The sequence below is a fragment of the Nostoc sp. genome (assembly GCF_036917235.1).
GTDB lineage: Bacteria > Cyanobacteriota > Cyanobacteriia > Cyanobacteriales > Nostocaceae > Nostoc.
Genome location: NZ_JBALDU010000092.1, coordinates 1 through 57,671 on the forward strand (window position 1 = coordinate 1; position 57,671 = coordinate 57,671).

Genomic DNA, 57,671 nt, shown 5'->3' on the forward strand with positions numbered 1-57,671 from the left:
TCTCGTAGTGCATATCGGCGCGTCATCTTTTTCCTGTTATTTATCTTTCTTCACCTGTTCTTATTCCACTTTACCTAATTGATGACACGCCCTAGAGGCGATCGCTGCTGCTACTGACAAATTTAGTGGTGCTGAGTTGGAAACCCTAGGGTGTGTCATCAATTGAGCCAAATAACAGAAGCAGCAAGATAAATTGCACCCAGAAAGTTGGCAGCGCGTTTGTCGTAGCGTGTTGCAATCGCCCGATACTGCTTGAGTTTGGCAAAGAAGTTTTCAATCAGGTGACGAGCTTTATACAAATCTTGGTCGTAGTCACGAGGGTTATTACGGTTACGCTTGGGGGGAATCACTGCGGTTTTACCTTGTGCCTGAAGTCGCTCAATTACTCGCTCATCTGCATCATAGCCTTTGTCTGCTAACACCGTGTCAGCAACAATGTTGGGTAAGAGTTGGTCGGCTTCATCAAGGTCGCAAGCTTGCCCTGGTGTCAGGTAGAAGCTTAGTGGGTAGCGATGACGCATCCACTACAGCATGAATCTTGCTACTCAATCCACCCTTGCTGCGACCAATAGCTTCAGTAGATGGCTCCCCCCCTTTGCACCAGCACTATGCTGATGGGCGCGGACAATCGTGGAGTCAATCATCGCATATTCATTATCGGCATCGTCTGCCAAGTGCTGAAATACTCCTTCCCAAACCCCCGTTTTTGACCATCGGCTAAAACGAGTATGAATCACTCGGAAATCTCCAAATCGCTCTGGGAGGTCTCTCCAGGGTATCCCTGCCCGATAACGATACAGTACTGCTTCCACAAACAACCGATTATCTCTTGCTGTCACTCCGACATACCCTATTGTTCCGGGCAGTAAGTCTTTTATCCTCTCCCACTGATCATCTCGCAGCGCATAACGTCGAGTCATTGTTTCTCTATTTGGCTTATCCCAAGCATTACCTACTCAAGTTTACCTAATTGATGACACGCCCTAAATATTCCTGCGGAACTTCTATACCAAACCGTTCTAAGTGAATCTTGAGAATCTGGCAACGTTCCAACTCAGTAGGCAGGTCAACGAAGAAATTCTCATCAAACCGCCCTTTTCTCTTAAACTCAATAGGCAGCGCTGTTGGGTCATTACAGGTTGCCACCACAAACACCCCTGCTGTACATTCAGACATGAAAGTGAGGATATTTCCTAGAATCCTTTGTGAGACTCCAGAGGTATCGCCATTAGCTGAAAGTGCTTTCTCAACCTCATCAATCCACAAAATACAGGGTGCAATAGCTTCAGCAGTCTTGAGTGCACGGCGGACATTGCCCTCAGATTCTCCAACCAGGCTACCAAGCATCGAGGCAATGTCTAATTGCAGCAGTGGAAGATTGAGTATGGTTGCAATGTTCTTTGCTACTATCGATTTACCCGTCCCTGGTGGCCCTGCCAGTAGCACACCTTTAGGCTGGGGTAGATTTAGCGATGCCTGCGGCGAGCTTCGCTAACGCGCTTCTTGAGAAAATAACCGGCGGCGGCGTTGCAACCAATCCCGCAATAAATCCAAACCACCAAAGGGTATGGTCGCCAGTTTACCTAATTCAATACCCATCTGAGACAGTAGGCGGGTTTTGTATTCGACAACCAAAGGGATGACCGTAGTATCAATTACTATACCTTTAGAAGTTAATCGCTCCTTAACAGTGAGCCGGAGAAAGTCACTAATTTCCTCCAAGGTTAGCCCTAATGCTGCTCTTGCCAAGGTTTCTTTATCTTCAGTGGTGAGAGATACGGTAAAAGTTACCTCTTGCTCACTGGCAGATTCTTGCAAGTACAGCAAATATGATTCTAAGTGGTCTTGAATTTGCTCAATGCTGGGCAAAGGAACTTCACAGCAAGGAATTAGTCTCAGCAGGGATTCGTGCAGTTGAATGTTTTGACCTAAAAATACAATTCGCTTTTCAGTCGGTTTGAGGCGATGGTACAAGTTTTTTACTCTGGTGAGGATTTCCCAACTCAATTGCAGAGAGTTTTTACCCACAAAAGGGTGAACATCTCCCAGGATGAAAACCCCATTACCGCCGAAATTGTTGATGTACTCGAACACATAGATTAAAGGGTCTATGTTATGAGGCTTTTTATAAGTTTCGACTGATTTGAACACCAGTCCACCGTCGTCAGCAATTAGACATTGCTCCAAGCCGGAAACTCCCAAATTCCAGAAGTACACAGGACTGTTAAGTTTGTCCATCACTTCAGTAGTTAACCACTGAATGATAGTGGCTTCTTCGGGGGACAGAACATCTATTGCCACGATGGGTATTTGAGAGTCAATGGTGGTAATCAGGTTTGATAGTTTCATTGTTGCGAATTTTGATCGGGTACGGGAGAAAGTTTTTCGTGAGTGGTAACAAGATGCACGACTACTTCGTAAACTTCGGCATCGCCGTTAAACACTTCAGCAACTCCAGAAGAATATGGATGAGCAATGGCGGAAATTAGGGCATTGACTAAAGCGCAAAGTCCCTCCGCATTTCCTTTGATAATTACTGGTTGCCGCGCTCCTTTTGAGGGGTAAATATGGAGCATCGGATAATCTTCAGGTAGTTCGCTCATAGAAAAATTATGCGGGGGGATTTTCCTCGTCCCCCATCGAATGTTTAGATGAGTTGATACACCCCTGCCTAAAAACGGAAATATCGGCTGAAAAGCCTTGCCAATTATAAGTTTCAAATATTTTGATACTTATATAAATTGCAGTTTTAAATGGTTGGGGGATATTTGGCTTCTTGGGTACGACGCTATATTTACCCCAAATTAGGGAATATTAGATTTAGACATTTTTTAAAGTTTCTGAACATGAAATTCAGTAAATTATTTCTAGCAACTTTTTTAGTAGCTAGTTCAGTAATATTTCCAGTCCTAGCTCAAGATTCTGTACCATCGATTCTTGACCTTGAATTACGACGGAGGTAAAGAGATCAAGAACAGTTAGATACTCAAAGACAACTACGTGAATATCAGATTAATCAAGCTCAAGCCCAAGCTCAAGCTCAACAGGAAGAATGGATCAGAAATATTATTATTGGGGTAGGGGAATGCCCAATACCAAGCAACTATGTCCAAGTATATGAGAGGATACTTTAGTAGCTCTTTAATTAATGCAGCTAGTTTCCTATGTCCTTCTCACTCTAAGCAAGTTGAAGAATATAAGAAAGGTAATCATTAAAATAGGTTAAACATGAGTCAATCAATTGAATAACGCAGACTTAAGTTTATTCAAGAAGAGTTTCAGTCTTGCATAGGATAAGCCTAATTTAAGAGCAGTAAAAGAAGTTAATGTAGCTATAAATCGTTGTACTTATTTCGACCCCATTACGGGTAATAAATGTTTAGTCGCTTCTTTTTGTAGAAGTGGAATTAATGGAAACTCTATGGAGAGTTTTCTGAAGAAGCGGAAACATTGTTAACAAATCAGACAAAATTTATATAATTACTAAGCACCTACGTCTGTAGCATTGGAAGAGCAATGTAAGGCAAGCCCAAGATGCTTGCTATAATTGAGTTTTTAGCCGTCGCCCTAAAATATATCTATTCCTGTGATAACAATTGTTATCACAGGAAAAATACCTTTAAAGCCTGAATAACGATGAAAAATCAGACGTTAAAAAGGTAGAAGTTTTATATTTAATATAAATTCCAGTATTTTCTACATTCTATAAATAGTAATTTATACTGTAAATTTTAATCAGAAAAACAGAAAAACAAATATTATATATTTTTTAGATAATAAAGATGAATCAACAAGAAGATAAGTATTTTATTCCTAACTATTATTGCGCTCAACTAAAATTAGTTCATAAAGCTAAAGAAGAAGAAGGACTTAATGCCGGAAGACATGAATGTACAAACTATGACGAAGTTTTAAATAGTATTCCTAATTGTGTAAGGATAAAAAACGATATCTACTTAAAAATTTATACGTCTATCAAAGCTCAAGCCAATGATTTGGTAACACAATCTTGGGCGGGAAACATCCAATCTGAATCAGAAAAATTTGAGCGGTATTTTTTAATTCCAATCCTTGAAAAATTTTTGGAAGATATCAGGCGTTCTCAAAACCAAGACTATCCATACTTTGTTTGTTATAAATTAACAGCTTCAAACTGGCGGTTCCAAAGCGATAGAACTTGGAGATATGAAATAGCTGAAATCCAAACAGAGCAACAAGCTGAAAATCTAGCTAACAAGATAGTTCAATATCTTGCAAATAAAGTTGTTAAGGAATGGAAAGAACATTATGAAAGACTTGCTCGTTCAGAAAAAATACAAGAAATACAAAGGGAAGAAGCAAATAAAAAAAGAGAGATTTACGAAAAGGAAAGGAATAAATATAGGCTATTTATCTCGACAATATATTTCATCGGTTTCTTTATAATTTTTGTGATACTACCGCTAACAATTAAATTATTTCCCCCAAAAGCACCAGTTGGAAAATATCAAGTTAATCATCAGGCATTTCCTCCTAATTTCTCTGATGATCAAATTAGGACAGGGCAGCATTATTGTGAAGACTATTACGTATTGGTGAAGCAAGGTAAAAGTAAAAAAAATCCAGAATATTATGCCTTGTGTCATGATCTAGGTGTTGAAGAGTAATCAAATTAAATTTTAGTTAATTTATGTAGAAGATTTAACCACTATTCGAGCTAATCCGGCTCTTGCTAAACTGCTGGGCATACCTGTTGACGCAAATGCCTCTCTCAGCGCTCCTAATGATGAACGTCCAACTAACTTTAAAGTTTACCAGGATGGCAGAGAACTAGCTCCAGAAGAACTGGCTATGCAATATGCTACCACTCATGGTGTGGAAATACTGGATTCTGAGATCGAGGTGGTTCGTGATGATGGTGTGAGAATTAACCTATCGCAGTATGCTGCCCCTTTATTTGATGAAGATGGAAAAGTGCGGGGGTGTGTAAGTATATTTTTAGATATTACCCAGCGCAACCAGGCAGAAAAAAAACTGCAAGCTGCTAGAGATCAGTTACAGACTGTACTGGAGGCTGTACCTGGAATTGTATCTTGGGTCAGTTCCGATTTGTGCTATCTAGGTGTCAACAAGCACTTAGCTGATAGTTTTAATTTGCCTCCCGAAGCTTTTGTTGGTCAGGATATTGGCTTCTTAGCTAGTGGTAATGGATTTCGTGAGTTCGTGCAAAATTTCTTTGCTAGAGATGAATCTGAAGCATTATATGAATTGAAATCCATAAGCGCAGATCGTAGTTATTTAATTGTGGCTCAAAAATATGATTGGAACAGAGCCGCATTTTTAATCGGCATTGATATCACCGAACAAAAGCGTGTAGAGGAAGAACTGAGAAAAAAGACTGAGGAATTGGCAGAAATCAATCGAGTCAAGGATGAATTCGTCGCTGTCTTGTCTCATGAGTTACGTACTCCCATACATAATCTCCACGGCTGGGCGCAACTATTGCTAACTGAATCTGAGATGGATGAAGCACTGAAAATTGAGGGACTGGAAACGATTGAGCGGAATGCCCGTCTACAAGTTCGTTTAATTGACGATTTGTTGGATCTGGCTAGGATGCAGAAGGGCGAGATGAATTTGGAAATCGAACCTGTTGACCTAGCAAGTGTAATTCGGTCAGCAGCAGATACTATTCGATTGTCAGCCGAAACAAAAGGCATTCAAATTCAGTTACATCTTGATGCTGCTGTGTCCAACGTTTTGGGTGATGCCATTCGTTTACAACAAGTGGTTTGGAATTTGCTTTCAAATGCAATCAAGTTTAGTTCCAAGAATGAAAGTGTAGAGGTGAGGTTGGAACAAATTGAGTCTCAGGCTCAGATTACTGTTATTGATAGAGGGAGGGGTATAGAAGCAGAATTTATACCATTCGTCTTTGAACGGTTTAGTCAGCGTGACGCTTCCACTACTCGTTCTGCTGGTGGATTAGGGTTAGGACTTGCGTAGGCGTAGCCCGCCGCAGGCATCGCTCTAACAATTGTACAACTCCACAATGGCAATATCACAGCAGCCAGTGCGGGATTCGGCAAGGGTTCTACGTTCACGGTGAGGCTACCTATTGTGACAATGACAAAGCAGTTGAGTAATGAGGAGCTAGTAGTAGGAGAATTGCTGCATGGCAATAAGGAAATTGCCCAATTGCAGAACTTGTGCATTCTGGTTGTAGATGACGATGCAGATGCTCGGATGTTAATGCAGACTGTTCTCCAAAGCGTTGGGGCAGATGTATTAGTGGTAGCATCAGTAAAAGAAGCATTGGCACTTTTAGAACAGCAATCGCCCGCTCTACTGATTAGTGATATCAGTATGCCAGATGAGGATGGCTTTACCTTGATTCGTCAGGTTCGCTCCCGCACTATAGGGCAAGGGGGACAAATTCCGGCGATCGCTCTCACCGCATTTGCTGAAGCCAAAAATGAGCAACGTATTTTAAAAGCAGGGTTTCAACTTTTTATTGCCAAGCCAATTAAGCCAATGGAACTTGTGGATAAGATCATTGAGGTGTTAAAAATTTGATCCATACTAACAATACCTTAGCCAATTTACGAGGGTTCAACGCCTGTGGAAAGGGGATGGATACGTCCCAAAGAAGTGAGCTTGGCAAAAATTTGGGCTAATAAAATAGGCTCAGGCTTTTGAGGAAGTATTTTTAACATTTCACGAACATATCGAAAACCACGGTAATAAGCTTTCAACTTATCACCGTATTTTCGCCGAGAGATGCTTTTTTATAAGAAGTTATGAGTTTTTAGATTAGCTTTTAAAATGATTTTAATAAAAAATTATGTAAAAATAATTTAGATAGGCTAGAACAAACTAATCAAACTAAAATAATAAAAATTAACTATAAGGTAACTCTGCTAAAATGACAGTTGAATTAGTAAATAAATAATTAATAAAGCTCAATGCAACTTCAAATCCAATTCAACCCTTGTTATTCTGTTAAAACTATAGAAGTAGACAATGTATTTTTGTTGTCCGAAAGAGAAAAGGTCTGGTTAAGCGATCGCGTTTCTTGTAGTTTAGCTACTTTAATCGATGGCGATCGCAATATTGACGAAATTATTGATACCATTCAACAGTCGCTACTGCAAGACCCAAAATCTTTACAGTCAGCTACCACTTTTTTCCAAGAAGTTCTCAATGTGAGTATTCAAGCCCAATATGCTTTATTACAAATGCAACAAAAGGGCTATATTCTTCAAGAAGATAACTCTCTGGCATCGCACTTAGACATCTTCTGTCATCATCTTAATATTGCTCCCACAGTAGCCCATCAAAGATTGCGATCGACTAAAGTAGCAGTAAAAGCATTAGGTTCGGTTGCTGCTGAAGACCTGATTGCTGTGCTTGAGTCTCTGCAAATTCAAGTAGCAGACGAAGGTGATTTGACAGTAGTTTTAACCGATGATTATCTCAATCTTGAGCTAGATAAGTTCAATCAACAAGCCTTAAAATCGCAATCTCCCTGGATACTGGTTAAGCCATCAGGGACAATAGTCTGGATTGGCCCTTTATTTAATCCTCAGAAAACAGGTTGTTGGAACTGTTTAGCCCAGCGTTTGCGAGATAATAGACCGATTGAAGGGTTTATTCAGAGACAGAAGCAAATTTCTTCCCCTTTAACTCCTCCTTTAGGATTTTTGCCATCTACAGTACAAACCGCTTTAGGAATGGTAGCCACAGAGGTGTTTAAGTGGATTGTCCAAGGAGAAAATCAACAATTAGAAAGCAATTTGATTGCTTACGATGCGATCGCACTGCAAACTCAAAATCATAGCTGGGTGAAGCGTCCTCAATGTTCTAGCTGTGGAGAGATGGTAAATGGGTTAACCAACAACCCCCTACCTGTTGTTTTAGAACACCGCAAGAAAACCTTTACCGTCGATGGAGGACACCGTATTTGTTCGCCACAAGAAACTCTCAGGAAATATCAACATCATATCAGCCCCATTACTGGGGTTGTGCGAGAACTAAATAAAATTCCTGGGAATGGATTAACTCATAATTACATTGCCAAACATCATTTTCTCAGTGTTTTCGACGATTGCGCTAGTTTGCGCCAAAATTTAGGGGGTAGAAGTGCAGGGAAAGGTAGAACTGACTCTCAAGCGATGGCTAGTGGTTTTTGCGAAGCGATCGAGCGATATTCTGGGGTATTTCAAGGGTATGAAATTAGAGAAAAAGGCAGTTATCAACAAATGGGAGAGAAGGCGATCCATCCCAATGTTTGTATGAACTTCAGCCAACAGCAATATCAGAATAGAGAGCAATGGAATGTTGAGTGTCAAGGTTGGTTTCAAAAAGTCCCCGAACCTTTTAATGAAGATAGAGTTATTGACTGGACTCCCGTTTGGTCTTTAACCCATCAGGAATTTAAGTATCTGCCAACGGCTTATTGTTATTATGGCTATCAACCATCCTATAAACCCGACTGTTGGGCTGATTCTAATGGATGTGCGGCGGGTAATACTCTTGAAGAAGCTATTCTGCAAGGGTTTATGGAGTTAGTAGAGCGGGATGCTGTCGCGTTATGGTGGTATAACTCACTACAAAAGCCTCAAGTGGATTTAGATAGTTTCGACGAGCCTTATTTTCAAAACCTGAAGCAATATTATCAAACTATTAATCGAGAAATTTGGGTTTTAGATATTACCAGCGATCTGAATATTCCAGTTTTTGCTGCTGTGACTCGAAGAAGCGATCGCTCTGTAGAAGATATTGTTTTAGGTTATGGCGCTCATTTCGATGCCAAGATTGCTATTAGTCGAGCCTTGACTGAAGTTAACCAAATTCTACCCAACGTTTTATTTGCCAAAGCTGATGGAAGTACTCAATATCCCCCGTCAGCAGATGGCTTGGCGGTAGATTGGTGGAAAACCGCAACTTTAAGCGATCAACCTTATTTAGTTCCAAGCAAGAGCATTGCTGCTAAAGTCAGTGGCGATTATCGCGAAATAGCAAGCGACGATTTACTCGAAGATGTCAAGCTCTGTCAACAAATCGTTGAGAACAATGGTTTAGAAATGCTGGTTTTAGATCAGACTCGTCCCGATATTGGACTTCACGTTGCCAAAGTCATCGTTCCGGGAATGCGCCATATGTGGAAAAGGTTAGCGCCTGGACGGCTTTATGATGTTCCAGTGAAAATGGGTTGGTTGCAAGAGCCGCTGACAGAAGAGCAACTCAACTCTTTTCCCATGTGGATGTGATGTTTTCCTTACTAAATGATGTTATTTTTCATGAGTTTTTCTATGAGTTATGGGATGAGTTTTATGAGTTTCACAGCTAAGAGAAAAACTAATATCAAAGGTAGTTCACTGCGATTGAAGTTCACATTCTGTACCCTCAAGTGTCACAAACTGAAGGAAAGAATAAAAGCTTTAGAACCGCAATTTGATGCAAATCTCAATCTTTTAAGGAGAAAATCATGTCTACTGAATTGAATTTAGAAGCTACTTTTTACAGTAGAGAACAATCTACACTCCCAGACGGAACAGTACAGCCACCTGCTACTGGTGAGTTTGGCGTTACATTGCAACAAGCACGTGCTGGTCAATCACCTTTACAGTGTGCAGTAGATCCAAACGTTATTCCTTTACTAACAGGCTTGACTTTAAGGCTTTGGGATGGACAAGAAGTTTCTGCTAAAAGTCTAGATACAGGTACGGCTATTCAAGATAACAGGATCGATATATATGTCGATACAAACGATGAAGCTATTAATTTAGGTATACAAAACGTAATAGCAATTTTTTAATATTTCTGTTTTCTCTTGCTGTGGCTTACTATCTTGTAAAGTCTTTAACACACCTTGAAAGGGCTGATTCTAAGGTTGTCATTATAACGACCAGAGGCTGTTATAATTCAAAATTATCCGCCAGTTGCCTATAGCATCTGTTTCCAATTCCTTTATTTGTATGGAGTTTTTTATGTCATTTAGAACGATACAACTTGCACAATAAATGCATAATCAAAATCTTGATCAATGGGCTAATTCTAATCTACAAAATCAGGAGCCTTTCTTGATTCACTTTCGAGATTACTTTAACGGAATACAAACCTGGATTACTAACTACGGTGGGAGTAAAGGCTATTTCACCGCTTATTTGATAAAAATAGGACTGACGCAATTGACATGAAAAACTGTACAATGTGTAAAACTACTAAACAATTTCAGTGTAGTAATTCAGACTTGTAGCGTTACGCACCAACTCCCAATTCCGAGCCAGATTGATTAGAGATCATGCTAAACGGATATTCGATTATTGATGCTGATTCCCACGTAATTGAACCTCCTAGTATGTGGGCTGAGTATCTCGAACCAGAATTTAAACAGTTTGCTCCCTCAGCAGACATGAAAATTCAAGGGGAAGACATTGTAAAAAAAGTCTCTAGGCAAGTTCGAGATAAGGCCAATAAGCAGATGATGTCAGCTCATCCTAATGCTTATTTCCAAGGCTACAATGTCGAGTCTCACGTTCAAGAGATGGTGCAGATGGGGATCGATTTGGCATTCCTGTATCCAACTTATGGATTGTGGCTTTGGGCGATTGATACTATGCAACCGGAAGTTGCTGGCGCTTTTACCCGCGCTTACAACAATTGGTTAAAAGACTTTTGCAGTTACGCTCCAGATAGGTTGAAGGGGGTAGGAGCAATTAATCTGCACTCACCAGAGTCTATGGTGCATGAATTGCATAGAATTGTTGATTTTGGCTGGAAAGCGGTGTTTTTACGCCCTAACCCTATCAAAGGAAGACTATTGAGCGACTCCGTTTACGAGCCTTTTTGGACAGAATGCGAACAACTAGGAATAGCAGTAGGCATTCACGAAGGGACTCACAGTCGTTTGCCAACTACAGGTACAGAAAGGTTTAACACTCGTTTTGCTACTCATGCTTGCTCTCATCCGATGGAACAGATGATGGCTTTATTAGCCTTGATTGAAGGAGGGGTATTAGAACGTCATCCAAAACTGAAAGTGGCTTTTCTTGAGTCCGGTTGTGGCTGGCTTCCTTACTGGCTATGGCGACTAGATGAAGAGTATGAAAATTTAGCTTGGGAGGATACAATTCATGATAATGTTAAAATCAAGCCATCAGAGTATTTTCGTCGCCAGTGCTTTATTGCCATAGAGCCTTCAGAACCGTTACTGGCTCAGGTGATTGAGTATATTGGCACGGACAATTTAATCTTTGGTTCGGACTATCCCCATATGGATCATAAGCCGAACATCGTTGCAGAAATGGTAAAACTTGAGGAAAAACTCTCGAAAGAAACTGTGCAAAAGATTCTTTGGGATAATCCCTCCCGTTTTTATGGTTTGGAGAAAATTGAAAATGACAACATTAAATTAGAAAAAAACAAATAATCAAATAATAAACTATTTTTATTTTTTGATTATTCATTAAATGTTTGTTGTTCTGTAAAAAGAGTAAAACGTACTTATTTTGATTGTAAAATTAAGTTAATAGCCAAGGAGGCATTATCATGATAGGAACAAGAGAGTGGATATCTAAAGTTCAAGAGATCATAGGAGGAAATAATTTCGCTAATAATAAAAACCGTGAGGAATTTGAAAACCTATTGATACAAGGTAAACAAATTTCTCAAATTATTTCTTATATATGGCTTGAGGAAGATAAAGAAGCTGCACAAGAGTTAGATGGGTATTTTAGAAAACATAATAATGATAATCAAAAGTTGAAGAAACTGTTTTTCGCTAGCGAATCTGAAACAGATGAATATCAATTACTGCTCAAAGTTTTTAAAGAAAAAACACATCTTCCTATTTTTCATAAAGATGATCAAGAATTGGTCAACTTTAGGGTAGTAATTGATAAATTTGAAGGTAATATCAGCAATCCTGAACCTAGTAATAATGGCATACTAACTGTAACAATTCCCTATCCTCCACGTCCACAAATCTTTGATGATACTGAAATACCAATAAAAGGATATACTACTATTAAGCAATCTGAGTTAAAAGAGTGGTTAAACCAAGCTCCAGATAAAGAACCCTATATGTATGAAAATAACTTTTATATTCCGGCAAGCTCTTCTTAATTTAAATAGGGTAAAGTTTTCAGATATTCCAGCCTTAACTATGCCAAACTGTTAGTTTAAACGACTCGAAAGACAGCTATACCTAGATTTTATGGCTCAGTCGCCTAAACTAATATGAATTACTTCAATGTTTGCTATAGATAATAATGCATTTTTTTAAGTTCAAAATAAGGAGATAACTTAAATATGGGTGATATGATGCGTACGACATTAGAAGCGAACAGAAAAAATAATGGCAATCCAGAATTTGAATAATACAGTTTTTCTTGTAGAGAAAAAAGAGCTAAGTTTAAGTGAACAACTTAAAAACTGAATGTAGAACCTCATTAATATTATGAAAGCAGAAATCGCTAAAGACTCCACCCGCACATAAAACAAGGGTGGCTTTTTTCATGAATGTTATCTAAATCCTTACGAAAAAAATGATTATCAAAGATACTCAAAAACTTTTACCAACTCAAATCCGAGACAATTGGGAAATATCAGGTATGGTGCTGGAAATACCACCTCATGGTATTCCTTTACACTCAAAAAGTGTAGAAAGACTCGTGGCAGCAGTAAAATCTGGAAAAAAAGCAGTTGCTTTCAGACCCACTTTACCAGTTTCATCAGAATTGGGTTTACCTCAATATGCGACCCTAGCTTATTTGTATCCCCAGGAATTAAGTAATATCTGGAGTCAGTTATTACAAGAATTTCAAAGTAAAAATCAGGGGATTTTTGGCATTCCAATACACTTCACTATTATTTCACAGACCGATCTTGACGAACAGTTACATTACTTTGCGGACTATTATGGCATGGCTGTTAAACCTTCTTATGTTAGGGCAATTGTCGGAAATACCTGCAATCTTAAATGCGTGATGTGTCCATATCATAGTTCTTTGCTAAAGCCAACACATACAACAGATTTCTTCACAGGTAATAATGCAATGTCCTGGGAGATGATGCAAAAACTGGCAAAAGAATGTGGAGAACAGGGAACTACAATCTTAATCGGCAGTGTAGAGGAGCCATTGCTTCACCCTAAGATTATAGATTTTGTTCAACTTTGTAGACAACAAGGAGTTCCTAAAGTTCATATAACTACTAATGGTCAACTGCTAGATGAAAGTCGAGCTATCGCATTATTAGAAGCAGGTCTAACCAATATTGATATTAGCATCGATGCTGCTGAACTCGATACTTACTTAAGAGTTAGGGGTGCTAATCTCAACCGAGTCGAATCTAATGTTATCAATTTTCTGCGACTGCGCGATCACATGAAAATTCCCTGTGAAGTGAGGACATCATTTGTTAGAAATCAGGATGTTACTATCGAAGAAGAACAAAAATTTCGAGAACGTTGGCTACCAAAAGCAGATAGTGTTTTTGTTTTGAATTTAGCTGAATATAAAGAAACTAATATGCGTCTTAGCAAGATTAACGACGCTCTGCAAGATTCGCTTAAACATTATATTCAAAAGGCGCAAGGGAGATGGGCTTGTCTGTTTCCCTTTTTAGAAATGGCTGTTTTGCCTGACGGCAGAATATACTACTGTATTGAAACCTTATTTAGACTTGGTTTTGATAAGGATATTGCTAGTCTGGGAGATTACAATAAACAAACTCTGCAAGATATTTGGAGTGGAAATTTATTTAATCAACTTAGACGCGATTTAATCCTTAATCAGTTAGATAATAGGTCGGCTTGTAAAAACTGCGATATGTGGAAGTCACAGGTTATTAGCAGAGCTTCTAAAAATAGGCTTCAAGTTACCACTACTATGATAACTGAGATTTATGAGAGAATTGACTCCAAGATAAAAAGATAAAATTTTTCAGGCACTTCAATATTGGGAAGCAAAGATAAGAAAAATTTTAATTATAAGAATTTACTCACGAACAATATGAAAAACTATCAGATTATTCAAAAAATCTATGAAAGTGCTAATTCATTAGTCTATAGAGCCATTCTCAAGTCTGATAATCAACCGATTATTTTAAAGATTCTCAAGGAAAACTACCCAACTCCCTCAGAACTAACTCGATACAAGCAGGAATATGAACTCACCCGCTGTTTAAAAACCGATAGAGTTATTAAAGCATACAATTTGCAGCGATATGAAAATAGTCTAGTCATGTTTTTAGAAGACTTTGGCGGTGAATCTTTAAAATTGTTAATGTGTGATCGCCAATTTACTCTCAAAGAATTTATCTGTATTGCTATCAAAATCACTGAGAGTTTGGCTGCTGTTCACGCTGCCAATATTATCCACAAAGATATTAACCCCTCTAATATCGTCTATAACTTAGAAACAGAACAACTCAAAATCATTGATTTCGGTATTTCCACTTGTTTAACTCGAGAAAATCAGATAGTTTGCAATCTCGATCAATTAGAAGGAACTTTAGCTTATATTGCTCCAGAGCAAACTGGAAGAATGAACCGAGGGATAGATTACCGCAGCGATTTTTATTCGCTGGGTATCACTTTCTACGAATTGCTCACCAACAAACTGCCTTTTGCAACCACTGACCCTATAGAATTAGTTCATTGTCATATTGCTCAACAACCTGTTCCCCCACATAAACTAGTAGAAACGTTAAATTTAACGTCTCAACCAATACCTAAAGCCATTTCAGACATTGTGATGAAATTGTTGGCAAAAACCCCAGAAGAACGATACCAAAGTGCTTGGGGAATCAAAGCGGACTTGGATACCTGTCGCGATCGCTTAGATAGTTTAGGGCAAATTGACGAGTTTTGTTTAGCAAATGAGGATATTTGCGATCACTTTGTTATTCCTGAAAAACTTTATGGTAGAGAAGAAGAAGTCACTCAATTATTAACTACTTTTGAGCGAGTCAGTCAAGGCAGCAGTGAGATGATGCTAGTTTCTGGTTATTCAGGAATTGGCAAATCTGCTTTGGTCAGTGAAATTCATAAACCAATATTACGCCAGCGAGGATACTTTATTAGCGGAAAGTTTGACCAGTTACAGCGAGACATTCCCTACAGTGCGATTGCTTTAGGATTTCAAAACTTAATACGGCAGTTACTTTCCCAATCCGAAGCAGCACTACAAACTTGGAAACTAGAACTTTTAGCAGCCTTGAATCCTAATGCTCAGGTTATCATCGATGTAATTCCTAAACTGGAACAGATTATTGGTAAACAGCCCCCAGTTGAGCAACTAGGAGCAACTGAGACTCAAAATCGATTTAATTTATTTTTTCAAAGATTTATTACTGTTTTCACTCAAAAAGAACATCCCTTAATTATCTTCCTTGACGATTTACAGTGGGCAGATTTAGCATCTTTGAAATTAATTGAGTTATTAATAACCGATGCTGACAGCCAATATATATTGATAATTGGAGCATACAGAGATAATGAAGTTGATACGGCTCATCCTTTGATACAAACTTTAGAGCAAATTAAAAAAGAAGGTATTAGGGTCAATAATATCTTGCTGCAACCATTAAAAATCGAATATATCAACCAATTAATTGCAGATACTTTAAATTGCTCTACAGAAAAGTCAAAAATTTTAGCAGAGTTAGTAAACACTAAAACTCAAGGAAACCCTTTTTTTTTAACTCAATTACTTCAATATTTGAACACAGAAAGACTTTTGTCATTTGACTATCAAGCAAAGAATTGGCAGTGGAATCTTAAGAAAATTAAAAGAGTAAAAATAACTGATAATGTCGTAGACTTAACTATCAACAAAATTACCAAACTAAATGAGAAAACTCAGAAAGTTTTACAATTAGCTGCCTGTATTGGCAACCAATTTAATTTAGAAGTTCTTTCTGTAATCAATAATAAATCTGAAATAACTACAGCTAAAGAACTCCAGCCAGCACTAGAGTCAGGTTTAATCTTACCTCTGAGTAATGACTATAAAATACCTATACTTTTGAATCAAGAAGAAAGATTGAGGGATATTTCAGAAGCATCTGATGCTTTTATTGCCAAAATTCCTAAATATATTCCCTATCAATTTTTGCACGATAGAGTTCAGCAAGCTGCCTATGCTTTGATTCCAAAAGAAGAGAAAAAACTAGTTCATCTGCAAGTAGGTCGTCTCTTACTAGAAAATACTCAAAAAGATGATTTAGGAGCAAATATTTTTGATATTGTTAATCAACTTAATGAAGGATCTCAATTAATCACCAAACAGTCAGAAAGAGATAATTTAGCTAAATTAAATCTTCAAGCTGGCAAAAAGGCAAAAGCATCCACAGCTTATCAACCTGCTTTAATATATTTAGAGACTGGGCTAGAATTATTAAAATCAAATAGTTGGGAAAACCAATATAAATTAACTTTGGACATCCATGTAAATACGTTGGAATTACTCTACTTAAATGCTAAGTTTGAGCGAGTTCAGGAACTATTTGTAAATGTTTTACAAAAAATCAACAATAATTTCGACAAAGTGAAAATATATGAAGTACAAATCCTCTCATTTTATGCTGAATTTAAGCCAAACAATGCGATAGAGACTGCATTTCAGGCTTTGGAACAACTGGGAATACATATTATACTTCCAAATAACAATGACAATGACAATGACATAAATAAGATTAAACAACAAGTGCAACTTGGATTGAAAGGAAAACAGCTTGAGGATTTAATTAATCTGCCGACAATGACTAATCCATATAAACTGGCAGCTATAGAAATACTCCAAAAAATTATGACTGCTACTGGTACTACCAATTTGTTATTGTTTATTAAAGTAGTTGTAAGCCAGTTGAATCTCTGTATTGAATATGGAAATGCTCCCCAGACTGCTGCTACCTATAGTTTTTATGGAGCAATAATGTGTGGAGTAATAGGAGATATTAATTCTGGATATGAATGGGGAAAACTTGCTATCAAGTTGCAGGAAAAATACAATATAAGAAAATTAGAAGTTTTAGTAATGCATCTTTATTACGGATGTATTTGGCATTGGAAAAAGTTTCTTAGAAATATAAAAGCACAGGAAAAATTATTGGAATCTTATCAAACAGGTTTAGATACAGGAAATAATGAATATGCTGATTCAGCAATTATAACCTATTGTTTAATAAAATTCTTTGGAGGATATAGTTTAGAAGATGTTGAGCAAAATTACGTTAACTATATTAAACTAATTGAAAAAAATAAAATTGAATATTTGATTTTTTATATAAAGATATGTCAAAAAATTACTATAAATTTAGTCAATAAAAAAGCGAATAAAGGTAAATTTTTAACAGAACATTCTTGGAATGAGGAGAATGAATATTTAAAGAATTGGGTGCAAATAAGCAACGGATGGTTACTCTTAATCGCTTACTTTTGTCAGACAATATCATGCTATATCTTTAAAAATTATGAATGGGCTTTTAAAAGCGGAATAAATGCGGAAAAATATGTGAAATTTTGTTCGTACTATTTACCTGCACCACAACACAAGTTTTACTCTTCTCTTTCTTTTATCGCTCATTATTATAATTGTGATAAAGAGCAACAAAAAGAAATAATAGAACAACTAGAAAAAAATCAGGAGGATATGAAAATATGGGCTGGTCATTGCCCCGCAAATTTTCAAAATAAATACGATTTAGTAGAAGCAGAAAAAGCACGAATATTAGGACAAAATTGGCAAGCTCAAGAACTTTATGAAAAAGCGATTCAAGGTGCTAAAAAATCTAAATTTATTCACGAAGAAGCCATAGCTTACGAACGTGCAGCAGAATTTCATCTCTCTCTTGGTAGAGAAGAAATAGGGAAACTATACTTAAGAAATGCCTATCATTGTTATAGTCGCTGGGGTGCTTTAGCCAAAGTTGAAGCCCTAGAGTTGGAATACCCACAGTTTCTAATGGATATAAACGAGCGAAAAGAAAACCAAAGCATTAATACAACTGAATCTACTGCTAGTACAAATCCCCAAGCCCTTGATATCGTCACAGTTACTAAAGCATCTCAAGTATTAGCTAGCGAAATTAAACTAGATCAACTAGTGGCTAAGTTAATGAAAACTGTAATTGAAAATGGCGGTGCTCAAAAAGGCTTTCTGATACTGGAAAAAGATCAGAAATGGGCAATAGCAGCTGAAAGTACAGTAGATTCTAATGACGTTACTTTACCGCGATCGCTTCCCATTGATTCTGTAGATAGCGATACGCAGACACCAATTTTACCAGTTGCGATCGTTAACTATGTTGTCCGTACTCAAGAAAATGTAGTTCTTAATAACGCTACCGAAGAAGAACAGTTTATCCGCGATCCCTACATCGTCGCCACTCAACCAAAATCGATTCTCTGTACTCCTTTGTTAAATCAAGGCAAACTAAGCGGTATTTTATATCTAGAAAACAATTTAACCACAGATGCATTTACCAGCGATCGCATTGAAGTTTTAAGAATTCTTTCTGCTCAAGCTGCTATCTCGATTGAAAATGCCCGTCTCTACGGACAGTTGGAAGATTATAATCGAAATCTAGAGCTTAGAGTAGAAGAGCGCACTCAAGAACTCTCACAAACCCTAGAAGTTCTCAAAGCCACCCAAGCCGAACTGCTCTTTGAAAACGAGTTACTTAAAAGTGCCGAGCAGCCCTCTACTTTTGACTATCAAGTGGGAGGAAGTTTGCCGATGGATGCTCCTACTTATGTTGTGCGTTCAGCAGACCGTTATCTCTACAAGGCGTTGAAGCGCGGGGAATTTTGTTACATTCTCAATCCTCGGCAGATGGGCAAGTCAAGTCTGATGGTACGCATGATACATCACCTCCGGCATGAGGGGTTTAGGTGCGGGGCGATCGATTTGACCCGTATTGGTAGCGAAAACGTCACGCCTGACCAATGGTACAAAGGCTTAACAGTAGAGCTATGGCGAAGTTTTGGTTTATTAAGAAAGGTTAATCTAAAAACTTGGTGGCAAGAGCAAGGAGACATTTCTCCAGTTCAGAGGTTGAGTCAATTTATTGAAGAAGTTTTGCTAGTTGAAGTTGCTCAAGAAAATGATACTATATCTAAAAACTTGATAGTTTTTATCGATGAAATTGATAGCTTCTTAAGTTTAAAATTCCCAGTTAATGACTTTTTTGCACTGATTCGCTCCTGCTATAATCAGCGTAGTATTAATCCAGAGTATCGACGTTTAACCTTTGCTCTTTTTGGAGTAGCTACCCCTGGGGACTTAATTACTGACCACCAAAGAACACCTTTTAACATTGGTCAGACCATTCAATTAGAAGGGTTTAAAGAGCATGAAGCGCAACCTCTACTTCAAGGATTGACCGAGAAAGTGAGCAATCCTCAAACAGTTTTAAAAGAAGTGTTAGCCTGGACTAATGGCCAGCCATTTTTGACTCAAAAGCTCTGTAAATTTATCCGCAATTCTTCATCTCCTATCCCTATCAATAGAGAAACCGAATGGATTGAAAATTTGGTGCAAAGGTCAGTAATACAAAATTGGGAATCACAGGATGAACCAGAGCATTTGAGAACCATCCGCGATCGCCTTCTCAAAAATAAACAATCCGTTCGGTTACTAGAACTCTACCGTCAAATTTTACATCAAGGAGAGATTATTGCAGTTGATAGTTCAGAGGAAAGAGAATTGCTTTTGTCAGGACTAGTAGTCAAGCAACAGGGAAATTTGAGAGTTCAGAACCGTATTTATGAATCTATCTTTGTTTGATTTACGAAAACTTCTGTTTAATCTGGAAAGTGAAAGAAGAGGCCTATCCTTCTAGATAATTTAATTTGTCTAAGCAATACTTTTGTACTAATAAATGGCAGATATTGTGTTACTTGCGTAATTCCTGTTATCTTTCTTAGTAGTATTTGTCTGTAATCTCTATGAACCTTGATAGTCTGTTTGAGATTGTTGACCGCCTACTAATTGAGAGCCACAATCGCCCCCTTAATTCCACAGAAAATCTGGTTTTGCGTGGGATTTGGCAGTATAAAACTTATAACCAAATAGCTATAGAGGCAGGTTATAGTCCTGGTTACTTTACCAATGTTGTTGCCCCAGAGTTGTTTGGGCGACTCTCTGAGGTCATTGGCCAGCGCGTCACCAAGAAAAACTGTCAGGTGCTGCTGGAATCTTATGCCATCATTGAAACAGCTCCAAATACAAAACTTTTGAAACAAGACCTGACGCAATTTCCCCCCACAGTTAATCAGGATACGTCACCTTGCTACCCCAGCGGCTCAGTTCCTCTCGCCTCTCCCTTTTACCTCAAACGTTCTTACCTTGAGGAGCAAATCTATCAAGAAATTAAGAAACCAGGAGCGTTAATCAGGATCAAAGCTCCCAAAGAAATGGGCAAAACTTCACTGCTGCTGAGGATTCTTGACTATGCCAAGCACCAGGGTTACTGCACTATCAGCTTGAATCTAGAACAAGTCGAGCAGACAATTCTGAGCGACTTGAATCAACTTTTGCGCTGGTTGTGTGCCAATATCGCCCGTCAGCTTCAGCTTCAACCAATGTTAGACGAGTATTGGGATGAAGATTTGGGAAGTAAAGTTAGCTGCACCGTCTACTTTCAAGAATATCTACTAGAGTCAATTAATACTCCCCTGATCTTGGCGTTGGATGAAGTAAACCATATTTTCGAGCATCCCCAAGTAGCGAAGGATTTTCTACCTCTGTTGCGTTCTTGGTACGAAGAAGCGAAAAGACTGCCCATTTGGCAAAAGCTTCGTCTAGTCGTGGTTCACTCAACAGATATTTATGTTCCTCTTGAACTTAATCAGTCTCCTTTCAATGTAGGGTTACCGATTCAGTTAGACAACTTTAGCCAAGAAGAGATACAGCAGTTAGCCCAATGCTATGGACTCAATTGGACAGATGGAGAAGGAGCTAGACAATTAATGGCAATGGTCGGGGGACATCCGGCACTAGTACATTTAGCTCTCTATCATCTGATTCGAAAGGAGGTAACTCTGTCGCAACTACTAGAAACTGCTCCCATTAGCAAAATTTATTCTTATCACTTGCAGCGTCACTGGGCAACCTTGCAAAAACAGCCTGAGTTAGCACAAGCTTTTGATAACGTTCTGAATGCCAATGAAGCTATTCTCTTAGATCCCATCTTTACTCACAAGTTAAGCAGTATGGGGTTGATTAAACTTTCTGGATCTCAAGCGATCGCAAGTTGTGAATTGTATCGGCGATTTTTTACGAAAAAAGAGCAGCATTTGGCGTTGCAGAATCAAAATATGAATTAGTGGGATGGCTATGGAATATCCAAGATGTGCATTAACCCGCATTCGCAAAAATAGTAAACAAAATCGCTACTTTGTATCGTTGGACACAATAGTGATAAATCCTTGAGATGTACTACAGTTAATTTTCATGCTTGGGAATAATACTTAGTTTACCTGACTTTCAGGCTTAATTGAAGTATTGATTTATGAGTAACAGTATTGAGAGCGCCTACTTAATAACCTGAAGAAAAAAGCTCAAGCTTTTGGTTTAGAACTCACTCCTATTTCTGACCCTACGCAGTTGTTGAGAGTATAAGTGCTTAGTACAGCTTTGAGTAAAATCATGGCGAATTGAGGGTTAAAATTTAAACACAAAGGGGCGCAGAGGCACGCAGAAATTTCACTATGAACTAATGAGATGTTGTACTTAGTTACAAGTTATTTTAGTAACATTACTATTTAAGGATGTTATTTTTCATGAGTTTTTCTATGAGTTATGGAATGAGTTTTATGAGTTTCAGAGTTTATAATACAACTAATATTAAAAGTAATTCACTGCAATGTTATATCTAATACGAATTTGGCTTACTTGCTCAAATAACTTATTACTTAGTCCACCAAAGGATATGGGAATTGAAGAACTGCGACCACCGGATCTTGAGGATAAGATTGTTTTGGCGAACAATCTTCAAATAGGGGTAGTCTCTGACAAACTACGTACCAAACAAAGGCAGATTGCGCTCAATTATCTTTGATTGATCATCGAGAAAAAACAAATCCAAGCAGTATTATCACCGAAACGTTACCATATTGATGTCATGGGGAAAAACGCTAATAAGTTCACTTTGCAATTATGTCAACAAAATAATACTTTATCCGCTATTGCGAATTGCGGTAGCGAGGAACGAGCGTCACTGCAAAATGTGAATTGTTTGGTCAAGCCTCAACAGCCCAAAGTCTAAAACCTATGGCTAGAGATTTAAACCCTACCCAAGGGTTAAAAAAATGGCTTTTTGATTTCCACTCTACCCAATTTTTTGTCTTAATTAGAGGCTTATTTCTTTACCGAAGCTTTCAGAGTCTTCGTCTTGGCTTTTGCTTTTAACTTTTTTAAATAATTAAAACGGGAGAAGCTTAAATGTTTAATTCACTTTGCATTTGAAGAATATTTCCACTTATCTCAAAAAGCAATTGATTATTTAAAAGAATGGAATACTGAAGCGGAAATTGCTTCTAGTATTTCTCAAATAGCCCAAAAAGTTGTTGAGATATTAGTGAATGTGCCTGGGATGACTATGGCTCATAGTAGAGATTTTCAAAGAGCAACACCACTTTTCACACTTAAAGATCAAACAGTAGTTAAAATTTTTATAAATCCTGCACAGTGAAACATATATTTTTAGCAGATGACAAGAGCAAGATGATATTTGGAGGCTATGTAGGTTGGATTCATACAAAAGAAATGAATAAAGTTATAGATAAAATCAAGAAAGAATTTACTGAAGAGGCTATATAGAATTTAGAAAATTTGTTGCTTAAAGGAACTGAAGCGTTTACCCTGATTCTGACAAATCCACTTTTGCTGCCCTACAAATTTGACCCCAGTTTTTTCAAAACTGCATAAATATCTAATTAGGCGTAGATACTTCTACAGAAGTACCCAGGCTTTACAAATATTTTCTCATGACGACTGTTCAATTCTTACATGATTAGGACTTACGCAAAAAACCTCTGAAACTCTTATTCCTCCGTGTTCTCTGCGTCCTCTGTGGTTCGATTTTCCATTACCTGTGCATAAGTCCTGATGATAAAAGTCATAACAAAAGTAGTCACAAGTCAGAAATGAGTCAGTAAATCTCAGGCTTTAACTCAGTTAGCAGTGGAGTTAGATAAATATACCAGTAGGAAATATTTAACTTCTAAAAAAGTGGCTTTTATTGAAAAATTAAGGAGGATTGGTCATGGCAGCAATCGATACAGCACCGTTAGAAAACAGCCTGGGATTTCTAGCTTTAGGAGCTTATCTTCTCAGCTTAATGCCCACGAATCTCAGAATCATTTTTCCTCAAACTAAACAAGCGAACCTTCCCAAATGGCTGTTAAAATATCGACGACTTATCGGTATTCTGGCTTTCTGCTTGGCTTTGCTTCACGGTTTCCTCTTAATGAAAAAGAGAGACCTTGATTTTTTAGATCCCAATACCTATTGGATTTATATCCAAGGTATATCTACATTCATAATTTTTACCCTATTGGCAATTACTTCTAATGACTGGAGTGTCAAAAGACTAAAAAAAAATTGGAAGCGATTACATACCCTGACTTACTTAGCTATGTTCCTGCTCACTTGGCACGTTTGGGACAAAATGTTAGACCATTGGAGCTATTTAACCCCGATTGGGCTAGTAGGGATTGTCACAACAACCCTTTTATTTCTGATGCGACGCTGGATTGAATATCGGAATAAACAACAAAAAGCGAAAGGAAAAGCGTTCTCATCTCAAATTCCAGAAAAAATTACTCTATAGTACCGCTAGTCTCCGACACCGTTACGCAGTGGGTGCAAGTCAGATTATTCTCCCACTCGCACAAGGAATGTCCTGTTATGAGATCGAAACAAATTACCTGGAAATCTTCAGCAGCATTGGCAATCAGCACCCTAACGATCTTGGTTGGTAGTAGCAGTTGTGCTAGCCTATTGTCTTCCTTCCGAAACGCTAGTGTTGCTACTATCTCTGTTGCAACCACTCAACCCTTACGTTCTGTCCAAGGAAATTCAACTTGGGTTTACGCTCTCGCAATCAGCCCTGATGGACGCTTCCTTGCCAGTGGCAGTTACGATAAAAAAATTAAAATTTGGGATCTGCCTAGTAACACCTTACTCTATACTTTAGAAGGACACGGCGATGCAGTGGTAAGCCTTGCCATCAGTCCAGATAGCAAGCTGCTCGCTAGTGGCAGTTGGGATAACCGAATTAAACTCTGGAATTTAGAGACGGGACAACTGCTTCGTACCCTAGATGGTCATACAGATGATGTAGAAGCCGTTGCCATCAGCCCCAACGGAAAGTGGTTAGCCAGTGGTAGTGCTGACACAACCATCCGCATCTGGAACGTGCAGACTGGCGTACAAGTTCATCAGTTCTCGGATGGAGAGTGGGTAAGAACTGTTGCTTTTAGTCCGGATGGGCAGACCTTAGCTAGTGGCAATGAGAGTGGTACACTCAAAATTTGGCGGCTCATGGATGGTGCTGTTCTAAAAACCCTGAATGCTCATTCACAAGCCGTGCGCTCAGTGACTTTTAGCCCTGATGGACGGACTTTAGCAAGTGGCAGTGCTGATAGGACAGTCAAACTCTGGCAAATGCCCACTGGTAAATTGTTGCACTCCCTAATTGGACATGATGGAGTTGTGTGGTCAGTGGCTTTCAGTCCTGATGGCAAGAGATTAGCTAGTGGTAGCAATGATAGCACTATCAAGTTATGGGGGTTGCCTGAAGGCAAACTATTGGAGAATTTGATCGGGCATGAGCGAGGCGTGCGGTCAGTAGTTTTCAGACCTGATGGAAACATGATAGCCAGCAGCAGTGCCGACAAAACCATCAAACTCTGGTCTCTTCCTAAAGACTGACAAGAAGCTTTCAGAAAGTAAACAAATCTTTATCACAATACCTTTGCCAAAATAAGAGCCTACAAAATTTTGGCAAAAACGGCAAAATGACTCATATATAAAGAGTTTAGCTGACAAGGTAGCTTGTCAGCTTTTAGTACCATTCCTATTTAAAGATGTTATTTTTCATGAGTTTTACTATGAGTTATGGAATGAGTTTTATGAGTTTCAGAGCCGATGAGACAACTAATATTAAAAGTAATTCGCTCCAATGTTATATCTAATGCGAATTTGGCTTACTTGCTCAAATAACTTATACCTAAATAACATGGTGGAGCAAGACAGGAGTTTTATCAAAAAACCGATCAATCTTAGTTTAGGATTTAAATCATTTTACACTGCTATAAAAACGATTATTGGTTATGAAACGATCAATATGATTCGTAAAGGTCGGATTCAAGGAGTAAGTCAAGGAGATATTGTCAGTAGACCGAAAACTTTTGAAACTCGACGAAATAATCAGGGTTAAGGAGATTTTAGCTGATTGGGATGCCGTGATTCCATGTTTTCATAATCCGCTCAAAAATAGGACTTTATTAGAAGGCGTGACATTATGGTTAGTAATTCTCCAGAAGTTGGGATTCGCAATTTATACGCTTTGCTTGTGGGGATCGATAATTATCCCCAGCCAATTAAGTCCCTCAAAGGTTGTGTAAACGACATTACAGCAATAGAAACCTATCTTAAAAACCAGATTTCTGGAGAATGGAAACTGAGAGAACCCAGAATCCTCACGAATGAACAGGCTACTCGTCAGGCAATTATTGATGGTTTTCAAAATTATCTTTGTCAAGCTGGTAGTAACGATATTGCTCTATTCTACTATTCAGGACATGGGGGTCAAGAAAAAGCTCCCGAAGAGTTCTGGCATTTAGAACCAGACCGTTTAAATGAAACTTTAGTTTGCTACGATAGCCGTACTAAGGGGAATCACGATTTAGCCGATAAAGAACTCAGATATTTGCTGGTTCAAGTAGCAAAGAAAAATCCCCGTGTCATTGTGATTCTCGATTCCTGTCACTCAGGTTCGGGAACTCGAAATATCCCTCAAGGTGTACGTCTAGCCCCAGAAGATACGAGAGATCGCGCTTTGTCTAGCTTCATTTTTGCCGAGGACGCAACTTTTAAAAATCTTCTACTAACTTCATCAGAAGTTAATAAGAAAAAGACAGGGTTAGATTTGCCTAAGGGAAGACATATTCTGTTGGCAGCTTGTCGAGATGAGCAATATGCGAAGGAATATCAAGAAGATGATGGTAAAACCAGAGGGGCTTTTTCTTACTTTTTCCTCAAAAGCTTAGAGCAAACTAATGGCAGCTTATCTTACCTGGATTTAGCTAGAAATATAGAAGCTTTAGTTAAGGGAAAATTTCAAGATCAAGTGCCTCAACTTGAAGCAACTAACCCAGAAGACTTAAAAGAATCGTTTTTAGGAGATGCGATTCCGAAACGTCCTTTTTACTTCACCTTAAGCTACAGCACGCACCCTAACGAGCAGGGTTGGGAAATTGATGGTGGGGTATTACAGGGCATTCCCAAGCCAGTTTCTGCTGATGAAACCACATTATTAGCTATATTCCCAGTGGGAAGCACATCTGAACAGTTAAGGCAAGTTTCAAATGCTTCACAAGCACGAGTGACTCAGGCATTAACCCAAAAAAGCCAGGTCGAAATTACCCAAGGTCAAGAGGGTTTAGACAAAAATAAAAGTTATTGGGCAGTCGTCAGCAGTTTGCCTCTAAAACCTTTAAAAGTTTACATTCAAGAGAATTTGGCAGAAGAAACAGGCATAATCTTGGCAAAAAAAGCTTTAAAAGAAGCTAATTCTGGTCAAAACTTCCTATACGTGAAGCAAGTTGAAGACCCCACAAATGCTGATTTTATCCTGATAGTCAGCAATGGGCAATACTGGATTACTCAAGATGAACGTCCGGCTGTTGCTCCCATTCCCCAACAACCTGGTTATAGCAAAGATGTTGCTTTAGAAGCAATTCAAGCTTTAGAAGCGATCGCCCGTTGGCGCAATATTCTCAACTTAAAGAGTCCTCAAAGCAGCGAGATTAAGTCCAAAGATGTGGAGATGGAAATTAATATTATTGGTTATGAAGGAAAAGACGGAGAGATTAAACCTAATCAAGACTCGGACAAATCCCTAACTACAGCTTCAGAACTGCGCCTAGAGTACAAGTATGAAGATGGGGAGTGGAAAAAGCCAGTTATCCAAGTCAAACTGCTCAATCACAGTAACCAGAAATTGTATGCTAATGTCATCGATTTAGCAGAAGATTATTCTGTAGCAGTTCCTTTTTTTGATGAGAGAAGTAGTGTGGTGCTTCCAGCCCAAACAGCAGAGGGAGTAGGAATTGTTGCCGGATATGATGATATTAGCCTCTCCATCCCAGATGAATTTTTAGAACAAGGCATTACTGAATACAAAGATATTTTTAAGCTGATTGTCAGTAAGGCAGACTTTAATGCTAGTTTACTGGAGCAAGAAGGACTAAAGCCTCCAATGAGAGGAACGCGAGGAGCAGAATCCGAAAGTAGTCTCGACCGTTTAATGGATCGAGTCTATAGCCGTAATGCTGTTCGCGTTGGAAGAAAATATGACGATTGGATCGCCAAAGAAATGGCAGTTACTATTGTCAAGCCACGGGATGCTGAACGGCTTCAACCGGGTAAAGGCGCAAAACTACTCAATGGTTTGGTTGAAGTGCAACCCCATCCTAGTTTACAGGCACAAGTAACCTTGACCACTATTTCCCAAACAACACGAGATATCGGTAATCTAATTGCACCACCCATTCTGTGGGACGAACAAGGCGTTATTGAATCGTTTCAATTTACCACCAGTCGCGGTAGCAATTCAGGACTCAGTGCTGTGGAGTTATTTGCTGTCAATGATGTTAACTCAGTCACCAAAAATGCACCTCTGACTTTACTGGTTAACCAAGCCTTAGAGTCAGGGGAATATCTCTTACCTGTAAGCTATGACGGAGAGTTTTTCCTGCCTCTCGGTGCTGGAGTCAAGAAAGGAAAGCAAATAGAAATCAAGCTTGAACGCCTACCTCAACCGACTACAAGTAGCCGCAGCTTGGGTGGTTCGATAAAAATTTTCTTTAAAAAGCTCCGCACCTCAAAGCTAGGAAATTCTTATGAGTATCCTATTTTAGCTGCTGCTAAAGTGAGGGAACAAGACAATAAGATAGAGATTATTTACAACAAAGATTCAAAAGAAATAAAAAACCTAGTTGCTTCCGCTCAGAAAATTATCCTCTATATTCACGGTATTATCGGCGATACCGCAAGTATAGTTGGTAGCGTTCAACAGGCAAAATTAGAGGTGAATGGTCAACTACATCCGCTACAAGAACTTTATGACCTAGTTTTAACTTTCGATTACGAAAATATTAGCACCACTATTGAAGACAATGGGCGATCGCTCAAACAACGATTGGAAGCTGTAGGTTTAGGAGCAAATCACAGCAAAGAATTGCATATAGTCGCCCACTCAATGGGGGGATTAGTTTCTCGCTGGTTTATCGAACAAGAAGGCGGAAATCAAATCGTTCAACATTTAGTGATGTTGGGAACTCCCAATGCTGGTTCTCCTTGGCCAGCAGTTCAGGATATGGCTTTTGCCCTTTTAGGGTGGGGTCTTAATCAAATTCCTGAGATGGTTTGGCCTGCCAAAGTCGTGGCTGATTTAGCGGCTAAGTCACTGAAGTTTGTGGAAGCTAATGATAATGCTCTCGACCAAATGCAACCTGACTCAGAATTTTTTCAGGCGATCGCTAATAACCCAGACCCTCAGATTCCTTACACCATTATTGCTGGAGACAGGTCACTGCCAACATTACAGTCTCCAGATCGCTTCCGGCGATTAATGGCTAAACTCTTTACTCCAGCCGTTAATAAGGTGGTAGATGGTTTGGTGTTTGGGGGAGAACCTAACGATATTGCGGTTTACCTAGCCAGCATTAAAAGTGTGAGTGGCGATCGCACACCGAGTCCAAAAGTTCTACCAAATGTTGCTTGCGATCATCTGACCTATTTCAGTACAGAAGCGGGTTTAAAGGCATTAGCAGATGCTCTCCATCCATAGTTACAATTGCCCTTCTGATTCCTAAAACCGCATAAGAAGGGTATCAACCATCAGGAAAAATGAAAATTACGTAACCTTATCTACCAAAAAAGGTGTCTATTGTGGGAAAGATTGACCGAAGTTTAGCGATCGTGATTGGCATTAACGAATACACCCATATTCCAAAACTCAAAAGTGCTGTCAATGATGCGAAGGAACTCGCTGATGTTCTCGAAAAAAGATACAAGTACAAGGTCTTACGTTTGGTAGAAGATGGAGATGCAACTAGCGAAAAACTTAGTAATCTCTTAAAAAATCTTGATAATAGAATTATCCAGATTGGTGATGAGCTAATCAAGGTAGAAGAGAGCGATCGCGTTTTGTTCTACTTTGCTGGTCACGGCTTCCCTGAAGAGACAGAAGATAGTGAAGATCGTAAACCCGCAGGTTATCTGATGTCACAAGACAGTCAGCGAAATGATAAAAGTACCTGGGTGTCCATGCAGTCGTTACATGATGCGCTCACTGGCTTAGACTGCCGTCATCTGTTAATGATCTTGGACTGTTGCTTTGCAGGCAGGATTCTTTGGGCAGGACTAAAGCGGAATGCAGGGCGATCACGTAAAATGTATCAACAAAGCTATGACCGATTCATCAAATCTTCAGCTCAACAGGTTATTACTTCAGCAGCCCATGACGAGGAGGCGGCTGATTTATCTCGTATTGCAAAAAGAGGGGGTGGAGAAAATGGACACTCTCCCTTCGCTGGCTTACTGCTGAAAGTGCTGAATGCGAAACAGTGGAAAGTTGATAAGGATGCCTCTCTCAAAACGATCATCGAAGATGGGGTAATTACTGCTCAAGAACTCTTTACTTATCTGCAAAATAACCTGGGGCATGATGCAGAAAAACAAACTCCGGGACTGTTTCATCTCAAAAAGCACGACAAGGGCGAATACATCTTTGAGCTACCTGATTTTAAACGGGAAAGACTAGAAGAATTTAAGCTCGATGATAGTACGAATCCCTACAAAGGTTTAGCATCATTTGAAACCAAGGATAGTGAGTTATTCTTAGGTAGGAAAAGGCTTATTGAAGGTTCAAAAGATCCAAAAGATCCAAAATATCTAGAAAAAGGTCTCCTTTCAGAAGTGAGCAACCATCGATTTACAGTGGTATTAGGTAATTCCGGTTCGGGTAAATCTAGCTTGGTAAAAGCTGGCTTGATTCCTGTTCTAAAACCAAAGGAGTGGTATGTTCTCAATCCGATACGACCTGGAGAATTTCCTATTACTGCTCTAGCAAGAGCGATTCTGCCAATTAAAAATGTTGATTTGGTCGATCAACTGGCTCAAGTTAATTTCCTTGATGATATTCTCAAGTCAAAGACCAAACAAGAATTAAAATCGAGATTAAATGACGAAAACAAAGAAAAATTTAATATTCTTGTAAAAGCTTGGGAAAGCTCAATCCCAGAAGCCAAGCTGTTGCTAATTTTGGATTATTTTGAGCATTTAGAAAAATTGTGCAGTACTAATTCAGAGAAACAACAGTTAGAAAATCTCAAACAGAATATTTTAAAGACTCTTAAGCTGTTAATTGATGAACTAAAACCAGATTCCCAAGCTTGTCAATCTTTAACTGCAATTGTCAAACAATGGAGTCCAAAAGATAAAAATATTAAGCTGCTATTAATGTTCGATCAATCTGAAGAATTAATCACTTTATGTAGGAATGATAAAGAGCGAGAATGGTTTTTGCAGTTGTTAGCAGAAGCTTTAGCCTCACAAGAAATATCGGATACGTTATGCATTGTGCTGACCTTACGCACTGATTACGAACCTCAAATCAGAGACTTAAACAAGAATAAGGGTGAGAAAGCAGATTGGCAAGAAGCCTGGCAAAAGGTTTGGCAAGATGGGAGGTTTATTGTGACTCCGATGAACAGAGAAGAGTTACAACAAGTAATTGAAGAACCTGCCAAACAAAGGACATTAGATTTTGAGTCTCCTAAGTTAGTCAACAGTTTGATTGAGGAAGTTAATCAAAATTCAGGGGCTTTACCCCTACTTTCTTTTACTTTGAGTGAGCTTTATTTAAAGTATCTCAAAGCAGAGGAAAATCGAGAGAGGAATGACCGAATTATTACTGAAGCCGATTATCAAGAAATAGGTGGGGTGACACGCGCTCTAACCCAAACTGCTGACAAGACGTATAACAAGTTAGTAGAAGAAGAAGTTGACGAGCAAAATAAAAAAGCTTGTGAGTTAACTATTCGTGATGTAATGCTGCGAATGGTGGCTATTAGTAGTGGTGAACCAGCTCGCAGAAGAATACCAACATCTGAATTAATTTATCCAGGACAAAAAAATGAACGAGCGAACAAAGTAATTGATCGCTTTGTAGAAGCGCGGTTGCTTGTTAAGGGATTGGATACACAAAATCAGCCCTATGTAGAACCTGCTCATGATGCTTTGGTGCGGGGGTGGCAAAAGCTCCGGGAGTGGGAGCAAAAAGAGCGAGAAAATTTACTTCTGCAACGGCGGCTAACTCCTGCAACTCAGGACTGGGAAAGGGTTAAAAATAAGGACAAAGAACAGCCAAAAGGGATTATAGACGGGGCCGCTCCTATTTTCGATTGGTTAGATCGAGGAATATTGACTGTCGAAAACTTAGTGACTCAAATTCCTAGATCGTTGGCGCGACAGTTACCATTGGCGCAACTGTTTCAATTTGCTCTGAATCAGCTAGGGCTATCGACACAGACAGCAGTACAGTATCTATGGGATGAGGATCCTTATCTCGAAGTATTGGATAAAGAACTCAATACCGATGACAACTGGTTTAACCAGGTTGAAGCTGAGTTTGTACAGCAAAGTGTTTTGGAAAAACGTCGCAATATTAGGTGGGGATGGCGGATTGCGATCGCACTTACAGTTATATTCGCTGTGTTGGCTATCATTGCTTGGATTTTCGCGTTATTATCCAATATTAATGAAGCCAAGACTTTGAGAGAATCCGCAGAAATAAACTTACAAAAGAACCAATCTAAAGATGGGATGGTTGATAGTTTAAAGGCAGGTAACATCTTGAAGAACCGTAACATCTTGAAGAACAGAGGTGTGCAGTTATTATTGTTCATATCTAACAGTAGCCTCCAAGAACAAGTAAGAGGAACTTTGTTAAGGGCAGTTTATACCGTGAAAGAACTTGACCGCCGAGAAGAGGATCAAGGCATGGGCACAGTCAGAACCAGTTTTAGCCTAGATGGTAAGTTACTAGCTAGTGCCGGAGAAAATTGCAAGGTCCCTGTCCATGTTTGGGATTTTCAGAGTCGGACTTTAAATAAATCGAATTGGATTGAGTTTAAGTTTGAAGATAAGCCTGATAAGTCTGATAATTTTTATAATTCTTATAATTCTTATATTAATAATTGTGAGCCGATCAAAATCACCCGTTTTAGCCCAAACAGTCAACAACTAGCTGTTGCTGGAGCAAACGGTACTGTCGGTGTATGGGATTTGCGGCGTGAGGACAAGGAATTGATAAAGTTGAAAATATGGCCTACAGGGCAAGGCCAAGTCAAAAGCATTAGTTTTAGCCCAGATGGCAAGCTACTGGCTACTGCTGGAGCAGAAGGCACTGTGCATGTATGGAACTTGCACAATTTTTCTGAGAAACCTGAAAGTCTTTGCGTTTTCAACTCTTGTGAGAAGAAGCGAGTCTGGAGTGTAGCATTCAGCCCCGATGGTAAAAGACTGGCTAGTACTGGAGATAGTAACACTATCCGTTTATGGGATCGAGAGGGGAACAAATGGAAGAAAAACATCATATTCAATATCATTAAAGAAAAAGAAAAATATGACATCACGAGCGTCAGTTTTAGCCCAGATGGACAGAAACTCGCTACTGCCGGAACAGATGGCATTATCAGTGTATGGGATTTAAAAGATGCGAAGCTGGTTAAGAAGCAAGTCGAAAAGAAAATTCCAACAAATCAAAACACTGTCTGGGAGGTAGCATTTAGTCGGGGTGGAAAGAAACTCGCTAGTGCTGGCCAGGATGGAACTGTTCGTTTGTGGGATTTAAATAAGTCGGATTTAAATAAGTCGGAGTTGGATAAGTTTGAAGGACATCATGGACCGGTCAGAAGCGTCAGTTTTAGTTATGACGATAAGGAACTGGCTAGTGCTGGAGATGATGGCACTGTCCGCTTGTGGAATTTGCAAGGTAATGAGTCGGAGAAACCAGTACTTATCAAGGAGGCTTCGACAGACAATCAAAATAGCATTCAACACTCTTGTGGAGAGAAAGACGGCACTGTGACGGTGATGATTCCGAATGGCGATCAACAGGCTTGTGGAGAGAAAGACGGCACTGTCAAATGGCAACAATCGTCAAATCCGAAGCATACAATCACAATGAAAAGTAATCATGTAGGTGAGGTCACAAGCTTGGCGTTTATCCCCGATAGCAATCAACTTGCTAGCGGCGGAATGGATGGGACTATTCGTTTGTGGAATGTCAACGGTGAACAAGAAAACCTCTTACCGATATATGCAAAAGTAAATGACTTGGCATATAGCGCGGATAACAAGTTGCTTGCCAGTGCTGGAAATGATGGTATGGTGCAGTTGTGGAATTTGCAGGATTTAAAGAATGGTGAGCCTTTTGCAGCCTGGAAAGCGTATCATAGTCTAGTCACGAAAGTCAGTTTTAGCTCAGATGGTAAGGATTTGATTACCGCAGGAAAAGATAGCACTGATAGCACTACTGGGCTGTGTAAATTATGGCCGATTGAATCATTTGATAACCTGATGAAACAGGCTGACAAAAAGGTAAATCCCGTAAATGGCGATCTAGAGAAAAGCCATCTCTGTGAAGGCATTGGAACTCCAGTGCCAACCCCCACAAGTCCTGAACCATCTCCAGTAAAGTCGCTCGATCCGAAAGCTGCGAAAGAGATTTCCGAATTGAAAGGACATCAGGGTTCAGTAAGGAGTGTTGCGTTTAGCCCCAATAGTCAAACCTTGGCAACCAGTGGAGATGATGGGACTATCCGCTTATGGAATACTAAAGGTCAGCAGATATTTAAATTCCAGGGGAATCAAACTGCCATCAGGAGTATTAACTTTAGCCCCAATGGTCAAAAATTGGTCAGTGATGCAGGTGGCAAAATCCGCTTGTGGGACTTACAGGGAAAATTGTTGAGAGAATTCGTCGGCAGTCAAAAACTGATCGGGAGTGTCAAATTTAATCCCAATAATGGACAGCAACTAGCAAGCACTGGAGATGACGGCATTATTCATTTATGGAACTTGCAGGGTCAATCTTTGGCAAAATGGCAAGCCGATCCAAAACGAGTCTGGGACTTAGCATTTAACCCCGATGGTCAGCAAATAGCTAGTGCTGAAGCTGGCGGGAGTGTTAGCTTGTGGAACTTGAAAGGGCAGCTTATGAAAAAACTTACAGGACATATATCTCCTGTGCTTAGTGTTGCCTTTAGTCCAGATGGCAAGCAACTCGTCAGTGGTTGTAACGTAGGCATGATTCGTTCATGGAGTTTACCGAACTACCAGATGACAAATATGTTCCATGTGGTCAATCAAGCGGAATTGAATTCCGTCGCCTACAGTCACGATGGGAAGCTGGTTATCAGTGGAGATAATGAAGGCAATATTAAATTGTGGAAATTGAATACTCAGCAGCAGTCTCCAATTTGGACAACCCATCAAAATTCAATCATTAGAAAAGTCGCTTTTAGTCCTGATGGCAAGATGTTTGCAAACGCAGCAGACGATGGCATAGTTAAATTGTGGCAACTTGAATGATTCAATTAATGGCTAAATTTGGGACTGACACTTTGCATAAATGATTTGATTAGCTCTGATATCTGTACACAGGGCAAACGCATCTAAAATTAACAAAACTAAATGGACAAAAAACTTCATTTATGTATTTGACGTATCAATAAGCTGAAAATTAGTCTCATTAATAGCTGCTTATTGACATAGGTTGAGCGTAGGCGTAGCCCGTCGTAGACATCGCTTTGAAGCTTATAAAATAAATTAAACGCGAAATGCTGATTTTTTCGTTGGTTTTTAACCTTGGTTGCGATCAAGAGTAATTTAGATGCGTTTGCCCTGAATGCATATCCAGCAAGGATTTATCTCTAAAATCCGTTCATAAATCAAATAGGAGTCCTATAGTAAGCTTTGACCTTCATCACTGATGTGGGTGTAAGAAATATTTAACTTATAACAATACCTTTGCCAAAATAAGAGCCTACAAAAATTTTGGCAAAAACGGCAAAATGACTCATATATAAGAGTTTAGCTGACAAGGTAGCTTGTCAGCTTTTAGTACCATTCCTATTTAAAGATGTTATTTTTCATGAGTTTTACTATGAGTTATGAGATGAGTTTTATGAGTTTCAGAGCCGATGAGACAACTAATATTAAAAGTAATTCGCTCCAATGTTATATCTAATACGAATTTGGCTTACTTGCTCAAATAACTTATTACTGATATGAAAATTTACAATCTATCTTAATTTTTTTATTTAAAAGTTGACTATTTTGTCAATTTGTAGGTTTTAATTCTTAATCAGAGAACGAACAATGCCCATACAACCAACTTATCCAGGCGTTTACGTAGAAGAGATTCCTAGTGGAGTACGTACGATTACAGGCGTATCTACCTCTATCACTGCCTTTATTGGTCGCGCCTTACGAGGCCCTGTAGACGAGCCGATTACTATTAACAGTTATGGCGACTTTGAACGCATTTTTGGCGGATTGTGGCTGAATAGTACCCTTGGCTATGCTGTACGAGATTTTTACCTCAATGGTGGTAGCCAAGCAATTATTGTCCGACTCACTCACTCCAAGTTGAAACAGGCAGAAGGTCAAGCTCCAGCAGAAGGTCAAACTCCAGGGGAAACTGAACCCACAGCTAAGAAAGCACAACTAAATGTGAATGGTCTTCACTTAGAAGCAGCGAATGAAGGCAGTTGGGGAAATGCTTTGAAAGTGCGGATAGATATAGATATTAAAGTAAGAGGTGACGCAAATGAGCAAAAACTATTCAACATTACAGTTCTGGATCAAAATACAAGTCAATTAGAAGTATTTCGCAACGTATCGGTGCTGCCAAATCATCCCAGACGAGTAGATAAAGTTTTGTTGAATGAATCTTATTTCGTTCGATTTAGAGATGAACCTCTGCCAACAGACAGACCAGCTGCTCATGCTCAACCCGCACCTGGTAAAAGATTGTGGGATGATAATAACGATACAAATACCAATACAAATACCAAAGCGGAACCAAACAGCGGTGCAGATGGTGACGATCTAGATGTGAACGACTTCACAGGGACAAATAAGGAAGCAAATAAACAGGGTCTTTACGCTTTAAATAAAGCCGACCTGTTTAATATGCTTTGTATTCCGCCTTATAAAAACGATGGCAATATAAATTATGACTCTTTAGTGGATCAAGCAGCAGAATTTTGTAAAGAGCGTCGCGCGTTTTTCATCATCGATCCGCCTAGTAATTGGACTGATAAGGATAAGGCCAAAGCTGGTATTCAGAACGATCTTGGTGAACCAACTAGTTATGCTGCTGTTTTCTTTCCTCGAATCAAGCAACCAAATCCTTTACGGGAAAATCAAATAGAAGAATTTGTTCCTTGTGGTGCGATCGCGGGTGTATTTGCTCGAACTGATGTTCAACGCGGTGTGTGGAAGGCTCCAGCAGGTACAGAAGCAACATTGACAGGTGTACCACAATTGAGTGTACCTCTAACAGATCCAGACAATGGGGAATTGAATCCTTTGGGAATTAATTGTTTGCGAACTCTACCAGCTTATGGTCGTGTGATTTGGGGATCGCGGACGCGCAACGGAGATGACCGTCTTACGGATGAATGGAAGTATATTCCGGTTCGCCGTTTCGCACTTTTCTTGGAAGAAAGTCTTTATCGCGGTACGCAATGGGTTGTCTTTGAGCCAAATGACGAGCCGTTATGGGCGCAAATTCGCTTGAATCTTGGAGCTTTTATGCACACTCTCTTCCTTCAAGGAGCCTTTCAAGGTCGTAAGCCGGAAGATGCTTACTTTGTGAAGTGTGATAAGGAAACAACAATCCAAAATGATATTAACTTAGGAATTGTCAATATTATTGTTGGTTTTGCTCCTCTCAAACCTGCTGAATTTGTCGTTCTCAAGATTCAGCAAATAGCCGGACAAATAGCAATTTAAGGAGAAATATATGCCTTCTATTTCAGGTAAACGTTTAGACCTCTACAAAAACTTTAAGTTTGTTGTGAAATTCGCTGGTAAAGACGTGGCTGGGGTAAGTAAAGTCAGTGGTCTGAAGCGAACCACTGAGGTCATAGAACACCGCACAGGCGGCGACCCTAGCACTGTCTATAAGTCTCCCGGACAAAGCAAGTACGATGCCATTACCTTAGAACGAGGTGTTAGCAAAGATAATGATTTTGAACAATGGGCAAATAAAGTCTGGGCGCTTGGTGGTAGTCCAGAAGTGTCTTTAGCAGATTTCCGTAAAGATATCACTATTGAGGTTCGTGATGAAGCTGGTCAGCCAAAGGGTTCATATAACGTTTTTGGTTGCTGGGTTTCGGAATATCAAGCTTTACCAGACTTGGATGCTAGTGCTAATGCTGTTGCTATCGAGTACATAAAGATAGAAAACGAAGGTTGGGAACGTGCTTCATGATTAACCCGGCTTAGTTAATCAAGATTTAATTGTTTAACCAGCAGGAAACTAACTATACGATTCCTATATGCGATCGCTATCAGCCTCAGAACTGTTAAATATCTGGGAGTGGGGACTTAATCAGCCATCTTGGTCTAAAGCAATCAAGCTACTAGCTAGTGCTTGTCCTGAAACCTCCATAGATATGCTTACTCAACTCAGTCTCGGTCAGCGTGATGCTATGCTGCTGACATTGCGGGAGTGGACATTTGGTTCACAACTGGTTAGTCAAGTCACCTGTCCAAGCTGTGGTGAAGTCTTGGAACTCAATTCTGATATTGCAGATATGCGTGTAGCATCACTGTCACTTGAACCAGTTGAGAAATATTGTCTTGAGCTTGCTGATTATCAGGTGAGTTTTCGTCTACCAAACAGTTTAGATATGATAGCGATCGCTGAACACAAACAGCTAGAGATTGCTCAAGAGATTTTATTAGAACGCTGTATTTTGCAAGCAGTGTGTAACGGCGAATATCTGCCGTTTCAGCAATTACCATCTCATACCAGAGATGCAATTATTACCCAAATGGCTCAAGCTGATCCTCAAGCAAATGTGTCAATTGATATTTCCTGTTCCGCTTGCAACCACCAATGGCAATCATTATTTGACATTGTGTCGTTCTTCTGGGCTGAGATTAACGCTTGGGGATTTCGAGTGTTGCGAGAGGTACATACTTTGGCTGCTGCTTACAGTTGGCGTGAAGCTGATATTTTGGCGATGAGTCCCAGACGGCGACAATTGTACTTAGAGATGGTGACGGACTGATGAGCAATTATCTCTTTCATTTGGTAGCTAAAGGCTTTAACTTAATCGATACAGTTCAACCTCTTGTCTTATCAGTCTTTGAACCGTTACCAGAGTCTAACCTTGACTGGGAGCCATCGATTACCACAGACTCAACTGAGTTAGAAACAACATCAGAAGCGGAAAAATTTCCCAATTTTGACATTGTGCAGTTGTTGGAGAAGCGATCGCCTGCAACAATAGGGCAAATATCTGAAGAGATAACTAACCCCCTGTTAACTAATTTAACTTCAACACCTGTTCAATCTTCCCAACCAATATTAAAGTCAATTCCTAATTTGACACAAAAGCCTGACTTAGAATTATCCTCCAATTGGCCTTTTTTAGATTCAGTTCTGACTCAAGTCAGCACTGATAATCAGCAATTTACTTCAAACCCAGAGCAAAAAAAAAGTATTACTCCACTAACTTTTGCTGCTGCTCAATTATCACAGAAACAATCAAGTAAAATTAATCCTGTTGTTTCTTCTATCCAACCTTCAAACTCAGATCAAAAAACAAGCACTACCACACTAAATTTGGTTCCTGGTCAATTATCACAGAAACAACTAACTAAAATTAATCCTGCTGTTTCTTTTGTTCAACCTTCAAACATAGTCAATTGGGAACGATTAATAACTCAACCTTTTGTAGAATCAGAAATACTTTCACCGACTGCCAATAAAGCAGCATTTAATCTTAATACTGAGTCTATAGTTATACCACAAAAAAAGACTTACTTATCGAATCATCTCGTCTCTGTACACAACACAGAATCAAATACTTCTCTCTCTAAGCACATCTCTGAACAGAGGCAGATTCCACTTAAATCTTTCTCCCACCCACTAATTACAATCAATCGTTTGGGTTTATCTTTTCAATCACGTTTAAAGTCAGATTTACAAACATATTTCACCGAAAGTCCAACAAATTCAATAACATTTTCATTTATTCCTCCAGATCAGAAAAATTCTTTACCAAATCTAAACCCCATAATTTTAAAGACTGCGATCGCAAAGGAAAAGAATACTCTTGTCTCAAAGTTATTTGAGCAAGAATCAGGAGAACTTACAACTCAATCATTAAATAACCAATCAATTAAAATTAATCAATCAGCTTCTCATAATTCTTTACCAAAAGTATTGTACTTAAGACAATTTACCCCGGAAACACAAGCAGAAACCAGTACTATTCTATCAATTCCTAGCGTTCTAAAACAGGGAAAATCTGCAACTGAAAACTTACACAAGCAACCTATAAAAAATAATCCAGTCTTTATCCATTCTCAGTTACCACAGGTCGAAAGTTCTGAGAACTTTCCTCTTCAACTCCAATCAGAATCAACAGCGATATCTACGACGGGAAACTCTTGGAGAGGCTACACCAAGTCCTACGCACCTACTATTTCCCAAGTTCTGCCTTTAACATCTATGCAAGCAGTGGAAACTAGTACTCCCGCCTCAAATTCTGTAATTCAACCACAGGAACAAGTTGTGAGGGAATTACCACAAAAGCGATGGCTGCGCCAACGCCAAGGGCGAACGCTACAAACAGGGAATATTTTTAGTTCAGAAATATTATCAAGTCAGATTATAGAACAACCAACAGCGATACCTTTGGTAAGCTTTGCTAACTCACCTGTTATTACTCAAGTTTTGCCTTTAACACCTGTGCAAGGAGTGGAAACTAGTACTCCCAATTCGACTGTAATTCAACCACAGGAACAACTTTTGAGTAAATTAAGTAAGTCGGCAAGAATAAACCAAACTATATTACAAAACGTAAATACACCTGAAACCCTTATAAATGAAAAAGGACAGATGACAAATGACAGCCTTAGCCAGTTAGCTTTATTTGCGTCGCTTTACTTACCACAAAAGCGCTCGCTACAAACAGAGAATATCTCAATTTCAGAAATATTATCAAGTCAGATTACAGAACAACCAACAGCGATACCTTTGGTAAGCTTTGCTAACGCACCTGCTAGTAATTCAGATATAATACTAACTTTTGCTTTACATCCTTCAATCGCACAAAATAACATACAATCGCAAGTCAACTTTTCTGACTCTCACTTATCTGATTTTCGTGGGGAAAAAGCTTCTGTTCAAGAGGTCGGTTCACAAAACTATAATACGAGCGATCGCAAACATATTGGTATCCAGAAAATTGGCGTTGTGGAACAGTGGGATGAATTGGGGCAAGTTGGGGCAGAGATGAACGTTAATTACGTGCATCATCCCGCAAATATGCAACGCCAGAAAATTAATCCCAATGAAGGTGTATTGCCCAGCCCAGTTGAAAACTTAATATTACCTCAGAACGCATCCCCTAATTTATCTATGTCTGCGGATAGATTTAAAAAGCGCCAACATATTGATGTCCAGAAAATTGGCGTTGTGGAACAGTGGGATGAATTGGGGCTAGCTGGGGGAGAGATGAATGTTAATTACGCCTATCATCCCGCAAATATGCAACGCCAGCAAATTAATCGTAATCAAGGTATATTGACCAGCCCAGTTGAAAACTTAATATTACCCCAGAACCCATCCCCGAACCTTTCTATGTCTGCCAATAGATCCGAAGAGCGCCAACATATTGGTATCCAGAAAATTGGCGTTGTAGAACAGTGGGATGAATTGGGGCTAGCTGGGGGAGAGATGAACGTTAATTACGTGCATCATCCCGCAAGTATGCAACGCCAGAAAATTAATCGTAATCAAGGTATATTGACCAGCCCAGTTGAAAACTTAATATTACCTCAGAACCCATCCCCTAACTTATCTATGTCTGCGGATAGAGGCAAAGACGGAGTGGGGTCTTTGTACTTTAGGCAACTAGAGGAATCTGATTTCAGACCGCTATCTCAGCCTATTAATGACCTCACTGTAGAAAATTTGTCAGTCATTGCAGCTAGTAGCAAAAAAGCCCAAAAGCGCTCCTCAAAAGATTTGGATACACCACCTAAGATTCAAGTCACAATTGGTCGGCTGGAAATTCGCAATGCAGCCCCAGCACCACCTCCGCCTCGACCAAAGCCCCGGACAGCAACATCTGTGATGAGTTTGAATGAATACTTGCAACGACGTGCCAGAAGGAGGTAAGCGATGAGCAACGCTTTAGCTATTGCGGCTGTCACAATTACATTGCGTCACTTGCTACAGCAAAGGTTTGATATTGAGAGTTCGGGGGGAATCACTGTGACGACACGACCATTGGATAAAGTACGAGATAATACTGTTAGTAGTGGCGATCAAGTTAATTTATTTCTCTACGATACTCAAATAAACCCAGCTTGGCGGAATATGGATATTCCTTCTCAAGTGAAGCCTGGTGAAACAGGAGGGCAGCTTTTGCCGTTGAACCTCTACTACCTACTAACTGCTTACGCCCAAAATGATGACTTCCCAGAACCTACGAGTCATCGGTTATTAGGCGTGGCCATGAGTGTTTTTAATGACCATCCTATGATTACTTCTGCGGATATTAGGGCAGCTTTGCCTACTACCGATCCGACCGAGTACGACCTTGACTTACAAGAAGAACAGTTGCGAATTGATTATCAACCGCTATCTGTGGAAGAGGTGTTTAATCTCTGGTCAACTTTTCAAGTACCCTATCGAGTTTCTGCTGCTTATGAAGTGTCAGTAGTGCTGATTGAGAGTAGCTTACCTGCAAAAACTCCGCTACCGATTATTAAACGTCAGTCTAGCGATCGCGGCCCAATTCTGCAATCAAACCTATCGTCACCCTTACCCACATTAGTTTCTCTGCAATTGCCTAATCAGCAAGCTAGCGCCAGATTGGGCGATATTTTGATTCTTAATGGTTTTCACTTAGATGCTGAAAATGTAGTTATATCTTTGACAAATATTCGTTTAGAAATTTCTCTGGAATTATCACCTTTAGCAGAGAGGACGGCAACGGATATTAGAGTTAAATTACCTGATGAGCCTGTAAACTGGGCGGCGGGTTTTTATACCGTGGTAGTCAAAGTAACGCGGACTGGCGAACCAAGTCGGACTACTAATGAATTATCTTTTGCCTTAGCACCTAAAATCTTGAATATTATACCACAACAGGCAACAGTAGACGCTAATGGCGAAGTAACGCTCACCCTGATTTTAAGCCCCCAAGTGCGACCAAGACAGCGGGTAGCGTTATTGTTGGGCGATCGCGAAATTTTGTCTCAACCACATCCAAATCAAACAGATAGGCTGGAGTTTCGCATTGCAGATGTTACACCGGGTGAGTATTTTGTACGAGTGCGGATTGATGGAGTAGATAGTTTGCTGGTGGATCGCACAGTGACACCGCCTGTTTTCGACCAAAATCAGAAGGTGGTGATTTTATGAACAACCTCGATTCTTGGAGAGCAAACAATGAAGAATACCTAGCAAATGAACTGGCTTGGCTACGCTGGCGTTTGTCTGAGTTTGCACAGTTACCTGATATTGAAAAGCCTAAAGTCACAGAAATGGCAATAGTGGAAGGGATGAATCCATCCACAGCACTAGTTCTATTAAGCCAAAAGTTAGATTTATCTGACTTTGAACAACAGGTCTTACTGTTATGCATTGCAATGGAATTAGATCCAGGTATAGCGCGTCTTTGCGCCAAAGCTTCAGATAATTCTCACCAGCCTTATCCTACCTTTGCCTTAGCTTTTTCATTATTCGATGAACCTACTTGGGATGCCCTTTCTTGGGAACGCCCTTTACGTTACTGGCGATTAATTGAAATTCATCAGTCAGGAGTTCAACCACTAACTACGAGTGGCTTACGGGTAGATGAACGTATATTAAATTATATCAAAGGATTAAATTCTTTAGACGAGCGCTTGGTATCATTACTGATGCCGATGGAAACAGCAGAATGGAATGTAAAATTACCCCCATCTCAAAACGCTGTTGTCAAAACAATTATTCAGCAACTGCACCAAACGCACAGAGAACAACGTTTACCTATTATTCAGCTAGTGGGGGCAGATTCTCTCAGCAAGCAACTAATAGCCCAACATGTAGCAGCGCAACTAGATAAATATGTCTATCGTTTGTCAGTGGAATTATTGCCCACTCAAGCGGGAGAATTAGAGACAATTGCTCGTTTGTGGCATCGGGAAAGCTTGCTATTGCCGCTGGCGCTGTATTTAGATGCCCAAGAAATTGACACTAAAACGACTACAGAAGGACAAGCACTTCCCTTGCATCGGTTTCTTACCCGCAGTGGTGGTCTACTTTTTCTTAGCACTCGTGAAGTTAGGCAATTGGGTCTGCCGACAATTGTCGTAGATGTTGAAAAGCCAACACTCAGCGAACAAAAAGCAACGTGGACTGAGGCATTAGGAGGAGTAGCAGATACTAGTCCGCAGGTTCTGGCGACTCAGTTTAACCTCAATTTAGTCAAGATTGAGCAGATTGCCCAGCAGGTGGTGGGGGAAATGCCGTCGCAGGAAGAAGACCTAACCCCCCCAGCCCTCGGAAGGGGGGAGGAAGAGGACTCCCCTCTCCTTGTAGGAGAGGGGTTGGGGGAGAGGTTCAACGAATCGGCTTGGAGAAAAACCTTGCGTGACAGACTTTGGTCGGCGTGTCTTGCTAGTACTCGTCCGCAGTTAGATACTTTAGCTCAACGCCTCGACCCGAAAGCAACTTGGGATAATCTTGTCCTACCAGCAGAAGAGACAAACTTACTACATCAAATTGCCGACCAAATCAGGCAGCGCAGCCTAGTTTATCAAGAATGGGGTTTTCACAACCGCATGAATCGGGGTATGGGGATTAGTGCCTTGTTTGCGGGAGAAAGCGGCACAGGGAAGACGATGGCGGCGGAGGTGATAGCCAATGATTTACAGCTAAATCTTTACCGGATTGACCTCTCATCTGTGGTCAACAAATATATTGGAGAAACGGAGAAAAATCTACGGCGTTTGTTTGATGCGGCGGAAGATGGCGGGGCAATTCTGTTTTTTGATGAAGCGGATGCCTTATTTGGCAAACGTTCTGAGGTGAAGGATAGCCACGACCGCTACGCCAATATTGAGGTGAATTACCTGTTGCAGCGATTGGAGACTTATCGGGGTTTGGCGATTTTGGCAACCAATCTCAAGAGTTCGCTGGATCATGCCTTTATGCGTCGCTTGCGGTTTATTGTGAATTTTCCTTTTCCGGGTGTGGCTGAACGTCAGGTGATGTGGCAAAAGGTGTTTCCACCAGAGACACCAACACAGGATTTAGATTTTAACCGTTTGGCACGTTTGAATATGACAGGGGGCAGTATCCACAATATTGCTTTGAATGCAGCATTTCTGGCTGCTGGGGCTGGTATGCCTGTGACGATGCAGTTGGTATTGGCGGCAGCGCGGACTGAGTTTCGCAAGTTAGATCGACCAGTGAATGAAGCAGATTTTCGAGTTTTAGTACCTACGGGGGTAAGAGTATGAATATCAATATTGAGATAGAAAAGCTGATTTTAGAGGGAATGCCAATTTCTCCTAGTCAGGCGCGGTTGTTGCAAGCAGAGGTGGAGAGTGAATTAACGAGATTGCTGGCTAATGAAGGTTTACCAGACAACTTGCTCTCAGGTGGGGTAGTGCCTGGTGGTGCAATTCAACTAAAGCTTGGAACTAATCCCGCCCAAATGGGGCAACAAATTGCACAAGAAATATATCGAGGAATGAAACCATGACTAGTAAAAGAATTGCACATGATCGCCAGCAAAAAAGTGATAAACCCCAAGAAAGTGGCATTTTACAGCGTGCTGCTGTTCGTCCTGTTTGGGACGCTGGGATGCAATCAACAGATGATCGAGAGGGACTGGCATTAAGTAATTCGGCTTTTTCCAAAGACTTTAGCCAAGTGCCTATTAGCACGACTAAACCACAGCCGATTATGGCGAAGCTGACGATTGGTGCAGTGGGGGATAAATACGAACAGGAAGCTGATCGCGTAGCGGCGCAGGTGGTGCAACGAATAAATGCGCCTGCGCCTGTGCAGTCAGGTGAAGATGAAACTGTTAAGCCAGAGGAGATGGAGACAAAAGATAACGAAGCAAGACTGATGAGGTCGCCAATATTACAGCGTAAGTCTAGTGATGATGGGATGGCTGCTACGCCAGACCTTGAAGCGTCCATCAATCAGGCAAGGGGTGGCGGACAGCCGATGGCAAACAATATTCGGGAACCAATGGAACAGGCATTTGGCGCTGATTTGAGTGGGGTGAAGATTCACGCAAATGCTCAATCAGACGAGTTGAATCGGTCAATACAGGCTCGTGCTTTTACAACGGGAAAGGATGTGTTCTTTCGGCAAGGGGCGTATGAGCCTGGAAGCCTTGGAGGGCAGGAGTTGTTGGCGCATGAGTTGACTCATGTGGTGCAGCAGAATGGGGGTACAGTGCAGCGGAAGCAGATAATTCAGAGATATTCGGATATAGAAAACCAAGGAAAAGTCTCAACAACCAAAAAGCTAAGGCTTGATAAATCCACGGTTCCTGAAAAGCTTTACGCGACTAAGGAGAAACTGGAAGAAGCCAATAATATAAGGAATGGCAATGTAATATTCTTATCTGATGGTAAAGACCCGATGAAAGACACAAGGTTCCTTGTGAAACCTTCGATAAAAGACAACAGCGAGCTCGACAAGGCACTAAAGCAAAATGGCCAAGCAGAAGACGAACCAAAAGGAAATTATGAAGAAACAATACAGAGATTAGCATCCAAGATAGAGGATGAGTTTATGGATGAGTTCGATGACGACCAAGCTAAGATTAATGCTAAATTAGAGGTCAACACAAAAAAAGATAGAGAGAAGAAGTTAGTTGATATAGCAACGGAGCAGTTGTTGCAAAAGGGAATTAGTGTAAACACAATAAAAGAAAGGTTAGCAGCCTATTTAAAAAAGGATGAGACACTTGCCTCCCGCCCGTTAATGCCAAGTGATTGCAGGGAGATGGCAAATTATATAGCAGGAGGAGATCCTGAAAAGAATTTGGTTCAAGATGGCATATTAACAGCAGGAAAAGTACTTAAGTACACGCCTGGGGATGTAAGCAAGGCGGAATGGCCGTTTCACTTTGCCACGATTATCATGACAGATGATACTGACCATGTAACGATGGAAAATGCGGCTGCCAAAGAAACAGAGATATTTAGCAAGAAGAAATATGACCATAGCTGGTATTTTGAGATGTATGGGAGTAAGGATGGGCAAACATTCAAGGACAAATACAAAAAAGATATGAATGAATGAATAGAGAGGTTACATCTGAGAAAAAGAGAAGACTTATTGACAATTAGTTGTTAATAGATTTATCTCAAAGCGAAAGTGCGATCGCTCATACATGATGTTTGATTTAGTGCGATCGCAGTAGTTCTACAAAGTGCGTAACAGATTCTACAAAGACTTTTATTTTCTCACCAAAAACCCATGTTAGACTTTATTCTCATCACAGGCGATCAAGCCATATTCAACCCCATCTTTGGCAAAGCAATAGTTGTAGTGCGTCCTTTCATCTTAAAAGGTACTGGCATACCAACAGTTAACAAAAAAAATATTTGCGTTGTTGGTGACGAGAAAAAAGTTATTGTACCTGGTTGTTCTTACATAAGTCCGCCAAATATCACCCCTGGTACAGGAACACTTTCCATTCAATCCTTAGCCATCAATCAAAAAGCTAGAAAAGTTAAATCTACCCGAAAAGCAGTATTACTCAAAGGTATTACCTTCATAGCGAGATTTCAAGTTATCGTGCCAGCTCAAATACCGCCAACACCAGTAACACCAGCAATACCAGACCCCATTCCTTTGTATCCTGGTACGGGATACTTTACTACTACAAATATGACAACAAAAGGTACTTGATAAAAATTTGTAGAGACACAATTTTTTGTACTCTTATTGACTATGCGATCGCCAATTTAAAAATTTGCCTTGAGCTACGCGATCTCAATAATTAGTACCAGAAAACACAAATGATTTAGGAATAGTTTTATGTCCCACTTTCCTGGTGCGCCACGTTTATTAAAAGGAACGATCGCCATCCTTGATGCTGTCACCTTTCTCCCCAAAGGAATAATCCTATTGCAATACAATCCTGAAACACTCAGACGCACTTTACAGGTAAGAGGTGCGGGTTCTGAAGGAAGCGATCGCCTAGAAGCTTTGCGTCTAGTTGCACCACCGCTAGAGACTATTCAACTAGAGGCAGAAATTGATGCTACAGATCAACTGGAGTTTCCTACAAAAAATCCAGATACAGTGTTGTTTGGCATATACCCTCAATTAGCAGCCCTAGAAACCCTGATCTATCCTAAAAGTAGCCAAATTCAGACAAACAATCAACTCGCCCGCACAGGTGTTTTAGAAATCTTACCAAATGAGGCGGATTTAAGTGTATTTATATGGAGCTTAAATCGTGTAATGCCAGTACGCCTCTCTGAGTTCAGCATTACCGAAGAAGCATTCGATTCTAAACTAAATCCCATTCGTGCCAAAGTCAGTTTAGGTATGCAAGTATTAAGCACAAATGATTTGAGATTTGACCATAAAGGCAGCAGCTTGTTCAGAGTCTATCACAAGCAAAAAGAGCTTCTAGCTAAGGTAAACACGGCTGCGACTGTTATCAAGACAGTTGCTTCTTTCTTATAAACTTGGCTATCTTTAATAATGAATTATTTCATCTGTAAGTTTCTCAAAAATATCTCGGTAAATATAGATTTTTAGTTGTAAAATAAAAAAGAGTAAAATGTTTATTGAAAGCAGTCGTTACTACGATATAGAAATTGCCAAGTGGCAAACAACATCAAATCAAACTATCAGTTACCTCAAACGCAGATTTTTACCTTCATCACAAAGGTTTGAAATTCTTCAAGAACATCAAGTCAGCGAAGGCGATCGCCTAGATAATATCACTGCAAATTATCTTCATGACCCGGAAGTTTTTTGGCATTTATGCGATGCTAACAACGCTATGCACCCTGATAAATTGACTGCCCAAATTGGTCGGCGACTGCGTATTCCCCTCATCTAAAAAGGTTAACTTATGCCTGACTCAGATATTCGCCTAAAACTCATGATTGGTAGCACCATACCAACACCTGCGCCTTATGAAGTAATAGATGCGCTGATAGACTTAGAAGTGACTCAGCAAGACCGCGATCGCAGTGCCTTTCAAATGACCTTTAGTCTTAGTAAAGAATTAAAAAACTTTTCAGATTATTGGTTACTTCAAAAAGATATTTTGAATCCTCCCAATCGAGTTGTTATTCAAATCGTAGTTAATGTAAAAGTCGGTGTAAGCCGTAGTCTTCAAAACCCTATATTAATTGACGGCATTATTACCGATCATCAAATTGCACCGAGTAATCAACCAGGGGAATCAAGGCTAATAGTTACTGGTGAAGATATTAGTCTTATGCTCGATCTGGAAGATAAAAATGAAACCTACCTAAACTTATCTGATTCTCAAATTGTTAAGCAAATTTTACAAAAATATAAAGTTAAATATGGGCTGACATTAGATGTACAAGATACTACTAGAGATTTTTCACCCAAAAAAGAAGAACAAATTACTACTCAGCAAAGTACAGACTTACAGTTTATTCAGAAACTAGCTCTACGTAATAGTTTTATTTTTGAAATCAAACCCGATAAAACTCCTGGTAAAAACATTGCTTACTGGGGTGAGGAAAAAAAGAAAGTTACTCCTTATCAACCAGCATTGTCAATGAATATGGGGGCGTTTACCAATGTAAATTCATCTATAAGTTTCAATTTTAATGCTCTAGAATCTATTAAACCTCAAGCATCAATTAGCGATGAAAAAAGTGGAACATCAATTTCTATTCAGGTTCCTAAATCGCCCGGTCAAGCTTTAGCTAAAAAGCCTGCTAAATCATTACGAACAGAAGTGCTACGTTCCACCAATAAACTCGAAAAAATCCTAGCTCAAAAGGAAACCGAATTATTGGCTAGCCGTTCGCAGGAAAATGCCGTAACTGCTAGCGGGGAAGTAGATACTGCTCGCTATGGTTATGTCTTAGAAGTGCGTCAATTGGTGGGAGTGCGGGGTGTGGGAAAAACTTACGGCGGTTATTACTACGTCAAACAAGTAACGCATCGCATCAAGCGTGGCGAATATAAACAAAGTTTTACCTTGAAACGTGAGGGACAAGGTGCAACAATTCAGATGTTAAAAGTATGAACCAATCAAAACTTGATACTTATGGAAGTATAAATCAACAAAGACCTTCTTTTTACGGCAAATACCGAGGCGTAATATCTGACAATAACGACCCGTGGAAGATTGGTCGCGTGCAAGCAAAAGTGCAAGAAATTTTTGGCAACGATCCTAGCGGTTGGGCATTACCTTGCGTTCCTTATGCAGGTCAAGGAGTTGGGTTATTCCTCATTCCACCCAAAGGTGCTTTAGTGTGGATTGAGTTTGAAAACGGAGATCCAGATTACCCAATTTGGAGTGGCTGCTTTTGGGCAGATGAAAAGGTTCCAAACATAGTACCCGCTAATCCTTATGACCCAGAAATCAAGGTACTTAAAACCGATATTGGCAAGATTGAAATCAATGATAAACAAGGTAAGCAAAGCATAACTATTGAAGCCAAAATCGGGAAGCAAATTATGACAATAGTGATGAATAGTTCGGGAATTGAAATCAACAACGGAAACAATGCCACTGTGAATCTGAATGGTAATAAGGTATCGATTAACAACTTTGATTTGGAGGTAACTTAATGCCAGAATATCTCGTAAATCTGCCCAGGCAAAGAAATGTCACCAACATCTATTTTCCCTTCCATTTCGATATAAACTATCACACCGCCAGCACCAGCGATGAAAATCAACACATCCGCGACTTAATTGAACAACTATTGTTTACTACTCCCGGCGAACGAGTCAATCGCCCAGATTTCGGCAGTGGTGTATTGTCTTTAATTTTTGCACCCAATAGCCCGGAACTAGCAACAGCTATGCAAATTACTATTCAAGCATCTATTGAGCAATGGTTGGGTGATTTAATCGATCTACAAACTTTGGAAGTAACAAGCGTTGATTCCAGCCTTTACATAGTGGTGGAGTATTTCGTGCAAAGTTCTGGTGAAGCACAAACAGCTACTTTTAGGACAACTATACCATGAACAGCCACACCCTTACTTTCCAAAACGAACAGCGCCGCCAAGAAATCCGTAGGCAAAGAAAAAACGGACTAGATTATGTAGAAGTTAGCGATGATTTGCGATCGCTATATGTCTACTTTTTAGGTTCGGTAGCAGAAAACCTGAAAAAAGAGAATCTCTTAATTAAAGGCGGCCAGCGCATCCGCCATCTTCATGTGACTAATTTACAGGTAGAAAGTCCTCAAAATTGTGAGAGTTGCTTAACAGTTAATCTTGACCAAACTGGCGATTTCTCTGTGTATACTTTGCACTTGGTGTCATTAGATGAACAGGGCAAACCCACAGATCAACCATATCCCAATTTTGACCCACGCTACTCCCAAGTAGAATTTAAATTCCGAGATGGCATCTGTAACACTGACATGGATTGCTTGCAACAGCAAACTTGTCCACCAACGCAACTAGTTGAACCAGCTATCAACTATTTGGCCAAAGATTATGCTAGTTTTCGCCAGTTGATTTTAGACCGCCTGTCCCTGATAATGCCGGATTGGGAAGAACGTCATGTTCCCGATTTAGGAATTACTTTAGTGGAAATCCTCGCTTATGTTGGCGATTATCTCAGCTACTATCAGGACGCTGTAGCCACCGAAGCTTATCTAGAAACTGCCCGTCAACGCATTTCTGTTCGCCGTCATGCCCGTCTGATCGATTATCCCATGCATGAGGGTTGTAATGCACGTACTTGGCTGTGGCTGGAGACAAGTATTGATATTTCCCTGAAACCAAAAAATTTCTACTTTATTACTAATTATAAAAACGCGCCTCCCTTTGGCACTATCTTAGAAGATATTCGCCACCTACATGATGTTCCTCCTAACAGTTATGAAGTTTTTGAACCGCTAACGCCCTTACCGATTGATCTCTACAGCGCTCATAACAAAATCCTATTTTATACTTGGGGCGATGGTTCATGCTGTCTTTCTTATGGTTCCACAAGCGCTACATTAGTAGATGAATTTATACATCCCACACAGCCAGAGAGGGCAAATTCCTCTTCCCAACTTGAGTATCAGCGAAAATTGCATCTGGAAATTGGTGACATCCTAATTTTTGAAGAAATTAGAAGCCCGAAAACAGGTATCCCAGAAGATGCAGATATGAAGCATCGCCATGCTGTACGCTTGACCAATGTCAAGGCAAGTGTAGACGAACTTTACAATCAGCCAATTGTAGAAATCGAATGGGCAGAAGAAGACGCATTACCATTTCCCCTTTGTATTTCGGCAATAGTCCCACCAGATTGTCAGCTAGTTAATATTAGTGTTGCCAGAAGCAATGTGATTCTAGTCGATCATGGACGCACTATTGAACGGGAAGATTTAGGAACTGTACCGGGAAAAGAGATAATTCACGAGTGCGAAGAGGAAGGCGAACCTAGAGAAATTTTAGTAGTTGGCGATCGCTTCCGTCCCAGATTGCAAAAAACGCCTTTAACTTTCAGCCAACCTCTGCCCAAAAATCATCTCAAAGATGCTAAGAGTTTGCTAATTCAAGACCCCCATCAAGCATTACCCCAAATCAAACTTAAGAATACTCGAAATCACTCTACTTGGACTCCCCGGTACGACCTTATAGACAGCAACAGTGAAGACCAACATTTTGTTGTCGAAATGGACAATGATGGACAAGCACACTTACGCTTTGGAGACGGTGAATTAGGAATTAAACCAACAGTCAATACTCACTTTCAAGCAACTTACCGGGTAGGTAATGGACTTGTAGGTAATATTAGTGCTGAAGCGATTTCTTATATTGTTTTTCACAAAGAACCAATTAGTGGTTCGACATTGCAGCTACACCAGCCCTTCCCCGCTCAAGGTGGGACAGCACCCGAACCTCTATCTCAGGTGAAATTATATGCACCGCACCTATCTCACGAAAAATTAGAGCGTGCCATTACTGCTGATGACTACGCACAATTAGTAATGCAACATTTCCCGACAAAAATACAACAAGCAACAGCCACCTTACGCTGGACAGGCAGTTTGTATGAAGTCTGGGTGACAGTAGATCCCTTCAACAAAGAAACGGTAGATCGCAAATTACTGCAAAATATTACCACAGACCTAGAAAAATATCGTCGCATTGGTCATGATGTCATTGTTCAACGAGCAGCATACGTCTGTTTAGATATAGCGATGAGAGTTGATGTCAAATTTGACTATTTGCGCGGTCATGTCAAAGCTGCTTTACTGGATATTTTCAGTAACCGGATTTTAGCTGATGGTCGGCGTGGTTTTTTCCATCCCGATAACTTGACTTTTGGTCAAGGAATTGCATTAAGTCAGATTGTAGCTCAAGCTTATAGTGTTCCAGGCGTTGAAAGTGTCTCTATAACTAAATTAGAACATCTTTTTGCAGGTGACAATCAGGAGATTAAAGCAGGTTTTTTACCCATTGGTTCTTCGGAAATTGCCCGACTCGACAACAACCCCAACTTTCCCGAAAACGGTAAACTTACACTCGATTTGCGAGGTGGCAGATGAAATTAACTTGTAGCTGTAACTGTCATAACTATAAACCAAGCGATCGCTCTAGTTGTGGTTGCTGTGAAGGTGTCGAAATTCTCACTTCCACATCAGTAGCAAATCAACCTGGTTTGTATACCCTAGCTTATCGAGTTGGAACCCATGCAAGTTTTTACAAGACAATGAAAGCGCGTTTGGGCGACAGCAAGTTACCCCAGTTGAGAAATTTAAAAACACGGGACTCTAACGATCCTTCTGTTGCTTTGTTAGACGCTTGGGCTACTGTCGCAGACGTTCTGACATTTTATCAAGAACGCATAGCCAATGAAGGTTACTTACGCACTGCCATTGAACGACGTTCTTTAGTGGAATTAGCTCGATTAGTAGACTATGCACATAGTCCTGGTGTCAGTGCCAGCGTTTATTTAGCTTTTACTATAGAAGATGGTTACAGTCTAGAAATTCCAGCTGGTCTAAGTAGCCAAAGTATACCTGATTCTAATGAATCGCCGGAATTTTTTGAAACATCAGAAACACTACAAGCTTATGCCCAGTTAAATCAAATGAAACCCCGGATGAGCCAACAGCAACAGGTTAGCTCAACAAATGCTGAGAAAATTAACCAACTTTATGTGGATAGCGTAAGCACGAATCTCAAACTTAACGATCCCCTTTTACTAATCTTTGGTGATGCTAAAACCGAGCCAGTCATTCGCAAAGTTCAAATTATTGAGCCTCAACCAGAGGAAAACCGGACAAAAGTTATATTACAGCCATTACCAAAATTTACACAGCAATTAACTAGTGAGGTTTCGTCAGCAAATGACTCTTCAGCAAGTACAAAAGAACAAAAAATAAAACAATTAATCAAACTGCCATCAATACAGCCTGCGAATGCTCTAGAAATGGAGCGGACAAAACAACAAATCTTCGCTACCGGAAAGATTGATATTAATTCACAATTAATTAATAATACTTTAAATCCTGCTTCAAACACAGCAATATATCAAATCTTAACTACTAATAAAGCTAATGATTCTAAGCAGTTAAGCCAAGTTGAGGTTCTAGGAATCAAAGCTGCACCTTTCGGATACGACGTACCTTTGAAACCGATTTTTGACCAGGAAGGGCGAATTGAGAAATACGAAGAATGGCAAATTGTAGACGTAAATGAGCTAACATCAAGTTCCTCTAGCACACTACCATCTGAATTACGAAATATCTTAGCATTAGATGCCCAATATGATGGAATTACACTTGGTAGTTGGTTAGCAATTGAACGTGTAGATATTAATGAAATTGGGGTTTATCAAGTCATAAAAGTTGAAAATATCTCTAAAATTGCCTATAGCATAGTAGGAAGAATTACACAACTAACTTTAGATAAAGCTTGGTTAAAAGAACAGGATATATCTTTAGATGTCATGCGTAAAACCACAGTGTATCTCAAGAGGGAAGATTTGAATTTGTTGGAAAAACCTGTCAATCTAAAAGATGCACCAAGCGATCAAAATTATATATCTAACCAGATGGAAATTGAACTAGACAATCTCTACGAAAATCTCCAACCTGGACGTTGGTTGATTATCTCCGGCGAACGCAGTGATATATCCGATGTCAATGGTGTGTGGGCTAGCGAAGTTGTCATGCTGTCCGGCGTGAGACAGGATGTTAATCAGAATTTGCTCAATGACAAACCGCATACATTCCTCAGATTTGCTAGACATTTAGCTTATGCTTACAAACGAGAGACTGTTACTATCTATGGCAACGTAGTCAAAGCCACTCATGGCGAGACTCATACTGAAATACTGGGCAGTGGTGACGGTACTAAAGCCAATCAACAATTTACCCTATCACTACCGCCCCTCACCTATTTACCAACACCTAATCCTAGTGGCGTTGTTAGCACCTTGGAAGTATATGTTAATGATGTCCGTTGGCAAAAAGTAGAAAGTTTGATTGAGTTAAGTCCAACAGACCGTGCATATATCACCCAAACTAGTAGTGATGGCAACACAACTATTATCTTTGGCAATGGCGAACATGGAGCGAGGTTGCCTAGTGGAATTGAAAATGTCAGAGCAGTTTACCGCAGTGGTATTGGCAAAAGTGGTAATGTTGCAGCAGAAAAAATCACGCAACTGGCAATGCAACCTCTAGGTTTGAGTGGCGTACTCAACCCCATAGCAGCAACAGGAGGCGCAGACCCAGAAAGCGATTATGAAATACGCCGCAATGCACCCGTTGGCATAATATCTCTCAACCGTGCAGTTTCCGTGCAGGACTATGCCAATTTTGCCCGTACTTTTACTGGAATTGGCAAATCAAATGCTCAACGTCTTTCAAATGGTTCGGAGCAAATTCTGCACATTACCATTGCTGGGGCTGATGATATTTATATTGATAGAAATTCAGATTTATATCGTAGTTTTGTGCAAGCATTATACCAGTTTGGCGACCCCTATCAGTCACTAAAAATAGATATGCGGGAACTAATGCTGTTAATTATCAGTGCCAATGTGCGAATTTTAGCAAATTATCAATGGTCATCTGTAGCATTGATAATTCGCGCTGCTTTGTTCGATAAATTTAGCTTTGAACGTCAGGAACTAGGAGAAAATGTTGTCCTCAGTGGAGTTATCAGCACTATTCAACAAGTACCTGGGGTAGACTACGTGGTTGTAGATATTTTAGATAGCGTTTCCGAAACTGAAGCCCAAAATCCAGACATTTTAAATGCAAAACTTAAAGAACTGGGAAAAGTAGGCATCACTCTTGGAAATGGACAACCAAAACAATGGATTCCTGTAAACTTGGCTGTTTTTGATTCCACAACAAACCAACTTTTTCCTGCTCAATTAGCTATTCTCAGCCCTCAAGTGCCAGACACACTCATTCTGAAGGAGTTGAAATCATGAGCAATTCCCCAGACCGCCTTTATGAACTCTTGCCAGCTGTTTACCGCATACGTGATGCAGAACTTGACTATCCCCTACGGGATTTATTACGTGTCATTGCCGAACAAGTAGATATTGTTGAAACAGATATTACTCAACTCTACGATAACTGGTTTATTGAAACTTGCCAAGATTGGGTAGTACCATACATTGGTGATTTAATTGGTTATCAAAGTGTTCAAAATTCTAATACAAAACAGCAAGATAATAAGATTTTAAATCCCCGTCGGGAAGTAGCAAATACTATTCGCTATCGACGGCGCAAGGGGACGCTAGCTTTGTTGGAATTGCTGGCTGATAAAGTAGCTGGCTGGCCGATACGAGTTGTAGAATTTGATCGGCTAGTGAGCAAAACACAGCATATCAATCACCTGCGTTCGTCAACCTCAACAACATTAAATCTGCGTCAGGTGGATGGAATCACAAAGTTAAATAGCCCATTCGATGAATTAGCTCATACAGTAGATATCCACCATATTTCTTCACAAGAGCAACCTGGAAAGTATAATACTCCAAATATTGGTATTTTTGTTTGGCGATTAAAAGCTTATTCCATGACTCTCACACCAGCTTTTTGTTTGGAAGAGGTTAGCTCTAACTGCTACACATTTAGTATTACGGGTAACGACACTCCGCTTTACACTCGTCCCCAATTAGCAAAAGATGCAACCCAAATTGATTGCGAATTAAATTTACCTATTCCCATTCAACGGCAAGTTTTGCAATCTCACAAAAGCGATTATTTTGATTCAAACCCAAATCCAGAAGAATTTACCAAAAGTTTGCAAGTCTGGAAAGGTGTTGGCTCAAAACTGCATCTAATCTCTCCAGAGCAAATTATTATTGCCGATCTGGGCGATTGGAATTATCAACCAGACCAAGACCATATAGCAGTTGACCCAGAATTAGGGCGGATGATTTTTCCGATCCGCCAGTTACCAAAAAACGGTGTTTGGGTTTCTTATCATTATGGTTTCAGTGCTGATATTGGTGGTGGTGAATATGAGCGAACTTTATTAAATTCTGCGACACATTTTTTACTTGTTGTGGGTGATATTCTAGAGCCAGCTGCTTTTGTCTCGCAACAAGATACCTCTGCATTATCGGAGTTTTTGCCAAGGCGTAGCTCGCCGCAGGCATCGCAATTTTCCAGTGATATCCAAAGGCTTTTGGATGTCTACACTACTCCTCCTGACGAACCAGCTTTAATTACAGCTTTACTTAGAGAGTTAAATCAACTACTTTTAGGTGAAAGCCTCTATAATGAACAACCTTTTGCATCCATAACCTTGAGTACAGAAACTCAAAGATTAGTTCAGCAAAATCTCTACGGTAAAGAATTGATTCGCTGCAATCGTTTACTATTAGAAGAAGCTTTTCCATCTCAAATCAGAAGGCATTATGCTCATTACAGCGTCAGTCAAACTTCACAAGGG

At 39.9% G+C, this 57,671-nt stretch carries 34 protein-coding genes and 3 pseudogenes (1 of these 37 running past the window's edge); 33 read left to right on the plus strand and 4 right to left on the minus strand.

Going from position 1 to position 57,671, the window contains the following annotated elements; translation table 11 throughout:
* Positions 1-158: 158 nt before the first annotated feature.
* The 3 genes and pseudogenes from V7K44_RS25860 to V7K44_RS25870 form a co-directional block, all read right to left on the minus strand.
* A pseudogene (locus V7K44_RS25860) lies at positions 159-920 on the minus strand (IS5 family transposase).
* A gap of 64 nt (positions 921-984) precedes the next feature.
* Positions 985-2,349 (minus strand): annotated as a pseudogene (locus V7K44_RS25865) (AAA family ATPase); the annotation flags it as partial.
* The gene (locus V7K44_RS25870; RefSeq protein ID WP_334935746.1) at positions 2,346-2,603 is read right to left on the minus strand and encodes a hypothetical protein; all 258 of its coding nucleotides are present in this window, start codon (positions 2,601-2,603) and stop codon (positions 2,346-2,348) included. The gene V7K44_RS25870 and the pseudogene V7K44_RS25865, both read right to left, overlap by 4 nt.
* Positions 2,604-3,782: 1,179 nt before the next feature.
* On the opposite strand from V7K44_RS25870, the gene V7K44_RS25875 reads away from it, so the two are divergent.
* From V7K44_RS25875 to V7K44_RS25885, 3 genes are all read left to right on the plus strand, one after another.
* The gene (locus tag V7K44_RS25875; protein ID WP_334935748.1) at positions 3,783-4,646 is read left to right on the plus strand and encodes a hypothetical protein; all 864 of its coding nucleotides are present in this window, start codon (positions 3,783-3,785) and stop codon (positions 4,644-4,646) included.
* Between the two features lie 19 nt (positions 4,647-4,665).
* Complete coding sequence (locus V7K44_RS25880; RefSeq protein WP_334935814.1) at positions 4,666-5,985, plus strand: sensor histidine kinase; 1,320 nt, start codon at positions 4,666-4,668, stop codon at positions 5,983-5,985.
* 120 nt (positions 5,986-6,105) lie between these two features.
* Positions 6,106-6,555: a response regulator gene (locus V7K44_RS25885; protein WP_334935750.1), complete on the plus strand. Its 450-nt coding sequence runs from the start codon at positions 6,106-6,108 to the stop codon at positions 6,553-6,555.
* Between the two features lie 26 nt (positions 6,556-6,581).
* Here the strand turns inward: V7K44_RS25885 and V7K44_RS25890 are convergent.
* Positions 6,582-6,734 (minus strand): annotated as a pseudogene (locus tag V7K44_RS25890) (IS4 family transposase); the annotation flags it as partial.
* A gap of 210 nt (positions 6,735-6,944) precedes the next feature.
* On the opposite strand from V7K44_RS25890, the gene V7K44_RS25895 reads away from it, so the two are divergent.
* The 30 genes from V7K44_RS25895 to V7K44_RS26040 form a co-directional block, all read left to right on the plus strand.
* Positions 6,945-9,251 carry a TOMM precursor leader peptide-binding protein gene (locus V7K44_RS25895; protein WP_334935752.1) on the plus strand — a complete coding sequence of 769 codons (2,307 nt, stop codon included), beginning with the start codon at positions 6,945-6,947 and terminating at the stop codon, positions 9,249-9,251.
* A 218-nt stretch (positions 9,252-9,469) separates the two neighbouring features.
* A complete protein-coding gene (locus tag V7K44_RS25900; protein ID WP_334935754.1) occupies positions 9,470-9,799 on the plus strand; it encodes a 3D domain-containing protein in 330 nt (109 codons plus the stop codon).
* A 486-nt stretch (positions 9,800-10,285) separates the two neighbouring features.
* A complete protein-coding gene (locus tag V7K44_RS25905; RefSeq protein WP_334935756.1) occupies positions 10,286-11,413 on the plus strand; it encodes an amidohydrolase family protein in 1,128 nt (375 codons plus the stop codon).
* 119 nt (positions 11,414-11,532) lie between these two features.
* A complete protein-coding gene (locus tag V7K44_RS25910) occupies positions 11,533-12,108 on the plus strand; it encodes a hypothetical protein (RefSeq protein WP_334935757.1) in 576 nt (191 codons plus the stop codon).
* Between the two features lie 422 nt (positions 12,109-12,530).
* Positions 12,531-13,922, plus strand: coding sequence for a radical SAM/SPASM domain-containing protein (locus V7K44_RS25915; RefSeq protein WP_334935759.1), 1,392 nt, complete (start codon positions 12,531-12,533; stop codon positions 13,920-13,922).
* A 75-nt stretch (positions 13,923-13,997) separates the two neighbouring features.
* Entirely contained in the window at positions 13,998-19,775 is a 5,778-nt protein-coding gene (locus V7K44_RS25920) for an AAA family ATPase (RefSeq protein ID WP_334935762.1), read from the plus strand.
* Positions 19,776-19,936: 161 nt separating this feature from the next.
* Positions 19,937-21,316 (plus strand): AAA-like domain-containing protein, encoded by a 1,380-nt coding sequence (locus V7K44_RS25925; protein ID WP_334935764.1) that lies wholly within the window; start codon positions 19,937-19,939, stop codon positions 21,314-21,316.
* Between the two features lie 1,363 nt (positions 21,317-22,679).
* Positions 22,680-22,811 carry a hypothetical protein gene (locus V7K44_RS25930; protein ID WP_334935766.1) on the plus strand — a complete coding sequence of 44 codons (132 nt, stop codon included), beginning with the start codon at positions 22,680-22,682 and terminating at the stop codon, positions 22,809-22,811.
* A 445-nt stretch (positions 22,812-23,256) separates the two neighbouring features.
* Positions 23,257-23,823, plus strand: coding sequence for a ferric reductase-like transmembrane domain-containing protein (locus tag V7K44_RS25935; RefSeq protein WP_334935768.1), 567 nt, complete (start codon positions 23,257-23,259; stop codon positions 23,821-23,823).
* Positions 23,824-23,900: 77 nt separating this feature from the next.
* Positions 23,901-24,926: a WD40 repeat domain-containing protein gene (locus V7K44_RS25940; protein WP_334935770.1), complete on the plus strand. Its 1,026-nt coding sequence runs from the start codon at positions 23,901-23,903 to the stop codon at positions 24,924-24,926.
* 262 nt (positions 24,927-25,188) lie between these two features.
* On the plus strand, positions 25,189-25,434 hold the full coding sequence (locus V7K44_RS25945; protein WP_442940721.1) for a DDE-type integrase/transposase/recombinase: 246 nt from the start codon (positions 25,189-25,191) through the stop codon (positions 25,432-25,434).
* A gap of 84 nt (positions 25,435-25,518) precedes the next feature.
* On the plus strand, positions 25,519-29,070 hold the full coding sequence (locus tag V7K44_RS25950) for a caspase family protein (RefSeq protein WP_334935772.1): 3,552 nt from the start codon (positions 25,519-25,521) through the stop codon (positions 29,068-29,070).
* 101 nt (positions 29,071-29,171) lie between these two features.
* Complete coding sequence (locus tag V7K44_RS25955) at positions 29,172-34,880, plus strand: nSTAND1 domain-containing NTPase (protein ID WP_334935775.1); 5,709 nt, start codon at positions 29,172-29,174, stop codon at positions 34,878-34,880.
* Positions 34,881-35,669: 789 nt separating this feature from the next.
* Positions 35,670-37,310 carry a phage tail sheath family protein gene (locus tag V7K44_RS25960; protein ID WP_334935777.1) on the plus strand — a complete coding sequence of 547 codons (1,641 nt, stop codon included), beginning with the start codon at positions 35,670-35,672 and terminating at the stop codon, positions 37,308-37,310.
* 10 nt (positions 37,311-37,320) lie between these two features.
* Positions 37,321-37,791, plus strand: coding sequence for a phage tail protein (locus tag V7K44_RS25965; RefSeq protein WP_334935779.1), 471 nt, complete (start codon positions 37,321-37,323; stop codon positions 37,789-37,791).
* Positions 37,792-37,858: 67 nt separating this feature from the next.
* Entirely contained in the window at positions 37,859-38,596 is a 738-nt protein-coding gene (locus V7K44_RS25970) for a T4 family baseplate hub assembly chaperone (protein WP_334935781.1), read from the plus strand.
* Positions 38,596-41,718, plus strand: a complete 3,123-nt coding sequence (locus tag V7K44_RS25975; RefSeq protein ID WP_334935783.1) for a hypothetical protein — start codon at positions 38,596-38,598, stop codon at positions 41,716-41,718. The genes V7K44_RS25970 and V7K44_RS25975 overlap by 1 nt, the downstream gene beginning before the upstream one ends.
* A gap of 3 nt (positions 41,719-41,721) precedes the next feature.
* A complete protein-coding gene (locus V7K44_RS25980) occupies positions 41,722-42,969 on the plus strand; it encodes a DUF4255 domain-containing protein (protein WP_334935785.1) in 1,248 nt (415 codons plus the stop codon).
* Complete coding sequence (locus V7K44_RS25985) at positions 42,966-45,053, plus strand: ATP-binding protein (protein WP_334935787.1); 2,088 nt, start codon at positions 42,966-42,968, stop codon at positions 45,051-45,053. Before V7K44_RS25980 ends, V7K44_RS25985 begins: the two co-directional genes overlap by 4 nt.
* On the plus strand, positions 45,050-45,298 hold the full coding sequence (locus V7K44_RS25990) for a hypothetical protein (protein WP_334935789.1): 249 nt from the start codon (positions 45,050-45,052) through the stop codon (positions 45,296-45,298). Before V7K44_RS25985 ends, V7K44_RS25990 begins: the two co-directional genes overlap by 4 nt.
* Complete coding sequence (locus V7K44_RS25995; protein ID WP_334935791.1) at positions 45,295-46,860, plus strand: eCIS core domain-containing protein; 1,566 nt, start codon at positions 45,295-45,297, stop codon at positions 46,858-46,860. The genes V7K44_RS25990 and V7K44_RS25995 overlap by 4 nt, the downstream gene beginning before the upstream one ends.
* A 177-nt stretch (positions 46,861-47,037) precedes the next feature.
* Positions 47,038-47,472, plus strand: coding sequence for a hypothetical protein (locus V7K44_RS26000; RefSeq protein ID WP_334935794.1), 435 nt, complete (start codon positions 47,038-47,040; stop codon positions 47,470-47,472).
* Positions 47,473-47,601: 129 nt separating this feature from the next.
* On the plus strand, positions 47,602-48,258 hold the full coding sequence (locus V7K44_RS26005) for a hypothetical protein (RefSeq protein ID WP_334935796.1): 657 nt from the start codon (positions 47,602-47,604) through the stop codon (positions 48,256-48,258).
* A gap of 97 nt (positions 48,259-48,355) precedes the next feature.
* A complete protein-coding gene (locus V7K44_RS26010) occupies positions 48,356-48,640 on the plus strand; it encodes a LysM domain-containing protein (RefSeq protein WP_334935798.1) in 285 nt (94 codons plus the stop codon).
* A 12-nt stretch (positions 48,641-48,652) separates the two neighbouring features.
* The gene (locus tag V7K44_RS26015; protein WP_334935800.1) at positions 48,653-49,813 is read left to right on the plus strand and encodes a phage late control D family protein; all 1,161 of its coding nucleotides are present in this window, start codon (positions 48,653-48,655) and stop codon (positions 49,811-49,813) included.
* Positions 49,810-50,361 carry a phage baseplate assembly protein V gene (locus V7K44_RS26020; protein ID WP_334935802.1) on the plus strand — a complete coding sequence of 184 codons (552 nt, stop codon included), beginning with the start codon at positions 49,810-49,812 and terminating at the stop codon, positions 50,359-50,361. Before V7K44_RS26015 ends, V7K44_RS26020 begins: the two co-directional genes overlap by 4 nt.
* Positions 50,361-50,765 carry a GPW/gp25 family protein gene (locus tag V7K44_RS26025; protein ID WP_334935804.1) on the plus strand — a complete coding sequence of 135 codons (405 nt, stop codon included), beginning with the start codon at positions 50,361-50,363 and terminating at the stop codon, positions 50,763-50,765. Before V7K44_RS26020 ends, V7K44_RS26025 begins: the two co-directional genes overlap by 1 nt.
* The gene (locus tag V7K44_RS26030; protein ID WP_334935806.1) at positions 50,762-53,293 is read left to right on the plus strand and encodes a putative baseplate assembly protein; all 2,532 of its coding nucleotides are present in this window, start codon (positions 50,762-50,764) and stop codon (positions 53,291-53,293) included. Before V7K44_RS26025 ends, V7K44_RS26030 begins: the two co-directional genes overlap by 4 nt.
* Entirely contained in the window at positions 53,290-56,196 is a 2,907-nt protein-coding gene (locus V7K44_RS26035) for a baseplate J/gp47 family protein (RefSeq protein ID WP_334935808.1), read from the plus strand. The genes V7K44_RS26030 and V7K44_RS26035 overlap by 4 nt, the downstream gene beginning before the upstream one ends.
* Positions 56,193-57,671, plus strand: partial view of a hypothetical protein gene (locus tag V7K44_RS26040; RefSeq protein ID WP_334935810.1) — the 5' portion only. The gene runs 1,080 nt beyond the window's last position; the window shows 1,479 of its 2,559 coding nt (coding positions 1-1,479); it begins with the start codon at positions 56,193-56,195; the stop codon falls past the right edge of the window. Before V7K44_RS26035 ends, V7K44_RS26040 begins: the two co-directional genes overlap by 4 nt.

Excerpts from the sequence above, each read along its gene's own strand:
- V7K44_RS25870 (WP_334935746.1), bottom strand. The coding sequence starts at position 2,603 with ATGAGCGAACTACCTGAAGATTATCCGATGCTCCATATTTACCCCTCA.
- V7K44_RS25875 (WP_334935748.1), top strand. The coding sequence starts at position 3,783 with ATGAATCAACAAGAAGATAAGTATTTTATTCCTAACTATTATTGCGCT.
- V7K44_RS25885 (WP_334935750.1), top strand. The coding sequence starts at position 6,106 with ATGACAAAGCAGTTGAGTAATGAGGAGCTAGTAGTAGGAGAATTGCTG.
- V7K44_RS25895 (WP_334935752.1), top strand. The coding sequence starts at position 6,945 with ATGCAACTTCAAATCCAATTCAACCCTTGTTATTCTGTTAAAACTATA.
- V7K44_RS25900 (WP_334935754.1), top strand. The coding sequence starts at position 9,470 with ATGTCTACTGAATTGAATTTAGAAGCTACTTTTTACAGTAGAGAACAA.
- V7K44_RS25905 (WP_334935756.1), top strand. The coding sequence starts at position 10,286 with ATGCTAAACGGATATTCGATTATTGATGCTGATTCCCACGTAATTGAA.
- V7K44_RS25910 (WP_334935757.1), top strand. The coding sequence starts at position 11,533 with ATGATAGGAACAAGAGAGTGGATATCTAAAGTTCAAGAGATCATAGGA.
- V7K44_RS25915 (WP_334935759.1), top strand. The coding sequence starts at position 12,531 with ATGATTATCAAAGATACTCAAAAACTTTTACCAACTCAAATCCGAGAC.
- V7K44_RS25920 (WP_334935762.1), top strand. The coding sequence starts at position 13,998 with ATGAAAAACTATCAGATTATTCAAAAAATCTATGAAAGTGCTAATTCA.
- V7K44_RS25925 (WP_334935764.1), top strand. The coding sequence starts at position 19,937 with ATGAACCTTGATAGTCTGTTTGAGATTGTTGACCGCCTACTAATTGAG.
- V7K44_RS25935 (WP_334935768.1), top strand. The coding sequence starts at position 23,257 with ATGGCAGCAATCGATACAGCACCGTTAGAAAACAGCCTGGGATTTCTA.
- V7K44_RS25940 (WP_334935770.1), top strand. The coding sequence starts at position 23,901 with ATGAGATCGAAACAAATTACCTGGAAATCTTCAGCAGCATTGGCAATC.
- V7K44_RS25945 (WP_442940721.1), top strand. The coding sequence starts at position 25,189 with ATGCGAATTTGGCTTACTTGCTCAAATAACTTATACCTAAATAACATG.
- V7K44_RS25950 (WP_334935772.1), top strand. The coding sequence starts at position 25,519 with ATGGTTAGTAATTCTCCAGAAGTTGGGATTCGCAATTTATACGCTTTG.
- V7K44_RS25960 (WP_334935777.1), top strand. The coding sequence starts at position 35,670 with ATGCCCATACAACCAACTTATCCAGGCGTTTACGTAGAAGAGATTCCT.
- V7K44_RS25965 (WP_334935779.1), top strand. The coding sequence starts at position 37,321 with ATGCCTTCTATTTCAGGTAAACGTTTAGACCTCTACAAAAACTTTAAG.
- V7K44_RS25970 (WP_334935781.1), top strand. The coding sequence starts at position 37,859 with ATGCGATCGCTATCAGCCTCAGAACTGTTAAATATCTGGGAGTGGGGA.
- V7K44_RS25975 (WP_334935783.1), top strand. The coding sequence starts at position 38,596 with ATGAGCAATTATCTCTTTCATTTGGTAGCTAAAGGCTTTAACTTAATC.
- V7K44_RS25980 (WP_334935785.1), top strand. The coding sequence starts at position 41,722 with ATGAGCAACGCTTTAGCTATTGCGGCTGTCACAATTACATTGCGTCAC.
- V7K44_RS25985 (WP_334935787.1), top strand. The coding sequence starts at position 42,966 with ATGAACAACCTCGATTCTTGGAGAGCAAACAATGAAGAATACCTAGCA.
- V7K44_RS25990 (WP_334935789.1), top strand. The coding sequence starts at position 45,050 with ATGAATATCAATATTGAGATAGAAAAGCTGATTTTAGAGGGAATGCCA.
- V7K44_RS25995 (WP_334935791.1), top strand. The coding sequence starts at position 45,295 with ATGACTAGTAAAAGAATTGCACATGATCGCCAGCAAAAAAGTGATAAA.
- V7K44_RS26000 (WP_334935794.1), top strand. The coding sequence starts at position 47,038 with ATGTTAGACTTTATTCTCATCACAGGCGATCAAGCCATATTCAACCCC.
- V7K44_RS26005 (WP_334935796.1), top strand. The coding sequence starts at position 47,602 with ATGTCCCACTTTCCTGGTGCGCCACGTTTATTAAAAGGAACGATCGCC.
- V7K44_RS26010 (WP_334935798.1), top strand. The coding sequence starts at position 48,356 with ATGTTTATTGAAAGCAGTCGTTACTACGATATAGAAATTGCCAAGTGG.
- V7K44_RS26015 (WP_334935800.1), top strand. The coding sequence starts at position 48,653 with ATGCCTGACTCAGATATTCGCCTAAAACTCATGATTGGTAGCACCATA.
- V7K44_RS26020 (WP_334935802.1), top strand. The coding sequence starts at position 49,810 with ATGAACCAATCAAAACTTGATACTTATGGAAGTATAAATCAACAAAGA.
- V7K44_RS26025 (WP_334935804.1), top strand. The coding sequence starts at position 50,361 with ATGCCAGAATATCTCGTAAATCTGCCCAGGCAAAGAAATGTCACCAAC.
- V7K44_RS26030 (WP_334935806.1), top strand. The coding sequence starts at position 50,762 with ATGAACAGCCACACCCTTACTTTCCAAAACGAACAGCGCCGCCAAGAA.
- V7K44_RS26035 (WP_334935808.1), top strand. The coding sequence starts at position 53,290 with ATGAAATTAACTTGTAGCTGTAACTGTCATAACTATAAACCAAGCGAT.